This window comes from Halobacteriovorax sp. HLS (genome assembly GCF_004006665.1).
Classification (GTDB): Bacteria; Bdellovibrionota; Bacteriovoracia; order Bacteriovoracales; family Bacteriovoracaceae; genus Halobacteriovorax.
Genome location: NZ_QOCL01000003.1, coordinates 1 through 57452, shown reverse-complemented (window position 1 = coordinate 57452; position 57452 = coordinate 1). Strand labels below are relative to the sequence as shown.

Annotated in this window: 61 protein-coding genes (1 of these 61 running past the window's edge); 29 read left to right on the top strand and 32 right to left on the bottom strand. The window is 35.1% G+C overall.

Going from position 1 to position 57452, the window contains the following annotated elements; translation table 11 throughout:
- Together DPQ89_RS05015 and DPQ89_RS05010 are read left to right on the top strand one after the other, a co-directional pair.
- On the top strand, window positions 1-78 hold the 3' end of the coding sequence (locus DPQ89_RS05015; protein ID WP_127715822.1) for a 3'-5' exonuclease. The gene continues 693 nt to the left of window position 1, outside the view; 78 of the gene's 771 nt are visible here — the last part of the coding sequence; the start codon falls outside the window, past its left edge; it ends in the stop codon at window positions 76-78.
- 1 nt (window position 79) lies between these two features.
- Complete coding sequence (locus DPQ89_RS05010) at window positions 80-541, top strand: DUF309 domain-containing protein (RefSeq protein ID WP_127715821.1); 462 nt, start codon at window positions 80-82, stop codon at window positions 539-541.
- On the opposite strand, the gene DPQ89_RS05005 is transcribed toward DPQ89_RS05010, so the two are convergent.
- The gene (locus DPQ89_RS05005; RefSeq protein WP_127715820.1) at window positions 538-975 is read right to left on the bottom strand and encodes a group II truncated hemoglobin; all 438 of its coding nucleotides are present in this window, start codon (window positions 973-975) and stop codon (window positions 538-540) included. The genes DPQ89_RS05010 and DPQ89_RS05005 overlap by 4 nt on opposite strands.
- A 44-nt stretch (window positions 976-1019) precedes the next feature.
- Here DPQ89_RS05005 and DPQ89_RS05000 point away from each other — a divergent pair, with 44 nt between their 5' ends.
- Entirely contained in the window at window positions 1020-2123 is a 1104-nt protein-coding gene (locus DPQ89_RS05000; protein ID WP_127715819.1) for a hypothetical protein, read from the top strand.
- Here DPQ89_RS05000 and DPQ89_RS04995 read toward each other — a convergent pair.
- Both DPQ89_RS04995 and DPQ89_RS04990 read right to left on the bottom strand, forming a co-directional pair.
- The gene (locus tag DPQ89_RS04995; protein WP_127715818.1) at window positions 2120-2614 is read right to left on the bottom strand and encodes a hypothetical protein; all 495 of its coding nucleotides are present in this window, start codon (window positions 2612-2614) and stop codon (window positions 2120-2122) included. The genes DPQ89_RS05000 and DPQ89_RS04995 overlap by 4 nt on opposite strands.
- Before the next feature lie 165 nt (window positions 2615-2779).
- Window positions 2780-4054, bottom strand: a complete 1275-nt coding sequence (locus DPQ89_RS04990; protein WP_127715817.1) for a S8 family peptidase — start codon at window positions 4052-4054, stop codon at window positions 2780-2782.
- A 121-nt stretch (window positions 4055-4175) separates the two neighbouring features.
- On the opposite strand from DPQ89_RS04990, the gene DPQ89_RS04985 reads away from it, so the two are divergent.
- The 3 genes from DPQ89_RS04985 to DPQ89_RS04975 all read left to right on the top strand — a co-directional run bounded on the left by DPQ89_RS04985 (window position 4176) and on the right by DPQ89_RS04975 (window position 6663).
- Window positions 4176-4877 (top strand): VC0807 family protein, encoded by a 702-nt coding sequence (locus tag DPQ89_RS04985; protein ID WP_127715816.1) that lies wholly within the window; start codon window positions 4176-4178, stop codon window positions 4875-4877.
- 5 nt (window positions 4878-4882) lie between these two features.
- Window positions 4883-5920 carry an aldo/keto reductase gene (locus DPQ89_RS04980; protein WP_127715815.1) on the top strand — a complete coding sequence of 346 codons (1038 nt, stop codon included), beginning with the start codon at window positions 4883-4885 and terminating at the stop codon, window positions 5918-5920.
- A gap of 125 nt (window positions 5921-6045) precedes the next feature.
- Window positions 6046-6663 carry a hypothetical protein gene (locus DPQ89_RS04975; protein WP_127715814.1) on the top strand — a complete coding sequence of 206 codons (618 nt, stop codon included), beginning with the start codon at window positions 6046-6048 and terminating at the stop codon, window positions 6661-6663.
- Between the two features lie 30 nt (window positions 6664-6693).
- On the opposite strand, the gene DPQ89_RS04970 is transcribed toward DPQ89_RS04975, so the two are convergent.
- Window positions 6694-7707 (bottom strand): 3-oxoacyl-ACP synthase III family protein, encoded by a 1014-nt coding sequence (locus DPQ89_RS04970; RefSeq protein ID WP_127715813.1) that lies wholly within the window; start codon window positions 7705-7707, stop codon window positions 6694-6696.
- A gap of 155 nt (window positions 7708-7862) precedes the next feature.
- Between DPQ89_RS04970 and DPQ89_RS04965 the strand changes: the two genes are divergently transcribed.
- Both DPQ89_RS04965 and DPQ89_RS04960 read left to right on the top strand, forming a co-directional pair.
- Window positions 7863-8705, top strand: a complete 843-nt coding sequence (locus DPQ89_RS04965; protein WP_164848263.1) for an endonuclease I family protein — start codon at window positions 7863-7865, stop codon at window positions 8703-8705.
- Window positions 8695-9144: a DUF3139 domain-containing protein gene (locus DPQ89_RS04960; RefSeq protein WP_127715811.1), complete on the top strand. Its 450-nt coding sequence runs from the start codon at window positions 8695-8697 to the stop codon at window positions 9142-9144. Before DPQ89_RS04965 ends, DPQ89_RS04960 begins: the two co-directional genes overlap by 11 nt.
- Window positions 9145-9148: 4 nt before the next feature.
- Here the strand turns inward: DPQ89_RS04960 and DPQ89_RS18435 are convergent, their stop codons facing one another.
- Window positions 9149-9301, bottom strand: a complete 153-nt coding sequence (locus DPQ89_RS18435; RefSeq protein ID WP_164848262.1) for a hypothetical protein — start codon at window positions 9299-9301, stop codon at window positions 9149-9151.
- Window positions 9302-9535: 234 nt separating this feature from the next.
- Between DPQ89_RS18435 and DPQ89_RS04955 the strand changes: the two genes are divergently transcribed.
- Together DPQ89_RS04955 and DPQ89_RS04950 are read left to right on the top strand one after the other, a co-directional pair.
- Window positions 9536-9979 (top strand): hypothetical protein, encoded by a 444-nt coding sequence (locus tag DPQ89_RS04955; RefSeq protein ID WP_127715810.1) that lies wholly within the window; start codon window positions 9536-9538, stop codon window positions 9977-9979.
- Complete coding sequence (locus DPQ89_RS04950; protein ID WP_127715809.1) at window positions 9972-10538, top strand: tRNA-uridine aminocarboxypropyltransferase; 567 nt, start codon at window positions 9972-9974, stop codon at window positions 10536-10538. Before DPQ89_RS04955 ends, DPQ89_RS04950 begins: the two co-directional genes overlap by 8 nt.
- Here the strand turns inward: DPQ89_RS04950 and DPQ89_RS04945 are convergent.
- Both DPQ89_RS04945 and DPQ89_RS04940 read right to left on the bottom strand, forming a co-directional pair.
- On the bottom strand, window positions 10535-10882 hold the full coding sequence (locus DPQ89_RS04945; protein WP_127715808.1) for a hypothetical protein: 348 nt from the start codon (window positions 10880-10882) through the stop codon (window positions 10535-10537). The two genes, DPQ89_RS04950 and DPQ89_RS04945, sit on opposite strands and share 4 nt — an antisense overlap.
- 158 nt (window positions 10883-11040) lie before the next feature.
- Entirely contained in the window at window positions 11041-11385 is a 345-nt protein-coding gene (locus DPQ89_RS04940; RefSeq protein ID WP_127715807.1) for a high-potential iron-sulfur protein, read from the bottom strand.
- 142 nt (window positions 11386-11527) lie between these two features.
- Here DPQ89_RS04940 and DPQ89_RS04935 point away from each other — a divergent pair, with 142 nt between their 5' ends.
- Window positions 11528-12235, top strand: a complete 708-nt coding sequence (locus tag DPQ89_RS04935) for an arginyltransferase (protein WP_127715806.1) — start codon at window positions 11528-11530, stop codon at window positions 12233-12235.
- On the opposite strand, the gene DPQ89_RS04930 is transcribed toward DPQ89_RS04935, so the two are convergent.
- From DPQ89_RS04930 to DPQ89_RS04920, 3 genes are all read right to left on the bottom strand, one after another.
- Window positions 12227-13153, bottom strand: coding sequence for a MerR family transcriptional regulator (locus DPQ89_RS04930; RefSeq protein WP_127715805.1), 927 nt, complete (start codon window positions 13151-13153; stop codon window positions 12227-12229). The two genes, DPQ89_RS04935 and DPQ89_RS04930, sit on opposite strands and share 9 nt — an antisense overlap.
- Window positions 13154-13333: 180 nt before the next feature.
- Window positions 13334-13897 carry an alpha-ketoglutarate-dependent dioxygenase AlkB gene (locus DPQ89_RS04925; protein ID WP_127715804.1) on the bottom strand — a complete coding sequence of 188 codons (564 nt, stop codon included), beginning with the start codon at window positions 13895-13897 and terminating at the stop codon, window positions 13334-13336.
- A gap of 2 nt (window positions 13898-13899) precedes the next feature.
- Complete coding sequence (locus tag DPQ89_RS04920) at window positions 13900-14901, bottom strand: amino acid ABC transporter substrate-binding protein (RefSeq protein WP_127715803.1); 1002 nt, start codon at window positions 14899-14901, stop codon at window positions 13900-13902.
- A 486-nt stretch (window positions 14902-15387) separates the two neighbouring features.
- Here DPQ89_RS04920 and DPQ89_RS04915 point away from each other — a divergent pair, with 486 nt between their 5' ends.
- Window positions 15388-16275: a sensor histidine kinase KdpD gene (locus DPQ89_RS04915; protein ID WP_127715802.1), complete on the top strand. Its 888-nt coding sequence runs from the start codon at window positions 15388-15390 to the stop codon at window positions 16273-16275.
- Between the two features lie 4 nt (window positions 16276-16279).
- On the opposite strand, the gene DPQ89_RS04910 is transcribed toward DPQ89_RS04915, so the two are convergent.
- Genes DPQ89_RS04910 through trmFO form a run of 4 tightly spaced genes read right to left on the bottom strand, consistent with a single transcriptional unit; the run spans window position 16280 to window position 20635 of the window.
- Window positions 16280-17362: a hypothetical protein gene (locus tag DPQ89_RS04910; RefSeq protein WP_127715801.1), complete on the bottom strand. Its 1083-nt coding sequence runs from the start codon at window positions 17360-17362 to the stop codon at window positions 16280-16282.
- Between the two features lie 7 nt (window positions 17363-17369).
- On the bottom strand, window positions 17370-18341 hold the full coding sequence (locus tag DPQ89_RS04905) for an NAD-dependent epimerase/dehydratase family protein (RefSeq protein ID WP_127715800.1): 972 nt from the start codon (window positions 18339-18341) through the stop codon (window positions 17370-17372).
- Window positions 18342-18360: 19 nt separating this feature from the next.
- A complete protein-coding gene (locus DPQ89_RS04900; RefSeq protein WP_127715799.1) occupies window positions 18361-19260 on the bottom strand; it encodes a DMT family transporter in 900 nt (299 codons plus the stop codon).
- Window positions 19261-19264: 4 nt separating this feature from the next.
- On the bottom strand, window positions 19265-20635 hold the full coding sequence (gene trmFO / locus DPQ89_RS04895) for a methylenetetrahydrofolate--tRNA-(uracil(54)-C(5))-methyltransferase (FADH(2)-oxidizing) TrmFO (RefSeq protein ID WP_127715798.1): 1371 nt from the start codon (window positions 20633-20635) through the stop codon (window positions 19265-19267).
- Window positions 20636-20708: 73 nt separating this feature from the next.
- On the opposite strand from trmFO, the gene DPQ89_RS04890 reads away from it, so the two are divergent.
- The 3 genes from DPQ89_RS04890 to DPQ89_RS04880 all read left to right on the top strand — a co-directional run bounded on the left by DPQ89_RS04890 (window position 20709) and on the right by DPQ89_RS04880 (window position 23430).
- Window positions 20709-22457 (top strand): NAD+ synthase, encoded by a 1749-nt coding sequence (locus DPQ89_RS04890; RefSeq protein ID WP_127715795.1) that lies wholly within the window; start codon window positions 20709-20711, stop codon window positions 22455-22457.
- 13 nt (window positions 22458-22470) lie between these two features.
- Window positions 22471-22995 (top strand): hypothetical protein, encoded by a 525-nt coding sequence (locus tag DPQ89_RS18595; RefSeq protein WP_206611136.1) that lies wholly within the window; start codon window positions 22471-22473, stop codon window positions 22993-22995.
- A 63-nt stretch (window positions 22996-23058) separates the two neighbouring features.
- Entirely contained in the window at window positions 23059-23430 is a 372-nt protein-coding gene (locus tag DPQ89_RS04880) for a response regulator (protein ID WP_127715793.1), read from the top strand.
- A 6-nt stretch (window positions 23431-23436) separates the two neighbouring features.
- Here DPQ89_RS04880 and DPQ89_RS04875 read toward each other — a convergent pair whose 3' ends face one another.
- Entirely contained in the window at window positions 23437-23796 is a 360-nt protein-coding gene (locus DPQ89_RS04875; protein ID WP_127715791.1) for a response regulator, read from the bottom strand.
- Complete coding sequence (locus DPQ89_RS04870) at window positions 23796-25268, bottom strand: response regulator (protein ID WP_127715789.1); 1473 nt, start codon at window positions 25266-25268, stop codon at window positions 23796-23798. Before DPQ89_RS04870 ends, DPQ89_RS04875 begins: the two co-directional genes overlap by 1 nt.
- A gap of 122 nt (window positions 25269-25390) precedes the next feature.
- Here DPQ89_RS04870 and DPQ89_RS04865 point away from each other — a divergent pair, with 122 nt between their 5' ends.
- From DPQ89_RS04865 to DPQ89_RS04850, 4 genes are read left to right on the top strand one after another with little or no spacing between them, the layout of a single operon-like run.
- Entirely contained in the window at window positions 25391-26698 is a 1308-nt protein-coding gene (locus tag DPQ89_RS04865) for a response regulator (RefSeq protein WP_127715787.1), read from the top strand.
- A gap of 9 nt (window positions 26699-26707) precedes the next feature.
- Complete coding sequence (locus DPQ89_RS04860; protein WP_127715785.1) at window positions 26708-27016, top strand: Hpt domain-containing protein; 309 nt, start codon at window positions 26708-26710, stop codon at window positions 27014-27016.
- Window positions 27017-27019: 3 nt separating this feature from the next.
- The gene (locus DPQ89_RS04855) at window positions 27020-27700 is read left to right on the top strand and encodes a two-component system response regulator (protein WP_127715783.1); all 681 of its coding nucleotides are present in this window, start codon (window positions 27020-27022) and stop codon (window positions 27698-27700) included.
- Between the two features lie 2 nt (window positions 27701-27702).
- Window positions 27703-28395 (top strand): response regulator transcription factor, encoded by a 693-nt coding sequence (locus DPQ89_RS04850; protein ID WP_127715781.1) that lies wholly within the window; start codon window positions 27703-27705, stop codon window positions 28393-28395.
- Here DPQ89_RS04850 and DPQ89_RS04845 read toward each other — a convergent pair.
- Window positions 28378-28770, bottom strand: coding sequence for a response regulator (locus DPQ89_RS04845; RefSeq protein ID WP_127715779.1), 393 nt, complete (start codon window positions 28768-28770; stop codon window positions 28378-28380). The two genes, DPQ89_RS04850 and DPQ89_RS04845, sit on opposite strands and share 18 nt — an antisense overlap.
- An 8-nt stretch (window positions 28771-28778) precedes the next feature.
- Window positions 28779-29978, bottom strand: a complete 1200-nt coding sequence (locus DPQ89_RS04840; RefSeq protein ID WP_127715777.1) for an ankyrin repeat domain-containing protein — start codon at window positions 29976-29978, stop codon at window positions 28779-28781.
- Between the two features lie 109 nt (window positions 29979-30087).
- Between DPQ89_RS04840 and DPQ89_RS04835 the strand changes: the two genes are divergently transcribed.
- Both DPQ89_RS04835 and DPQ89_RS04830 read left to right on the top strand, forming a co-directional pair.
- Window positions 30088-30942 (top strand): response regulator, encoded by an 855-nt coding sequence (locus DPQ89_RS04835; protein WP_127715775.1) that lies wholly within the window; start codon window positions 30088-30090, stop codon window positions 30940-30942.
- 66 nt (window positions 30943-31008) lie between these two features.
- Window positions 31009-33186 carry an amino acid permease gene (locus tag DPQ89_RS04830; RefSeq protein WP_164848261.1) on the top strand — a complete coding sequence of 726 codons (2178 nt, stop codon included), beginning with the start codon at window positions 31009-31011 and terminating at the stop codon, window positions 33184-33186.
- Here DPQ89_RS04830 and DPQ89_RS04825 read toward each other — a convergent pair.
- The 3 genes from DPQ89_RS04825 to DPQ89_RS04815 are packed head-to-tail and all read right to left on the bottom strand — an operon-like array spanning window position 33176 to window position 37852.
- A complete protein-coding gene (locus DPQ89_RS04825; protein ID WP_127715771.1) occupies window positions 33176-34255 on the bottom strand; it encodes a metallophosphoesterase in 1080 nt (359 codons plus the stop codon). The two genes, DPQ89_RS04830 and DPQ89_RS04825, sit on opposite strands and share 11 nt — an antisense overlap.
- A complete protein-coding gene (locus tag DPQ89_RS04820; RefSeq protein WP_164848260.1) occupies window positions 34255-35271 on the bottom strand; it encodes a GGDEF domain-containing protein in 1017 nt (338 codons plus the stop codon). The genes DPQ89_RS04825 and DPQ89_RS04820 overlap by 1 nt, the downstream gene beginning before the upstream one ends.
- Before the next feature lie 4 nt (window positions 35272-35275).
- On the bottom strand, window positions 35276-37852 hold the full coding sequence (locus tag DPQ89_RS04815) for a hypothetical protein (RefSeq protein WP_127715767.1): 2577 nt from the start codon (window positions 37850-37852) through the stop codon (window positions 35276-35278).
- Between the two features lie 181 nt (window positions 37853-38033).
- Between DPQ89_RS04815 and DPQ89_RS04810 the strand changes: the two genes are divergently transcribed.
- Genes DPQ89_RS04810 through DPQ89_RS04800 form a run of 3 tightly spaced genes read left to right on the top strand, consistent with a single transcriptional unit; the run spans window position 38034 to window position 40164 of the window.
- Complete coding sequence (locus tag DPQ89_RS04810) at window positions 38034-39077, top strand: murein L,D-transpeptidase family protein (RefSeq protein ID WP_127715765.1); 1044 nt, start codon at window positions 38034-38036, stop codon at window positions 39075-39077.
- A 5-nt stretch (window positions 39078-39082) separates the two neighbouring features.
- Window positions 39083-39811, top strand: coding sequence for a hypothetical protein (locus DPQ89_RS04805; RefSeq protein ID WP_127715763.1), 729 nt, complete (start codon window positions 39083-39085; stop codon window positions 39809-39811).
- Window positions 39812-39813: 2 nt separating this feature from the next.
- Complete coding sequence (locus DPQ89_RS04800; protein ID WP_127715761.1) at window positions 39814-40164, top strand: polymer-forming cytoskeletal protein; 351 nt, start codon at window positions 39814-39816, stop codon at window positions 40162-40164.
- Window positions 40165-40172: 8 nt separating this feature from the next.
- Here DPQ89_RS04800 and DPQ89_RS04795 read toward each other — a convergent pair whose 3' ends face one another.
- Both DPQ89_RS04795 and DPQ89_RS04790 read right to left on the bottom strand, forming a co-directional pair.
- Window positions 40173-41549 (bottom strand): pitrilysin family protein, encoded by a 1377-nt coding sequence (locus DPQ89_RS04795; RefSeq protein ID WP_127715759.1) that lies wholly within the window; start codon window positions 41547-41549, stop codon window positions 40173-40175.
- Window positions 41549-42943 carry a pitrilysin family protein gene (locus DPQ89_RS04790; protein WP_127715757.1) on the bottom strand — a complete coding sequence of 465 codons (1395 nt, stop codon included), beginning with the start codon at window positions 42941-42943 and terminating at the stop codon, window positions 41549-41551. The genes DPQ89_RS04795 and DPQ89_RS04790 overlap by 1 nt, the downstream gene beginning before the upstream one ends.
- A 102-nt stretch (window positions 42944-43045) precedes the next feature.
- On the opposite strand from DPQ89_RS04790, the gene DPQ89_RS04785 reads away from it, so the two are divergent.
- Together DPQ89_RS04785 and ald are read left to right on the top strand one after the other, a co-directional pair.
- Window positions 43046-43864, top strand: coding sequence for an MBL fold metallo-hydrolase (locus tag DPQ89_RS04785; protein ID WP_127715755.1), 819 nt, complete (start codon window positions 43046-43048; stop codon window positions 43862-43864).
- 88 nt (window positions 43865-43952) lie between these two features.
- Window positions 43953-45059, top strand: coding sequence for an alanine dehydrogenase (ald, locus tag DPQ89_RS04780; RefSeq protein ID WP_127715753.1), 1107 nt, complete (start codon window positions 43953-43955; stop codon window positions 45057-45059).
- Between the two features lie 26 nt (window positions 45060-45085).
- Here the strand turns inward: ald and DPQ89_RS04775 are convergent, their stop codons facing one another.
- Together DPQ89_RS04775 and DPQ89_RS04770 are read right to left on the bottom strand one after the other, a co-directional pair.
- Complete coding sequence (locus DPQ89_RS04775; protein WP_127715751.1) at window positions 45086-45463, bottom strand: hypothetical protein; 378 nt, start codon at window positions 45461-45463, stop codon at window positions 45086-45088.
- Window positions 45445-48006, bottom strand: coding sequence for a transglycosylase SLT domain-containing protein (locus DPQ89_RS04770; RefSeq protein WP_164848259.1), 2562 nt, complete (start codon window positions 48004-48006; stop codon window positions 45445-45447). Before DPQ89_RS04770 ends, DPQ89_RS04775 begins: the two co-directional genes overlap by 19 nt.
- 99 nt (window positions 48007-48105) lie before the next feature.
- On the opposite strand from DPQ89_RS04770, the gene DPQ89_RS04765 reads away from it, so the two are divergent.
- Window positions 48106-49908 (top strand): phospholipase D-like domain-containing protein, encoded by a 1803-nt coding sequence (locus DPQ89_RS04765; protein ID WP_127715747.1) that lies wholly within the window; start codon window positions 48106-48108, stop codon window positions 49906-49908.
- Window positions 49908-50945, top strand: a complete 1038-nt coding sequence (locus tag DPQ89_RS04760) for a hypothetical protein (protein ID WP_127715745.1) — start codon at window positions 49908-49910, stop codon at window positions 50943-50945. The genes DPQ89_RS04765 and DPQ89_RS04760 overlap by 1 nt, the downstream gene beginning before the upstream one ends.
- Here the strand turns inward: DPQ89_RS04760 and DPQ89_RS04755 are convergent.
- Complete coding sequence (locus DPQ89_RS04755; RefSeq protein ID WP_127715743.1) at window positions 50942-51853, bottom strand: serine protease; 912 nt, start codon at window positions 51851-51853, stop codon at window positions 50942-50944. The genes DPQ89_RS04760 and DPQ89_RS04755 overlap by 4 nt on opposite strands.
- A gap of 191 nt (window positions 51854-52044) precedes the next feature.
- Here DPQ89_RS04755 and fliL point away from each other — a divergent pair, with 191 nt between their 5' ends.
- Window positions 52045-52515: a flagellar basal body-associated protein FliL gene (gene fliL / locus DPQ89_RS04750; protein ID WP_127715741.1), complete on the top strand. Its 471-nt coding sequence runs from the start codon at window positions 52045-52047 to the stop codon at window positions 52513-52515.
- Between the two features lie 51 nt (window positions 52516-52566).
- Here fliL and DPQ89_RS04745 read toward each other — a convergent pair whose 3' ends face one another.
- From DPQ89_RS04745 to DPQ89_RS18430, 6 genes are all read right to left on the bottom strand, one after another.
- Window positions 52567-52761: a hypothetical protein gene (locus DPQ89_RS04745; RefSeq protein WP_127715739.1), complete on the bottom strand. Its 195-nt coding sequence runs from the start codon at window positions 52759-52761 to the stop codon at window positions 52567-52569.
- A 63-nt stretch (window positions 52762-52824) separates the two neighbouring features.
- Window positions 52825-53550 (bottom strand): rhomboid family intramembrane serine protease, encoded by a 726-nt coding sequence (locus tag DPQ89_RS04740; RefSeq protein WP_127715737.1) that lies wholly within the window; start codon window positions 53548-53550, stop codon window positions 52825-52827.
- Window position 53551: 1 nt separating this feature from the next.
- Complete coding sequence (gene mce, locus DPQ89_RS04735; protein WP_127715735.1) at window positions 53552-53971, bottom strand: methylmalonyl-CoA epimerase; 420 nt, start codon at window positions 53969-53971, stop codon at window positions 53552-53554.
- Window positions 53971-54303 (bottom strand): hypothetical protein, encoded by a 333-nt coding sequence (locus DPQ89_RS04730; protein WP_127715732.1) that lies wholly within the window; start codon window positions 54301-54303, stop codon window positions 53971-53973. Before DPQ89_RS04730 ends, mce begins: the two co-directional genes overlap by 1 nt.
- A 32-nt stretch (window positions 54304-54335) precedes the next feature.
- Complete coding sequence (locus DPQ89_RS04725; protein ID WP_127715730.1) at window positions 54336-56249, bottom strand: hypothetical protein; 1914 nt, start codon at window positions 56247-56249, stop codon at window positions 54336-54338.
- Between the two features lie 426 nt (window positions 56250-56675).
- Window positions 56676-57452 (bottom strand): hypothetical protein (locus tag DPQ89_RS18430; protein WP_164848258.1); only part of this gene is annotated, 777 nt, incomplete at its 5' end.

Genomic DNA, 57452 nt, shown 5'->3' with positions numbered 1-57452 from the left:
ACTTGGACAAAGATTGTACATAGAATTCTAATTGAAGAAGGCAAGCTCAATTATGATTTCGACTGGCACTTAGACTAGAATGCGATACTGCCCAGTCAGAGAACTTCCAGCTTACGCTTTTCGACCTGGGCAACACACCCATCCAAATAAGGAGGGTGGTCACTCCTTTGGAAATTCCGAAGTCCACTCAAGTGCACTCTCTATTGAAAATCCTGACTTTCTCTATGCCATCGATTTATTTAATCATGATTACTACTGGGAAGCACATGTCTACCTTGAGGCCATTTGGAACTTTCATAAAAGAGTGGGCCCTGAAGCAATTTTCTGCAAGGCCCTAATTAAGATTTGCGCTGCTGCATTAAAAGAAGAAATATCTGCTGATGATGAAAGCGCTAGGGGCCACTTTGAAAGAGCTATAGAGCTAGTTAATCAACTTGATGAATCTCCAATTAAAAACTTTAGTAAAGTTAAGATTTTAGACTTAATAAAGAAAAGACAGAACGCAACTAAAGAAGTGATCAAATTAGAAACAATCTCTTAATCTGAATTACGCATATGTTCAGCAAATTGGGAAAAACTCTTATAAAGATAATCATCTAATTCTGCTTGATAACTCATATCATCCATGGCCTTTCTCATACATAATAACCATTGATCACGCTCTAGAGGTGTTATTTTAAATGGAAAGTGTCTGCGTCTCATTTTTGGATGACCATATTTTTCAATATAAAGAGAAGGACCACCAAGCCAACCAGAAAGAAACATAAATAATTTTTTATTTGCTGAATCTAAACTTTGCCCATGAAGAGCTCTGCACTCGGCCGCTTCTTCTAACTCGTCCATATAAAAATAAAATTGGTCAACCAGCTTTTTTAGACCCTTTTCCTCTCCGATTAACAAGTACGGTGTAATGTCTTCAGGACTCAACTTCTTAGGGAGAATTTTAGATAATATCGCTTTAACTTTTGTTAACATAGATCATAACTACCATAAGGGTATTTATTTCGCTATAATTTGTTATGCAATTTTTAATAATCATCACAATTATCTCATTTTTTCTCTTCCTATTTTTAAAGAGAAGAAAAGCAAATTTACAAAGAGTACAGAAGCAGAGTTATGAAAAATTGCTACCTGAAAACTCAACCCATGAATTCCTAAGCTTCGACCAAGATGAAGTTTTAAGTAACGTCAAACATAATGCTAAAACTGTCTATTTCGTACATGGTACATTTGTAGGAAGTGACCCAATCGACCTTATCTCTTTACTAGAAAATGCTTTTCCAAATCTAAGTTCAACTATTATTCCAAAAATTAGGCAGCAAACTAAAAGTGGCCAAGACTTCTTAATAAGAGATTTTGGAAATTTTCACAAGCAAACAATAGAAAAAGTAAAAGGACACTTTAACGAGTCCACTAAATTTATTAATTATACATGGTCTTCAAGTAACCATCATTATGCTCGTGTAAAAGGGGCCCTTGAATTATTATTAGATATTCTTAGAAATTGTGACAAAGACAGTAAAGTTTTGCTCTATGGTCATTCCCATGCGGGGCAGCTTTTTTCACTCATAACGCTTATTCTTAATGATGAATTAATTCGTAAACAAATCATTACGGCAATGGAACTAGAGCAAGATCAAAGAAGAGTTTTATTTGAAGCTATCTCTTTAGCAAAGCATTTGAAGTTTGATTTTGTAACACTAGGTACTCCCATCAGATATCCTTGGAAACTATCTAAAAATATGAATTTACTACATGTGATTAACCATAGGGGTCCTATTGCACAGGGAGGAACTGTATCTAGTTCAATGACAACGAAAAATGGTGACTATATTCAGCAGTGGGCGGTTGAAGGAAGTGATATATTAAGTCCTGTGAGTAAAGAGAGAAAGATCAATAGTGAGTTAGACTTGATACTTGATATGGGACCTAGTATTGAAACCCTAAGAAGAAATATTAAATTTAGAAAGCGTCTTCATGATAATGGACATCATCTTCTAGTCGACTTCAAAGATGACTCCAAACTTCCGAATGCTCTTCTAACTCTCTTTGGCCACGCTTCCTATACTAAAGAAGCAAAGTTTAAATGGATTGTAGAGAAGTCTATTCATTATTTTAACTAGTCATTTGCTTGTAGAAGATCAGCTTCTACTTCAATTGGACCACATTTAAAACAAGCTCCACCATCAATAACACCAAATACAACGTCTCCTTCTTCTAGGTAAATAAACTCATCAATCTCGTCATCAAAGTTTTCTGAAACACAATCATCATATAAATTTAAAAGTTCTCCAGATAGAATAAACTGATTACCAACACTGCTTGCATCATCAACAGAGTTTCCGCGATAACAAAACTTTCTCTCACCTAGTACTAATGAATACCATCCCTGGCCAGCGTCTCCAGACACAACGTCAATCTCTTCAGGTATCTCATAAAATCTTCCATATTCCACGAGGGCCTGGAAATTATTAAATGAGTCTGGAGAATAAGTTCTTGAAGACTGAATCTTCATATCACCTTCATAAACGACATCAGACTCTGTTTCATTTGAAAAAGTATTAAAACCAAATGCGGCTACAGAAAGTAGTAAGGCCAATTGAATAAATTTCATAAACTCTCCCTTTTTGTGAGAACTTCGATCTAGAAGATCTCTTAGCTTTACTATAATAGGAAAACTAAATTTTTCAGTGAGGTGGAATTCATGTAAATGTTAAGTTTATGTAAATTATTGAAGATGTTTACGACCTCAGAACAAGGTCGTAAACTATTGTTTTTGTTAGTTTCTTTCGTTTCTTAGCATTCTAAATGCATCAACTCTACCAGCAACTGAGTACTGACCAAGTGAACGATTTCTCACTGTCGAGTCCATTAATTGAGATTTTGCCTCATCAATAGTTAACCCTGGCTCGTTAGCAAGTAAAAGACCTAGTACACCTGATACAAAAGGAGTCGCCATAGATGTTCCAGACATCTTCTGGTATCTACCATTCGTAACTGTCGATAAAATATTTGAACCTGGTGCAAATACATGTACAGAAGTTTTTCCGTAATTAGAGAAGCTTGATCTATTACCCTTACCGTCCATTGCTCCAACTGTGATAATTCCGTCTACTTTGTAAGCAGCAGGATAAGTTGGTCTTGCATCGTTATCATTTCTCTCGTTACCAGCAGCTGCAACAAACATAGTCCCAGCATCATAAGCAGCTTTGATTGCTTCCTTAAGCGCTTCCGATCTTTCTCCACCACCCCAAGAATTTGAAGTTATATGTGCACCATTTTTTACAGCATATTCAATCGCTTTAATTGCACCAATAGTTTCACCAGAACCTTTGTCTGTTAAAAACTTAATACCCATTAGCTTAACGTCTGCCATAACTCCTCTCACACCTTTATTATTGTGAGAAGCTCCAATTACACCTGAACAGTGTGTCCCATGACCGTGACCATCTAAAGGATCTGCGTCGTTATTTGCGAAATCATAACCATAAACATCGTCAATATAACCATTTCCGTCGTCATCAACACCTGCTTCACCATTTAGTTCAGCATCATTAACCCAAAGATTATCTTTTAAGTCTGCATGTCTATAATCAATTCCTGTATCAATAACAGCAACGATTATATCTTTACTACCCTTTGTGATATTCCAAGCATTCTCAGCATTAACGTCTTCACCGGCCTTACCAGAAGAAAACCAACCACCAGAATTTGTTCCTGTATTTTTTAATCCCCATTGTTGTGAATAGCTTGGATCAGAAATAGTTTCAGACTTTTGCGCTGGATCAACAGTGATAATCCAGTTTGGTTCGATATACTCAACATCTGGGTGGTTTTCAAGAGACTTAACACTCTTGTTAGAAATATTTGCGCCTTTTAATGTTGCAAACTCACCAAAAGAAAAGTTCATTCTCTTAAATTCACCTAAAGCATTAAATGCCTTATTATCAAAGGACTTTGTCCCTTTTTTAAATTTTACAATGTATCCATTGAAGTCTGTTGCGGCTGCGCTAGCTGTAAACGCCAAAGCACATGATAGTATAATTTTTTTCATAACATCATCCTTGATTGTTAGTTTAATAAAATTTAGACATTTAACTGTTCCAAATTCAAATTCATCTGACAAGTTAAAAAAATGAATGTAAGATTTTGTATATTTAATTTGAGGAAACAAAATGTCAGAAAATAACGTTGAAAATACAAAAGAACCAAAAGAGAACGCATTTTTAAATATAGGTTTAAACGTAATCCTACCATCGGTGATACTAACAAAACTCAGTGGCGATCAGCACTTAGGTCAAGTCTATAGCTTAATTCTAGCGCTAAGTTTTCCTATCGGATATGGGCTATACGACTATATAAAAATGAAGAAATTCAACTTCTTCTCTGGTTTAGGACTTTTCTCAGTATTAATGACTGGTGGTATCGGATTATTTCAACTCGATAAAAGCTGGATGGTTGCAAAAGAAACTGGAATACCACTAATAATGGGATTGGCCGTTCTTTATAGTCAATTTACACAATATCCTCTAGTGAAACTATTTCTAGGTCAGATGATCGATATTGAATTAATTGATAAAACATTTAAAGAAAAGGGACATGACGGCCTATTTGAAAAGAACCTTAGAATTGCTTCTTTTCTACTGGCGTGTACTTTCTTTATTTCAGCGATCCTCAATTATGTTCTCGCAGTAAAAGTACTTGTAGGAGAACCTGGTAGTGAGGAGTTTAATCAGAGCTTAGGTAAAATGACCGCTTTGAGTTTTCCTGTAATATCTGTTCCGATGGTCATAATGGTTGGAGTCATCATTGCTTACCTAGTAATGACGATCAAAAAGAATACTGACCTAGAAATTGAATCTATAATTAAACAGTAGGAAATATGAAGTATAATAATTTAGGGAAAACTGAAATCTCAGTTAGTGAAATTTGCTTAGGAACTATGACTTTTGGCCAACAGAATACTGAGGCAGAATCTCATGAGATTTTAGATTATGCTCTTGATAATGAAGTAAACTTCTTTGACACAGCGGAAATGTACCCTATCCCACCAAACCCAAAGACAGTTCATCGAACTGAACAATATATTGGAAATTGGGATAAATTTAAAACTCAAAGAGATAAGATAATCATGGCAACAAAAGTTGTTGGCCCAGGTGAGTTCGTTAAACATATTAGAGGTGGTCCTAAGCTTAATAAGGAACATATTTTTCAAGCCGTTGAAGGTTCCTTAAAACGACTAGGCACTGACTACATAGACCTCTATCAAATACACTGGCCAGATAGAAGTACGAACTTCTTTGGCCAAAGAGAATACACTCACAACACTAGAGAGACGATGACTCCAATTGAAGAAATTCTTGGTGCTTTAAAAGAGTTGAAAGACCAAGGAAAGATCAGAGAGATAGGAGTTTCAAATGAAACCTCTTGGGGTGTAATGAAGTATTTACAGATTGCCAAAGAATTGAATTTGCCTTTAATCCAATCAATTCAAAATCCATATAACCTACTTAATAGAACTTTTGAGATTAACCTTTCAGAAATCTCCCACAGAGAGGATGTCGGACTACTTGCCTATTCACCACTAGGATTTGGTGTTTTAAGTGGCAAGTACTTAGATGGAAGCTCAACGCAAAATTCACGACTGAATATTTGGAAACACTACTCAAGGTACTCAAATGAACTTGCCCAATCTGCAACTCTTAAATATATGGAACTTGCTAAAGAAAACGGACTTAGTCCTACTCAGCTAGCATTGGCCTTTGTGAATACTCGGCCATTTCTAACCGCAAATATAATCGGCGCCACTTCAATTAAGCAATTAGAAGAAAATCTTACGAGTGCAACAATAGAGTTAAGTAACGAAGTACTTGAGAAAATCAATCAAATACATTCACAAAGCCCTAATCCTGCACCATAAAAGGGCTTTTTTTTCCCAACTAAAACGTTCAGGTTTTATTTTATATAAAGCTTCCGAAAGTTATATTAGAATAATTCAATAGATGCTAAAATAAGTTTATTGAATGCGTAACAAGGAACGTACACATGTCAATTGTAGAAAAATTCTTTAAGGCACCTTCACAAGTTGAAGAAACACAAACCCGAGTACCACTCGCTAAGTATTTTCATGATCTTGAAGGAGAAGCAGACTTTCCCTATGCACTTGCCTTATCGAGCTATGACAAACTTAAAGAAACAGCAACTAGCGAAGAAGAGTTATTTTACTTTCTAATGGAAGATTGTATTTTTACTTCTCTTTACGCAACTTTCTATGAAGAGTTGCTGGTAGCGGTGAAGAAGAACCCAACGGTTGCAATAGCTTTAATCAATAGATTTGCTGATGATTCTGATGAAAGAGAAAGAATGATCGCAGAGCAAACTCAATATCACTTAAGCTTTATCGAAAACAAAGGCCTATGTCCAGGTTGCCCATGCTGCGACAATCATCAGGATGTTGCTGAGTTGATCCAATTTTGGCAAAAAGGTGATATCGACTTTTTTACTAATCTCTATATTGGTATGCAGACGATTCAATTTTCTATGGAACATTTAATCTATGACGTAATTCCATCTGAACCTAACTCAATGGACCTTTTAGGACATAAGAGTATTCTTGAATTTAGACAATATATTTTCGATTACGCAGAAGAAAAGAACTTATAAAAAAAATGGCCTCTTTATGAGGCCTTTTTTTTATTGTCTCCAAATAGCAGATGCCCAAGTAAAACCTGAACCAAAAGCCGCACTGGCCACTAGCATTCCAGGTTTAAGCTTACCTGCTTTAATCGCATCATGCATACCAAGTGGTATAGTTGCAGCAGTTGTATTTCCATATTTTTGAATTGTATTGAAAATCTTCTCTTCAGGTATATTTAAAACTTCGGCAACTTTAGAGTTTATTCTTAGATTAGCTTGGTGAAATAGAAATAGATCCACATCCTCTATCTTTACACCTTGTTCGGCACAAGATTTCATCAGTGTTTCGGCCATTCTCTTTACAGCATGTACAAATACTGTCTTTCCATTCATTTGAGGAAAGTGAAGGTTTTCATCAATCATAGCTTGATTCATTCTATCAGGACCTAAAGCATTTCCAGGAGCAGCAACCCACAGCTCTTTAGCAAATGAACCATCTGCATGAAGATTACTAGTCATAATGTGAGAATCTTTGCTCTTATCGTCTACAGTCGTAGCACTCATCACTACAGCACCGGCACCATCTCCAAATAGAACTGACACAGCACGACCCCTAGGAGTCTTATCAAGACCTTTTGAATGAACCTCAGCGCCAACAACCAGTACATTCTTATGTGAACCAGAAGAAATAAATTTATCTGCTAAACTTAGTCCATATAGAAAGCCTGTGCATTGTTGTCTGATATCAAAAACTGAAATATCTGAAACACCTAGTTTCTCTTGCAAGAAGCATCCAGTTCCAGGAAAGTCATGATCTGGACTAAGTGTCGCAAAAACAATCATGTCAATATCTTCATTAGCTAATCCAGCATCAGCAATTGCTTGTTTACTAGCTTCAAGTGCCAAGTCCGAAGTTGAAGTATTCTCATCAACCCAGTGTCTTTGCTCAATTCCAGTTCTTTGAACAATCCACTCATCAGTTGTATCCATCATTTTTTCGAGATCGTGATTCGTATAAACTTTTGGAGGGACAAATGACCCTACACCACTTATTCTACTATGTATTTTCATACAATTCCTTTTGCTTTAAATTTGCGGTTCCTTATATGATAACAGGATGTAATGGATGCGCAATATAGGTAAAGTAAGAAAATAGTTATGTAAATTTCTTGGCCAAAACAGATTGATTTGTTATGATATTTAAAATAATTCCAAGGATGGAAAAAATGATGAACAAATTTATGTTTACCCTAGTGATCACTTTAGTATCTCTAAATAGCTGGTCGGCCCTTGAAGACTATACTTACTATCCTAAAAGTATAATCGACACCCTCAGAAGTAATGATCACTCAGAAATCAAAGAAGAGCTCTACACTATTCTTAGTTCTTACCATCAAAAAACAAGTAAGCGCGATATTATAAAATCTGATTGTACGGATTCTTCAAATTGTTATATTCAAAAAAAAGGTATCTCATACAAGCAAGCTAGAATAGAGCTATTTGGAAACTTACATATCGAAAGATCACCACTTGGAAGATATAGAGTTAAGGACCTTTACTGTGAGAAATATTATGGAAAAGAAAATGGTGTAAAACCAGGAAGCATTCCTAATAGTAGAGTCATGAATTGTGAACATACTTGGCCACAAAGTAGATTCAACCCGCAAATGAGTAAATTATTACAAAAAACTGATCTACACCACCTATACCCAGTAAGCAGTAGAGCAAATAGCTCAAGAAGTAATCATATATTTGCAGAAGTTAATGGTAATGCCGTAAATGATAATTGCAAAAGTTCCAAAAGAGGAATGGCATATGGTTCAAGCATAACGGCTTTCGAACCTCCTGCTAATCACAAAGGAAATGTCGCCAGAGCATTATTTTACTTCTCAGTCAGATTCAAAATTCAAATTGATCCTTTGGAAGAGAGATATCTACGTCAATGGCATCAAGAAGACCCTGTTGATCAAGAAGAAATTGATCGTAATGATAAAATCTTTGCCTTTCAAAAAAATAGAAATCCATTCATAGATGAACCACTACTAGTGACTTATATAAATGATTTTTAGAATTATACTACTATCAATCTTATTAATCGGGGTCTCATGTTCTCATAATGTTGAGAAGAAACAACGCCACTACTCTGATCAAACTAATAAAAGCTTTGAGGAAATTGAAAGAGATAATGCAATAAATCGCTATAAGCAACTAAGATGGGAAAACTGGAACAAGCAAAAGAAATCCAAGATAAAAACTATTAAGCCTAAAAAATATAGTCATCAAAAAAGAACAAAGAAGAAAGCGATTATCAAGGTTGATCCAAAAGAACAAATGATTGAGGTTGATCAAAACCTAAAGTTCTATTGTATGGAAAATAGAAAAGATAACCGCTTTAAAGATAGTGGGAGCTGTAGTACTCACACTAATAAAATTCTACAACAATGTGAAATTAAATTTTCATGGGAAGATAGAAATCTTCTCAAATGTGTTAAATCGAAGTTAAGGTAGAAATCTACTTTACTGCCTTAGCTTCATCTATTTCAAGTTCAGTTTCTATCTCTTCGACTTGATCTTTTGGGCAAACTTCTTTAGTGAACCACTTAGGTTTAGAAAGCAGAGTATCACCTTCTAAAATTTCTAATTCCATTCTTTGTTTTAAGCTCATATTCTCTCCTTGATATTGACACGGACTAATTACTTATCTTTGTTGAGCTCTCAATCTCTTGCGGATTTAACTCAATCAAAGTAATTTATAGGTTAACTAGTTAATCTTTTTAAGTCAATCGTGTCGAACTTATCTATACTATTAGTCTAACGAGATTTACTTAACAAAGTATTAATTTTACTTCAATTTGTTGTTAAACTCATTTTTAATGAAAGTATTTGTTAGAGAAATAACATGAAAAAAATCAATATCGTGACAACATTCAAGGCAAACTTTAGCGATGTTAAAGAGAACTTCAATGAAAAACTTTTCAAGTTTCTCTCTCCTAAGCTGATTCCAAATGAAATCATTAGATATGATGGAAACAATGTCGGTGACGAAATCCACATTCAACTGATCAATCAACTTTGGATAAGTGAAATTCTAGAAGTGAATGATTTAGAAAATGAGTTTAACTTTGTTGATATTGGAAAGAAGCTTCCTCCACCAATTAAGTCCTGGCACCACAAACACAGAATTGTGAAAGTAAATCAATATCAAGTCTCAATAATTGATGAAATATCATTTGATTGTGGAAACTTTATTTTAAATAATTGTATTTATCCATTCATGTACGCACAGTTCTACGCCAGAGTCCCACTCTACAAAAAGTTTTTTGAAAAGAAGTTATATGAATAATAGAAAGTTATGTTCTGATTGCCATAGAGTAATGAACGCTTGTATTTGTAAACTGGCAGCAAGCTTTAATAATACACTACCTGTGACAGTCTTGAGGCATCCCAGTGAAAGAAAGCAAGAAAAAGCAACTGCTGATTTATTAAGGCTTTCGTTAACTAATTGCAAAATTATTGATTCAGAAATATTTCTCCCTGAAGAGGTTCTAAGGCCAGAGCATAGAAATATACTTATTTATCCTAGCGAAAATTCTACTGCTCTCACAAATAAGATAACCACTCACTCTAATTCGAAAATCCACATTATTCTGATCGACGGAACATGGAAGAAGGCCTACAAAATCTTTATGAGTAATAATTTTCTACATAATCTAGAGACTCTTTCATTAAATGTAGAAAAAGAGTCCATCTATAAAAGTATTAGAAAGCAAAAAGATAATGGACTGAGCACTTTTGAAGCGGCAGCTGAGGTGCTCAACTTATTAGAGAACAACTTCCCCTTGGAAGATTTTGATAAGGCCCTAGAAGGCTTTCTAGCGCAGTTAAAGTCCTTTAGAAATTAGAGCTCTATTCCCTTTATTTTATCTGTTATAGAAGCTTTTGATCTGCCGTCAGGACAATTCATTCCTTTGTACACGAAAGTTTTCCTATCATTAAAATAATTAAAAGATCTCGCTCCTTGATAAAGCCATTTATGGTTATACCAAATCGAAATTTTATACTTTCCTTCTTCGATAGATTCAATTTTATAAACTGGACCCTTCTGTTTTACGTAACTAGCATAATTTGTCGCTTGCTCACCAACGCATTGTCCGGCAGAGAACCTTCCTTTCGAATCACTTGAGTTACAGCTTACGAAAAAAATTGGAGACAAAAGAAAAATAAATTTCTTTGATAAGTTTGACATAATTACTCATTAGTTAATTTTTATATTCCAGAGTTTGGATAATAACTAAAACGGTAATTTGCTAAAGAATCTTAGGAGTATTTTTGTAAAAAAATGAATTCGGAACTATATTGGGTACTTAAAAAAAAGGCCCTAAATAAAATTCAGGGCCACAATACTTATGCTTTTTTCTTGTCTAATCTATAAGACTTACACCAACCACACGAAGCAACATATTTATTTGCCATCATTGAACAAGGTGCGTGACCAGACTCTTCTTTACTTGTTTTATAGAACTTACAGTTTCCACAAAATGAACCCGCTGTATATTTCTTATTCTTACTTTCAGTTGCTACAAGAATATAATCTAATCTCTTAGCTGCCTTATCTGCTATATCAGCAATTTTCTTTCCTGCTGGAGCTGCACCTGCAACACATGCTTTTGCAAAGGCCTCACCCATAAGTGGAACGAATGCCACTGCTGTTAAAGCTTTCTTGAAAAAATTTCTTCTATCAGTATTCATAATATCTCCTTTTAAATCGAGCCTATAATACCAGAGTAATCTTTTATAGTATATGAGCTTAGTCACTTTTTTACATTTTTAGTTTGACTCATCAAACAAATAAAGCAAGGCCTAAACTGATTCTTTATAATAGAATATTAATATGAAAATATTATCAATGCCCAAGCTATCCCCTCAGGCGCAGTGTCCATATCTAGAAAGTGAACACTCAAAACAGCAGTATTTCTTCGCCTCTGAAATTGATGCTGATGAAATGAATGAGTTATTAAATTCAGGCTGGAGAAAGTTTGGTGCATACTTATTTCGTCCTGCCTGTGAAGCTTGTAAAAAGTGTACGCCCACAAGAATTGATATTACAAACTTTACTCTCAATAAGAAGCAAAGAAAGCTAATGAAAAAAAAGGAGTTCTTTCAGATAAAGAGAAGTTCTCTGTACTATGATCCAATTTTTTATTCTATTTTTAAAAATCATTCAAAGGAGAGGTTTTCACAAACTGAAGAAGAAATTGGAACAGAAGATGGTTTTATTGAAACTTTCTTTTTTAATACTTCAACTAGTGAAATCATTACTTATGAAATGGATAATACCATTATCGCATGGGGAATAATTGATATTGCAAGCGAATCTATTAGTAGTGTGTACTTTGCTTTTGACCCCAGTTTTTCTAAGTATTCTCTAGGTAAATTATCTATTCTCATTGAGATTGAAATTGCTCAAACTCTTGGCTTAAAAAGTTATCACTTAGGCTACTACGTCGAAGGTAACTCGGCCATGAGTTATAAAATCAACTACGCTTCAGTTGAGCAGATGGATTGGAAAAATAATGAGTGGACTCAACTACTAAATTAAATCTTTTAAATGCTTATCTAAATCTTCAATTGTTTTAATGCTACTTACATTCGCATGAGTCGTAAAAGAATCACTTCTCTCGTTTAAGAGAAAGAGCTTTTGATTAAGTTTTAATTTAGATGAAATTTCCGCTACTTTACTATTCATAGCGACAGAAGAAAAATTCTTTTGATCCCCTTGACCAACAACGATTAAATCTGCTCCCAATGTATTAGAGGCCTCAAGTAATGAGGAGTCTAATTGACTTTCACCGAGGTAGAAGAAATTAATATTGTAGTGTGAACACAATAGCGCACTTAACATAGAACTTAGATGACTATCATTTTCACCAGTAGAAGCAATTGCTATAGTAATAGGGTTCTTAGACTTTTGCTCGTAACTTTTGAATACAATATGACCTATATGAAATTTAATAATTGAAAGCAAAGAGCTTTTTTGTGCCGGAGATATACTTTTATTTTCGAATCCTTCATTAAGTCTATCAAGCAATGGTGAAAGAATTTTCAAAGAAAAGTCTCTTGCTGAAAGAGTAATCTTCAGCTTGCCTATTTCATGTGAAAGTATGTCTAGCTTAAAGTGCTCTAAAGCAATAAAGAGATTTTCTAAAGACTCTTTGGCCTTAAGTGGACTTTGATCTAATGAAAGAGGTTGTGAGCTTGAAAAGTTCTTGCGACCTAACTTTCTTAAAAGTTCCTGAAGTTCACTTTTTGGCTTATTAGCAATTGCTCCAATTGAATTACCAAGAGTGCAAAGCTCAGATAAAAGTTGAAGCTTTTCAATATCCTCATCACTATATAACCTTCTACCGGTCTCACTTCTATTAGGAACAATTGCCTGATAACGCTTTTCCCAAGCTCTTAGAGTGTGAGTACCTACTCCCGATAAGTTAGATGCTATTTGAATATTGTACTTGCTCATTTTTGAATCCTTGTTAACCCTACAATACTAAATTCAAGAAAAAAGACAATAGACGCAAAGAAGCAAAGTATATACAAACAATATACAAAAAATGAATAAAAACTTAAGATACAAGTACTTAGACAAGGTATAGGCATGCAGGCTAAAGAAAAAATAACAAACTCTTAACAAACTAGCGCATTACAATATTAGAGTTCGAAATGTAATATTTACTCTAGCTCCTACATCTTTGGACGTCTTAGAGAGTTCGTGCTTCCAAAACTTTTGCAGCGGGGAGCCCATCATCAGCAAACTACTATCATTTAGCTCTATTTTTATTCTTTGTTTACTCTCATTATTCTTAACTTGAAAAGTACGAGTAGCACCAAAGCTCACTGAAAAAATATCGATCTCATCACCTAGATTCTTTTCATTATCACTATGCCATGCAGAGTAGTCGGATCCATTTCGATAGAGATTAATCAGAGCACCATTAAACTTCACGTTAAAATCATCTTCAATTTTTGATTTTATTTTCATGAGTACATCGGTCCAATCATTATGTGCTAAATCAATTCCAGAATAGCGATAATAGACACCAGGGTCACCATACCATGCTTGAAGCCGAGGAGTTGGAACAGTTTTTCCAAATATTCTTATATGCTCTTGCTTCCAATTTATTGAACTAAAAAGCTCTTCAAAAAATGATTCTTTAAAGTAATGCTCGTAATAAAAAAGAGAGCCTTCTTGATCAAGTAACTGCATTTCTACCTTAATGGATATGAATAGTGCAGGCCTTTATTAATTGAAAGTTCATTAAGCCCACGGACCAAATTAACAGGACTTGTCTTTCCTAGATTACGTTCAAAAACTTCCCCGTAATTACCTAATTCATTAATTATGTCATAGGCCCAACTTTCCCCTACTTTTAAAGCGGCTCCATTTCCTATTTCAGCTCCTAAAAATCTCCTAACCCCAGGGTTCGAAGATTTCAACATTGAGCTAACATTAGTAGAGTTTATTCCCATTTCTTCTGCATAAATTAGCCCATGAATCACCCAAGTCAACAGATGATATAGTTCAACATTCTTCTCCATTACCGCTGGTGCAAGAGGCTCTTTGGAAATATTCTCTTTTAAGACTATATACTCTTTACTCCCTCCAAGGCTTGCTCTTTGTGCAATGAGTGCGGAGATGTCAGCACTCATTGCTCTACATCTATTTTTCATAAATCCATTTACAACCTCATCCCGGCTTGTAAAGGTAATCAACTTGAAACCGATGCCAGTTTTTCTCTTGTAATCGATAAGATTCAATTCACTAGTAGTATTTTTTTGAACACAAATTTTTGCATTTCGAAGATTCGCAACAGTCTTTACACCAGAACTCTTCTTTACCAAAAAGCCTTGACCATCAAAGAAGACCACAGGAGCAAATAAGATTTTCTCCGTAATTGATCGTGAGAGATTTAGAGTTGTATTTCGACTTAGTATATCTATACGACCAGAACGAAGGGCCTTGAATCTATCCGAAGTATTTAAAGGAATGTATTTAACCTTCTTAGAGTCTGAAAAGATACTAATTGCAACAGACTTACAGACATCTACATCTATTCCACTCCAATTTCCAGTTGAATCAGGAGATGAAAATCCAATAATTCCTTCACTTACACCGCACAAGAGAAATCCACGCTCCCTAATTTCTGCTAAATTTCCTGCTTGAGAAATAAGCGAGTAAAAGAATAAGATAAGGCCAAATATTTGCTTCATAAAAACTCCAGAAATGATCAATTTGTATAGTGTAGCAAAGTTTTAGTTAGAATTAAATAAAACCAATAGTTCTATTTTCCGAAGTATTAATAATAAAGCTGAGGAAAGAAAATTAAAAAAATAATTACTTTTTTTACATTCAATAATGGTTCAACACAGAACGAAGAAGAGACTACAACAGCTCTTGTTCAAGAAAGTATCTTATTAATCTTTCTAGCAATAATCAATTTACTATTTTGCAATGATCAAGTTCTTGTAAGCTTTCATTTAAAGACAATAGTCATCTGCACTCTTGCACCATTTGCTCACAAGTTTATTAGAAATAGCAAAGTAAGCTTAAACTTAATTATTCTCTTCTTTATTCTACATGTAACCTATCTAGTATCGAAAACCAACGGAATCAACTCTCCATACATTTTCTGGTATATTGCACCTGTACTTTATAGCTCACTATTCTTTAAGGCCCGAGCAGTAGGAATATGGGCATTGATTGTTATTACAACATTTATCTACTTTATCTACCAAGACCTATTGGGGAAAAATATCATTTCAATAACAAATCAGGAAAGTATTATTGATTCCTACAAGCTATCTTTTATAAACTTGTTTACGTTCGCAACATGTAGTTTACTTTTTAATTCAAGAAGAACCTATAAAAGGTTGGATGAGCTTCACTTTGGGAAAACCAAAATTGGGTCATTAATACAAATACTTTCTCACGATATCATTAATCCTCTAAACCTAATCATAGGTTTTACACAGCTAATAAAAGAAGAAAGTAAGGACCCAGAACTGCCAGATGCCGTCCTCAGGGCATCTAGTCAAATTCAACAAATAATAGATCATGTAAAAGAGATGCAGGCACTTGAATCAGGAAAGAAAATACTCAGCCTAAGTCCTATCGATCTTTCAATAGCAATTGAAGAGGTCCTTTTTGTATTTAAAGAAAAAGCGAAGCAAAAAGGAGTCTCAATAATTGTAAAAAATGAAGTCGACTCTCAAGTGAAAATTTTAGCCGAACCAGTTAGCTTCTCTCATCAGGTACTAAATAACCTTGTTTCAAATGCCATTAAATTTACTCCTGAATACGGAGAAATTGTAATTCATTGTTACAAAAAAAGTAGAAAAGTTCATATAAATATTCAAGACACAGGAGTAGGAATTCCTCTAAAGCTTATACCTAACCTATTTAGATTTGATATTGTAACCCATAGAGCTGGAACACAAGGTGAAGCAGGAACTGGATTTGGACTACCACTTGTTAAAAAGTATATCGAGCTCTATAGAGGTGAAATTCATGTTGAAAGTTTAGAAAAGAGTGACTCTAATGACATACATGGAACTAATTTTCACATTATTCTCAATTGTGCATAATTAACTAACAGCAATCTTCTTTGTGTGAATGGTTTTCTTCAAAAGAATGAACTCGCCTTTTAATTTCGGCCTTAAATTTCAACTCATGAAATTTTACAGTTTTGCCATGCAATTTCTTACGATCAAAAGTATGATACTTATTATTCATCTCTTTTATGGCCTCTATCACACTATCTGAACTGCCCTCTACCCACATAATGCCATCTGTTCCTAAGTAACTCTGATAATTAGGAGTATTCAAACAAATTAGAGGTCTACCACAAGATAGCCCTTTTAAAGCATGTTCTGGGAATGCTCGTTTAGAAAGATCAATAACGGCCTTAGAGTGGGCCAAAAATGGAGCGAGCTCACCAGAACATCTATCTCCAAAGAAACGAGGATCTTCTTCGTTAAGCTTCATACTAGCTAAGTGTGTATCATCGCCGAAGAATTTATAACTTAAATTATACTCATCTAAGAAAAGAGAGATTCCTATGGCCGTTTCAACCTGTAGATCTTGAGCGTTTATGGCATAGTAATCTAGTTTTTCACCTTTGATCGGTAGCAGTGGATAATCTTCACTTCTAAAAGGAGGCTCAATAACTCGCACAGTGCCACTAAAGAAACTTTTAACATTCTTTTCCATCTCTTCATTTGTGACCCAAATTTCATCACTTTGACAAAGAGAGTTTAGAGTCCATTTCTTCAAATAGCTGCCAAATAGCTTTTCTCGTAGAGATTTCTTTTCTCTATTGAGATAATGAAAATCATATAAGTAAGTTATTAGCTTAGTATCCTTACACTTTCTAATTCCTTGCCCCATACCATTAGAGATATTAATGATAATATCAACCGAGCAAGGAATAAATAAGTTTGTAGCTGCATTAGGAATGAGAAAAGAATTTTTACAAAGAGATTCTCTATCTTTTATTTTGTGAGACAAGTAACTTGAATGAACTTTTCGTAGTTCAATTGTTCCAAGCATGGCCTTCTCTTTGTGAACAAGAGTGTAAATCTCAGCGTCCTCATAGGCCATAGCAACAGTTTCAACTATTTCAGTATAATGATCTCGAATCAATAAATCGTCACAGCTAATCGCAATTTTCATTTACTACCTAGAGTGTTTTAAAGTACTCAGTTGTTCTTCTAATACCTTCTTCAAAAGAAACCTTTGGACTATAGTCAGAAACGCTCTGAAGTTTAGTTAAATCAGGTCTTCTTCTTTTAGGGTCATCCTTAGGAAGGTCTAAGTGAATGATCTTAGAGCTACTTCCTAGTGCTTTAATTATAAATTGAGCAGCTTCTAAAATAGTGTACTCATCCGGATTTCCACAATTGAAAGGAGTCGGATCATCAGAGAACATTACATTATGAATAGCATCTACAAGGTCGGTCACATAGCAAAAAGACCTTGTCTGACTTCCATCTCCATAAACAGTAATATCTTCATTTTTCATGGCCTGATTTATAAAGTTAGGAATAACTCTTCCATCATTAGGTCTCATTCTTGGACCATAAGTATTAAAGATACGAATAATTCTTGTATCAAGTCCAAACTTCTTATGAAAACTCATAGTCATTGCTTCAGCAAATCTCTTCGATTCATCATAACAAGCTCTTGGTCCTAATGTATTCACATGACCTACATAGTCTTCCGTCTGCGGATGTACTTCAGGGTCTCCATAAACCTCACTAGTAGAAGCCTCAAGAAAACGGGCTCCTTTTTCAAGAGAAAGCTCTAAAAGCTTAAGCGTCCCCTCACTATTTACCCTCATAATCTCCATTGGAATCAATCCAAAATCAATTGGAGAAGCAGGAGAGGCAAGAGAGAAAACATAATCGATACTCACTCCAGAAAAGTCAGGAAGAGACTCATATATATTACATTCATGAAAAGAGAACTTTTCATACTTATTCAATATTTCAACATTGGATTTACTTCCAGTTATGAAGTTATCTAATCCAATAACAGTTGCACCAAGGTTTAGGTAAAACTCGCATAAAGTAGATGGAACAAAACCAGCTGCTCCAGCAACTAAGATTGTTTTTCCTTCTAAAGTTTCAGGTAACTGAATTTTTTTACTCATTTAAACTCCAAAAAATAACCTAGTAATGACGCAACTGTATCACAGTTGAACCAATAAGTAATAGTAAACCACCGAAAATTTGATAGACCGATAAGGATTGAGACAGAAAAATCCAGTTCACTAGAACAGCGCACAATGGAAAGAACATTTCGCAAATTGCACATAGTCGAGCTGAAATGATTTTTAGCCCCTTATAGTAGAAGAACATTCCTAAAATACCAGATAGAAAGACCATTAAGAGAACTTTTCCCCACACTGCCCCATCTAGGTCTAAATTCATCTGACCAGTAAAAAGGATTGGTAGCAAACACACCAGACCCATCGTAAATCTTCCGGCCATAATCTCTTTTTCTTCAAGCCCAGAAAGTGATAATTTCTTTCCAAAAACAGTAGAACTTCCCCAACTAACCACGGCAACGAGGGCCAAGAGATAACCAACTAAACTATCTTGAGAAAATAAATCACTACCCATATCTATCTTATCTAGCCCCATAGAAATATCTTCAAAAGAAATAAGACCCGCACCTATTAAACATAGGAACCCCCATTTGAAGAAGCTAGAATTCAAGCGCTCGTGTAAAATAAATCGGGCCAGTATAATGGCCACGATTGGCTGAAATTTTTGTAATAAAATTACGAGACTAGGGTTAATCAAACCAAAAGCACGTGTAAAGGCAAGTGTTCCTATGGCCGAGCCAAGTCCACCAATAATAAGAAAGTAAAAAACGTGTGCAACTTTAGCCTGCCAAAACTTTCTAACATTTTTAAAGAGTATAGGTAGAAAAATGACAGTTAAAATGAGGTGTTCAGTGAATACTATTCTTTCTGCACTAATTCCCTGTCCAAGTAAAGGGTACCTGACTAGTGTATCTAGGGCCCAAAGAATACAGGCCAGAAGAATATAGAACACTCCACTCATCTAATTAACCTCTATTGTCTTCAATAAATTTATCAAAAACTTCTCTTGCTCTTTGTGATGCCTTGGCCTTTTTAAGTTTCTTTCTGCCCTTTCTAAAACGTCTCTCTTCTTTAGTTAACTCAACGCTAGGTAGAAGACCAAAATTTATATTTGATGGGCTTGGCTTAGAAATCGTCATAACATAGTTAACGAGGGCACCAATTCCTGTTTCTAAAGGCCACTGAACAGCATCCATACCTTTTAGCTTTCTCAGGATTTGCCATGCAACGTAAAGTCCCATTGAAGCACTTTCGGTATATCCTTCAACTCCAGTAATTTGCCCAGCAAAGTGAATTGTTGGAAACTGTTTTGAACTAAAGTCAAAATTTAATAAATTTCTAGAGTTTAAGAAACTATTTCTATGTACTGAACCAAGATGAATAAAGCTTGCATCTTGAAAACCAGGAATCTTTCTAAAAACTCTAACCTGTTCCTTGTAAGTCAATCGTGTTTGAAAACCAACTAAGTTAAAAGCACTTCCCAGTAAGTTCTCTTTTCTAAGTTGTACACAAGCATATGGAAGAGTTCCGTCTTTCATTTCTAAACCAATTGGCTTCATGCAAGAAAAGCGTGCTGTCTCTACACCTCTTTCGGCCATTATATCAACAGGCAGACAACTTTCAAAAAATTTATAATCTTCAAAGTTCTGAGCTGGGACCTTTATAGCGTCAACTAACTCAGCAATAAATTCCTCATATTCTTCTTTATTCATAGGAGCATTTAGGTAGTCAGCTTCAACACCTTCTTCCTCAGACACATTCTTGTGACGATCTTTGTAATACAATTTACTATAATCAAGAGAGTCTGCATCAACTACTGGGGCAATCGCATCATAGAAATAGAAGTCTTCTTTAGATAAATCCTCAGTTATCCACTTCTCAAGCTTTTCAGTCGTAAGTGGTCCTGATGCAACAATAGTGTAATCACACTCAAATTTTTGTTGTAATTCAACTGGATTATCTGCTTCTAGTTCAATGACCTCGATTAGGGGGTGAGACTTCAGAGTATCCGTTAGCGCCTGTGAGAAAACTTCTCTATCTACCGCTAAAGCATCCCCAGCAGGAACTGCGTGCTCGTAACCCTTTTCAAGAATGAGAGAACCAAGACCTTTCATTTCATATTTAAGAAGGCCATGCCCTGAATCAGGAGACATACTTTTTAAAGAATTTGTACAAACTAACTCACCAAATGTTTTAATTTTTTGAGCAGGATTTAGTGCTATTGTCTTACACTCTGCAAGAACTACCTTTACACCGTTTTGGGCCAAAAACATTGCAGCATCACTGCCGGCCAGACCAGCACCAATCACTAGGACTTTTTTAGTCTCTAAATTCATTATTAACTCTTCTTATTTTTTAGTTTAAACTATGGTAAATATAAGCGAAGAATTTACCTTTTAGGATACGTACATGCAAATAAACATCCACCAAACACATCATACAATTGGCGATTTTGATGCCATTTTTACATACCTAAGCGAGTTATTTAGCAACAAAAACAATTGTGACAAGCTACATATTTTCCCAGAGCTATTTCTAACTGGATATCCGCTACAAGACCTTTGTTTGCAAAGGGCCTTTATAAACAATTATTTAGAGTTAATATCCAAAATCAACGCTCTGAGCCTAAAATCAGAAAACCAAATGACTTTGCTCTTTGGAGGTCTAGACTACAAATTTGATAATAAAGGTCTTCCTCTAAGCATCAAGAATGTTACTTATGAGCTCGTTTCTGGCCACGAAATGAGAGCGATCTACACTAAGAAACTACTGCCAAACTACGATATATTTGATGAACAAAAGTACTTCACTGCAGGCGAAGAAAGCTTCATTTACAATTATGGTGACAAGAGATTTGGTATTCTCATCTGTGAAGATATGTGGATGAGTAGTATGCACAAGGTTGATCCTGTAAAAGAACTTTATGAGCACGCCCAACAAAATGACATTGAATTAGATGCAATTTTGAACTTATCAGCTTCTCCATTTTATTTAGATAAAGATAAAACAAGATTGATAAGATCCAGCGAAATCTCTAAGTTATTTGGATGTCCATTTGTGTATGTAAATAGAGTTGGAGCTGAAGATGAGATACTTTTTGACGGATCGAGCTTCGTTGTAAATGGTTCAAGAGTTTCTCAAAGGGCAAAGTTTTATGAAAGTGATCTCATCGAGTACGAACTTGAAGACTTTGACGGACAAATAGATACCGAGACGGCCTTCAGTGATATGAAGAATTCCTGGGAGTCACTATTTAAACATTCGATTATAAAGGATGATATTGGAACACCTATTCTACCGGCCTTGACTGATGAAAACTGTGAAGAGATCCTACAATCGCTTAGGTTTGGAATTCAGGAATATGCAAGTAAGTCAGGATTTTCTAATTTTGATGTGGCCCTTTCCGGTGGAATCGATTCGGCGCTGGTACTTGCAATAATGAAGCTATCATTAGCCCCACAGCAGAACCTCGAAGCAATTTTTATGCCTGGATTCTTTTCGGCCTCAATAAGTTATGATCTTTCTTTTGAAATGTGCCAAAAGATTGGTGTAAAAATGTATACCTACCCTATTAAGTTCACTCACAGCTCTATACGAAATCAATTTCAAGACGTCTTCAATGTTCCTATGGATGGACTGGCCGATGAGAATATTCAAAGCCGACTAAGAGGGGCCTTACTCTACGCAAGGTCTAATCAAAGAAATTCTATGGTTTTGAATACATCTAATAAATCAGAAATTGCTGTGGGCTACTCTACTTTATATGGTGATAGCGTTGGTGCTATTAGCGTCTTGGGAGACCTTTACAAGAGCGAGGTCTTCGCTTTAGCTAATTATATCAACCGAAAATATAATGGAATTATCCCAGAAGGTATTATCACAAGACCCCCTTCAGCTGAACTTAGAGAAGATCAGCAAGATGATCACTCGCTACCTCCTTATGACGTACTCGATCCAATTCTTGATGGTCTGCTATCCTATCAACTTTCTCCTAAAGAGCTCTACTCTATGGGATTTGCAGAGGATGTAGTAAGTAAAGTTTACAGACTTTATACACGAAGTGAGTATAAACGAAGACAGTTCTGTCCAATACTTAAAATAAAAGCTAAAAGCTTTGGTATCGGTTATAGAATCCCAATTTGTAAAAGCGTTAAATAACTAGGAGTATACAATGGATTTTAAAGTACAAACATTTCTTAAACAATTAAAAGAGCTAGGAAAAGACATTGAAGATATCGTTAAAAATGACGAACTTAAAAATGTTCAAAAGCAAGTAAAGAGCTTTGTGAAAGGTGCTGAAAAAGATTTCAAGAAACTTGTTGATAAAGATGTTCCTAAGTTCGTAAAGAAGTTAGAGAAAGAAGTTAAATCTATAGAGAAAATGGTTGATAAAACAGTCCAACTAGAAATGAAAAAGGCCAAAAAGTTTGTTGACGATCAAATGAAAGAGCTTAATAAATTTCAGTCAGAAGTAGAGAAATTTGTAAAGAAGTCTTCAAAAACTTCAAAAAAGACTACGAAGAAAACTACAAAAAAGACGACTAAGAAAACAACGAAGAACACAAAGAAGAAAACTGCTAAAAAAGCTCCAGTTAAGAAGGCCACTTCTAAAAAAGCAACTAAGAAAGTTGCTCCAAAGAAAAAGCCTGTGATGAAAAAAACACAAGCAAAGAAAGCACCAGCTAAGAAAAAATAATACTCTAGGGTGATTTGTCATGAATCACCCTAAAGACTCTCCCTTAAGTACCGATAATAAGATATGAAAACTATACTTGTTGTCGACGACGAAAGCTCTATTCAATTTCTCTTTTCAAGAATGTTCAAAAAAGAAGTAGCTGCATCAACCTATAAACTGATTTACGCCGAAAATGGTCAAGAGGCCTTAGAGATACTGGATGATGAAGGTTGTGTAGATCTCATTATAAGTGATATTAATATGCCAGTCATGGATGGTTTTGAACTGCTTAAGAATGTAAAAGAAAAACACGTCGGTATTCCTGTATTCATGGCCTCTGCTTACTCTGATGAAGAAAGACAGGTCTTGGCCAAAGAACTGGGAGCACAGAAATATATAACAAAGCCTGTAAACTTCCCTACTTTAAAAGAAGATTTAATCATATTCTTTAGCTGATTCTAACTACTTTCTCTTACTCTCAATATAGTCTAAGAAATTTTGCCTAAGAATTGGCTTTTGGATGTAATCATTGAAACTTGAGTTCTTAATTTTATCAGCTTCCATATCCAGCGAAAATGCAGACAAGGCACATACAAATAGATCATCACGCTGAGGAAGTTCTCTAATGACTTCTAATACTTCAAAACCGTCCATTTCAGGCATTTGAATATCTAAAAAGAAAATATCTGCACTTGAATCTTTAAAGTACGCAATAGCTTCATCACAATTAGAAAAAAAGACAAACTCATCTTCTGATTTTTTCACATATAGCTTTAAAAGGTTAAGATTATCAACAGCATCATCTAATACAACTATTTTCATTAAGCACCTTTCTTTAATTCAAAACCAAGAGTAAAAACAGTACCCTTTCCTTCTTCACTATCAATTTCAATCGTTGCCTTATGCTTATCAACAATCTCTTTAACAATACTTAGTCCAATGCCTGTGCTCTTTTGCCCTTCAAGACCATAACGACCTGCTCCCGACATTCTAACAAATACATTATTTAGATACTTCTGAGGTATCCCAATACCAGAGTCTTGAATAGTGCAATATACAATTCCCTCTTCGCACCAAATGCGGGAAGAAATCTCACCTCCATCTTCTGTAAACTTGTAGGCATTAGAAAGTAAGTTTGAAAATATTCTTCTTAACATCGAATCATTACCATAAATAATGGCATGCTCAGATTTGTCTTCAATATTAAATGAAATCTTCTTCTTAACTGCACCCTTAAGTTGTTCAAAACTCTCTTCAACTATTTTCGCCAAATCTATCTCTTTTAAATCTAACTCATTCTTAAGTTGAACTTCACTTAAAGTCAGTAAGTCATCAACCATTCCAAGTAAACTATGGGCAGACTTATTCATAACTCTAATCATATCAGTAACATCAGAATCGAGATCATTATCTTCGATAAGAACATCTGAGTAGCCTATAATGCTATTAAGAGGTGCTCTAAGATCGTGAGAACATACGGCGAGAAATTGATCTTTAACATCATTTAGATTACTTAATTCTCGAATATATTGATTCATCATTTTTGTTTTATTGGTATTATCTAGGAGAATTTTTATCTTCGTAAAAACTTCTTCTTTTAAGAATGGCTTTGAAATGAAATCATTACCTCCACACTTATAGAAACCTAGAATTTCAGACTTCTCCTTTGTCGAAGAGGTAAAAACAATAGGCAGATCTTTTAACCCTAGCTCAATTCGAATCTTCTTAACGAGCTCAGTACCTGTCATTAAAGGCATTACAAAATCTGTAACGATTAAATCAACACTTTCTTTCTTTAAAAATTCATAACAATCAACGGCGGAGTTGAACCAATTCACAGAGGCGCCCTTGCTTTTAAGCAAATAAGTCAGAAACTTAGCAGTAGTATTATCATCTTCTACTATGGCAATACTTGAGCCGTTCCATATGAGATCAGGCTTTAAAATAGAATTGATCTTATATGAGATACCACCCTTATTATCAGTAACAATGAACTCATTTCCACCACATCTAAAGCTCTCAAGTCTAAGTTCAATTTCATCTAATTCTGCGGTAAAAACAATCGGCAGAATATTATCTAAATTATTATCTTTTTCATAAGAGCGAATTCTTTGAGAAAGCTTAAAGCCTTCATTAGATGCTTCAACAATAACAAGATCGATAACATCAGACTTGATAATAGAAAACACTTCATCGAAGTCATTCTTATCAACGACATCATAACCGACATAGGAAAGCTCTTCTTTAATCGTCTTTCTTAGTAATGTATTTTTATCTACTATTATTAGTTTCATATCCTAATTATTTTATCGTCATTCTATCCATGAAAACTAATTAAAGTTTTCCATAAATTAAATCTTAAGGAAAAATTTAAACAACAACGAATAAGAGATGGCAAAATAGATTCAGGTGAATTATGCAAATATTAATGGTTGACGATGATAGTAGTATTATAGATCTCTACTCTGTAGTTGTAGAGCCGTTATGTGTAAAAAACGGATTTCATGTGGCCTATTCCCCTAAAGAGGCCATAGAACTTATAGAAAAAATAGACTTTGATTTAATTATTTGTGATTTTGACATGCCTCCCACAGGAACGGGAGAAGAAGTATTCTACAACTGGAAAGAAAATAGCAAAGAAAACCAAAAGTTCATGTTCTTTACCAGTAGAACTTTAAGGGAATTAGCTTTTTATAAAGTAGAAGACAATCAATTCTACCTACAAAAACCAACCAATCTTAAAAAGTATCGAAACTATATTAACTCTGTAACAAAGACAGATCAGAGCACATACTTTCCAATTGCAATTTATCATTTCGCAAGATGGAAAAAGAGTAAATTCCCAATCTACATCAAAATAAATAATGATAAGTTCATCAAAGTATTCAACACTGAAGAAGAGTACGATTTAGACAGGCTTAATACTTACATTGAAAAAGGACAACGTTTTCTCTATATACAAACAAAAGATGAAAATAAATTCTTTGATAAGTACGATTATTCCACAATATTTGAAACCGAAGAATATTCCTATGATAGCTTAAAGCAAAATCATCACTTTCTTAATTCTCAAGTCTCTATGTTAGGCCTCACAAAGCAGACTCTTAAAACAGCTCAAAGTACTGCAGAAAAGATCATTCAAGACGTTGAATCTAAGACAACTCTATTTGATCTACTTCAAAAGGCCATTAATTCGAAGGACTTTACTTATGATCATAGCTATTTAATGGTTTGTATATGTTCATATGTCTGCGATCAAATGAGCTTGGATAAGAGTGTTCTTAAGAAGATATCGACTGCTGCTCTAATTCATGATGTACTTATACCAACAAATCGCCTGGCACTAATCCATGATTTGGAACCAAAAAAGATTGAGCAACTAGAGGCCAAAGACAGAGATGCCATTCTTTCGCACACAAGTTTAAGCGACACCCTCTCAAAGATGGATGATCTAACAAACGAAATTCAAAACCTTATCGAATTTCATCACTCTGGTATAGATGACTATAGTATTAGCAATCATAAGAAAGACTTAAGTCAACTTAATCAAAACCAATGTATTTTCCTGGCCTCTCACTTCGTAGCTTGTGAAATCTATAGACATGATTATGACTTACACAAGATCTCAGATATCTTAACGTTTTCTAAATACAAGTTTTCGAGCAAAAATTTCGATAAGATATGGCATACGATAGAATATGTATTCAAGCACAAGTTAAATTGAGGAGAAAATATGGCAGAGTTTACTGTTGAAATTGATCAAGACCTGGAAGATATTGTCCCGGGCTTCTTAGAGAATAGAAAAAAAGACATTGAACTTCTAAAACAATTCTCTAATGAAAAGAATCTTTCTGAGATCGAAAAGATAGGACACAAAGTAAGCGGTAGTTCAGGTGGATATGGTTTTCATGATCTTGGTCAAATTGCAAAAGAAATTGAAAAGTTGGCCATGGCCAATACTGAAACAGGAATAAATGAATTAATAGAAAAATTTGAAGACTACGTAAACAACGTAAAGATTAATTATGTAGATATGGATTAGGATTTGCTTAATATATCAAAGAGTATCTTGGTCGTAGATGATGATCAGGATATGCAAACATACATTAAGAAGATACTGAGTAACTTAGGTTATGAGATTTTACTATCAAATAATACTGAGGATGCTTTTGCTATGGTGCTAGATCATTGCCCTCATTTAATATTGTTAGATATTAACCTTGAAGATGATTATGGTTTTAGCTTACTTGAAAAAATGAAACAAGTTAATCTTATTGGAAAGATTAATGTCTATATGATTTCATCTCAAACAAATAAGCAATCAATCACACTTTCTAAAGAATATGGTGTTAATGGTTACCTTTTGAAGCCACTAAATAATCAGACTTTGATCAATACAGCAAAAGCAAGTGTTAAAGATCACTCCTTTACTCCTATTGATTTCAGTAATGAACAAGAAGATATTGAATTAGATATTCCGGGAGAGATTATCAAATTAAATGAGGTTTCATTTACATTTAGATCTAAAGTTAAATTTACGCAAAAAAGTAAAGTAGAAATAGAAAGTACTTTTCTAAAATCTTTATCCATAATGCCCGGGCATTTTACAATTTATCAACAATCTAGAGATATTATGCCAGGCCTGTACGACACAGTGATACAACTTCTTGGCCTACCAGAGAAGACCTTACAAAATATTAGAAAAGTCCAGAATAAGAAGGTTTAAATATGAGCAGAAGACTCCTCGTTCTAGATGACGATCCAGATATCAACACATATGTAAAGAAGATCTTAGTCAAAGAAGAATATCTCGTTGAGACGACCACCAATTTCAATGACTTCTTTGAATGTTTTAAAAAGAATAGGCCCGATATTTGTCTAGTAGATCTCAATCTTGGTGATGTAAATGGAGCTGGGTTTAATATTTTAAAGGCCATTAGAAATAAATATGGAGACGAAGTAAAAGTTATTATTATTTCTAGAAGATTTTCTGAAGAAGATATTCAACATGCCCTAACAAACGGTGCGAATGATTATATAACTAAACCCTTAGATGATGTACTTTTAAAGTCTAAAGTCAATTCGGCCTTTGGTGATATGTTCAAAGAGAGTTCAGCTCTTCCTTTCTACGCTGTCGCTGCATCTAGTAGAGACTCTTTTGTCAGGCTCCCTTTTAAAGTCATGTCACTACATGAGCAATTTATATTAATTCACTCTAGCCAATTCATTGCGAAAGGGAATTTGGTAAAGGCATATGGAAAGCTTGCTAAAAAGATTTCACCAGACAAAGATTTATCTTTAACAATTAGCGAGATTCAAAAGAATGTTGAACTCGATGGTTATAATATAAAACTAACCTTCAATCATGAAGACGAAGTTCTCATAAAGACAGTTAGAAAAATACTACTCAACATCATTTAACTTAGACGGGTCTCCTGCCATCTTTTCAATGACATTTTTAAATGTCTCTTTATCAAAAGGCTTATTCATAAAGTATGTATTTCTCTGATCAGCATCATAAAAATCTTTAAGATAGAGGTCATTGGAAGATATATAGATAATTGGAATCTCTAGTTTAAGCATAGATCGAATGAGTTCTCCAAGCTTAAAACCATTAATATAGTTTAAATTAACATCTATAATTAGAATGTCTGGACAATTTTCTCCGACGAATTCCATTGCTTTAAGTTCATTTTCAAAAGAATGACCATGACCTAAATTTCCAGACACAATAAAGCTATTAAGTAGTTTAACCATTTCCATTGAATCATCTATTACTAAAAAATCTAAATCCATATCATCCTCTATTTTTCTAAGAAGTTCTCTATCTTATATTTTTTCAAATAATGTCGTACATTGAAGCCATTATCGTCTCGAATCTCTTTTGAGATGCCTTTACTTTCAAATATTTTAAACATTTCTAAATTCTTTTTTATTGCTGCTAAAATAAGGTATGTTCTCCCTTTAACTCTTCTATTTATGGGAGCTCCTTTTTCAATAAGTAATTCAACCATTTTTACATTATTCTTTTGGATCGCAAAAAAAAGAGGCTCTCTTCCATCATTATCACGAGCATTTACCTTGGCCCCTTTATCAATTAGAAACTCTACGACTTCTAAGTTCTCTCTTAAAACAGCTAAATGTAGAGACGTATAACCACCCTTACACTTATCTTCTAAGTCCTCACCTTCATCTAAGGCAAGTTCAACTTCGATTTTCTTCTCCAACAAGACTGATATCATTAGCCTAGTGTACCCATCTAAAGTTCTAGACTTTGGTCCCTTTTTGGTTAAGTAAATAATATCATTCTTGTACTTTAATTCTTGAGGAGAACAGGTCTGAGTATTCTCGAGCTGAAGAATCTGATGAAAGTTGTCATCTTCTTCACTTTCACCACTAACTATCGTCAGCTCATCTTTTAGCTCGTTTTGTCCATCACCTTTAACTAAAGTTGACTCTTCTTTTATAGAGTCTGTTACTCCTTCAATTTTTGTAACAGTATTGTCTTCATCTTCACTATGACCTTTAACTAACTGAGAGTCCTCAGCGTCCTGCCCACTTCCTGCAACAAGAGTCGCTTCATCGGTCATATTTTGGGTAGTACTTTTAATCGTTGTGCTATTTTCTTGTTCAGTATTATCTTCACCTTGAGAGGCCAAGTATTGCGTCGCTTTTTCTAGCATAATACCTTTTTTAAATGGTTTCTTTAAACAATCAACAATACTAGTATTTTTTTGTAAAATATTTTCTTTATAGTCATCTGTTATGTAAGAGCTCATCAAAAGGACAGGTACATTTTTTACTTTCGAAACAACAGACTGACTTGTTTCGTTTGAACCAAGAATAATATCCAGAAATACAACACCTATATATTCACTCTTCAACGCCTCCACAGCTTCCATTGCATTTTTGGCAAAGAATAGCTTATGAGGTGATTTTTTAAACTCTACTTTAAATAGAGCGTGAATATCTAAGTCGTCATCGACAACGAGTATATTTCCCATTCTTGCTTATCGTAACTTCTTTTTCACAATTAAGATTATGAACACAATTTAATCATTTCTTAAGTAATAATTATATGTCGATAATTTCTTTACTCACGATAAGTTACTTATGAACTACTCTAAGAAAAAGCACGTTTTAGTTATAGATGACGATGCTGACTTCACAGTACTATTTAGTCGCCTACTTCAAAAACTTGTCCAATATAATATAGTCAAGGCCAAAGACGGAATGGAAGGAATTCTTAAGTCTCGCAACCAGAAGTTTGACTATATCTTCACTGATTTTCATATGCCTAAAGTTACTGGAGATGATTTCATCAACACAGTCAGAAGAAGTAATTATAATCAAGATACACCAATTATACTCATGAGTTCCTCAAATATAAAACTAGATGAAAAAGAGTATTCAAATATTTTCTTTCTTCAAAAACCGATTCAATTAACAAAATTAAAACTTGCCCTTAGCACATCAGACAAGGTGAAGCTAACTCCTAGAGAAAGTATCGATATTGATTTTATCAATAGCGTTGTTGGCCACTTTAAAGAAATTCTAATTAATGTTGGAAACTTCAAGGATATAACGAAGACAACGACCCAAAAGCTTGAATGTGAAACCAGCCAGCACTATGACTATTATGGTTGTATAATCATTCACTCTGAAAAGTTTAATGGAATCATAACTATTGCATTTCCGGCAGAAACATTTGAAGAATATATAATTGAGTATCTTGATAATACGACTATTCAAAGTGTTGAAGAAATATTTGAAGCATTCATTCAAACCTTAGTTACTAAGACTAAAAAGATGCTTATCGATGTCGGTGACCCAGTGCAAGAAATAAATAGCGTCTTTGGAGTTGGTCATACAGAATTACTAAGTTCACGAGAGTCTATCCTTGAGTTTTACAGTACTTTCGAAAGCAATAAAGGCCAATTCTATGTTCAAGTGAGTGTCTGGAACTAATCAATATAATGACTTATTGTACTATTTATGTCAGAATTGACCTCTTACGTGTTAATGAGAGGTTCTGTGAAAGCACTAGAAAGACGACTAGGATTAAGTTCAGTAGTAGCAATTAGTATTAGTGCCATGCTAGGTAGTGGTATTTTTGTGCTACCAAGTCTTGCTATTACGCAGACGGGACCATCTGTCTGGCTAGCTTACCTGCTCGCGTCAATATGTATTCTCCCTGCTTCAATGTCTAAATCAGAACTGGCTACGGCCATGCCAACTTCTGGCGGAACCTATGTTTATCTCGAAAGAACATTTGGACCCCTTGCTGGAACTGTTGCGGGGCTTGGACTTTGGCTATCACTATTACTAAAAGCGGCCTTTGCCTTAGTTGGCTTTGGTGCGTATTTGACAGTATTGGCCGACCTACCGCTACAGCCTACCGCTCTGACATTTTTAGTCATAATAACTATTTTAAATATCTTTGGAGTTGGAAAAGTTAGTAGCATTCTGATGGTTATAGTTGCTATTGCTATAAGTTCATTATTTGTTCTAGGTGGCGCAGGTTTAACACAACTAGACAGTAGCTATATGACTCCATTTCTAGATCATGGATTCACTGGGCTTATGTCTGCTACGGCACTTGTTTTTGTGTCATTTGCAGGTGTAACAAAGGTGGCCGCAATAGCCGAGGAAATAAAAAATCCTGAAAAGAATCTTCCAAGAGGAATACTCATTTCTCTTTTTCTAGTAACTGTTATTTACTGTTTTGTTACTTTTTCTATGGTGGGAAATGTTTCTAAATTAGACTTCGTAGGAAATTACAAACCTCTCTACACATTTGCTCAAAATGTTGGAGGAGAATCCTTTGCAATCTTTATCTCTGTAGTAGGTATTTTAACGATGATCTCCATGGCCAATGCAGGAATCCTCGCCTCTTCAAGATTTCCGTTTGCAATGGGTAGGGATAAACTTCTTCCAAGTGCAATTGGTAAACTTCATAAGAAATTCCTAACTCCTGTTTGGAGTATACTACTATCAAGCCTTGTTGTTGCTCTAACCATCCTTTATATGGATGTAACGAAGATTGCTAAATTAGCTTCTGGCTTTATGATTCTCATTTATGTTTTCGAGAATATTGCGGTTATCGTGCTAAGAGAAACGAGAGTACAGTGGTATAAACCGGAGTTTAAAAGCCCAATGTATCCTGTCTTACAAGTACTTGGTATCATCAGTGGACTTGGACTTCTCTTTGGAATGGGCTTCATCATTGTATCGGCAGTACTAGGTATTTCAATTCCAGGTGTTCTTCTGTTTATTTTTTACTCAAAAAATAGAACGACAAGAAGAGGTGTTTTAGGGATTCGTGGAAAGCGAACTGATATTGTTGTCGAAGAAGTTGAAAGTATGACCAGCTACAACTTTGATAGCTTGCAATTTAGTAAAGACGCCAGAGCTGTTGTTGCCATATTTGGGAATGAAAAAAGTCCTGAAACTTTAATAGAGATGGCAGCGGTTATGGCCGAAGGTGAAAACTTAGAAGTTGCCCACTTTACAGAAGTTCCTGAACAAACAGACCTTAAGGATCTTATTGAAGAACCTGGTCAGTTAAGATCTCTTCGTAGAAGAATTATTGCGATGTCCGTGGAGCAAAACCTCCCAATCACATTTGATCCAATTGTTAGTCACGACCTAGCTAGAAGTGTATTTGAAATAAGTCAAAGACTTCACTGTAAGTGGCTATTCAAAGAATGGGGTGGTAAAAAAAGAGGAACCTTCACTATTCATAACCCTGTAGGATGGCTTAGAAACCATCTTCAATCAAATCTAGCAATTTTTAGAGATGCAGGGGTTCGTTATATAAGAAAGGTCTTAGTCGTAATTGATGAAAATTGTGACTTCGAACTTGTTTTAGGATCTGCTGACCTTTACGCAGTTGCAAATAAAGCTGAACTTAGCTTAGTAAAGATTGTAGGACTGAATGTAACAAATGATGAAATAGCTAAAGAGCACGAAGATCTTGAAAAGCTGTGCGCAAATACTAGGTCTCGCTCTAAGTATCAAACATTACAAACTGACGATAAAGTTGAATCAATTATCCAATACTCAGCTGAATACGATCTACTTGTATTTGGAGCATCTGAACACTCATGGTGGAAAGATATCTTAGGAACAGATGATGATAAACTCATTGCGGCTGCTTCTTGTTCTGTTATTTCTGTTCAAAATGCCCAGAGAAACTCAGTTACGAAGTAGAGATTTCGGATTTAAATGGTCTCCACTTTCCTTGCCAAACATTTAAAGAGCCTTCTCTTAAGCTAGAGGTCTCTTTATGAATATCAAGCATACAATAAGTTAAGTGAGTTGAATCCTGATGAAGACCGGCATCAATAGAAGGAATCGGATTCCACGTACCAGTGTTAAAGTAATACTTCCCTTCAGGGAATCTTCTCCATTCCTGTAAATGTGTATGTCCCATTATTATAGTATGAAGTCCAAGGTCCTTTTTTAAAATGGCCTTAGCTTTTTTTTCGTAGCGTGGATAAATTGTAATTTGTTTTAGAATCTTTAAAGATGTTTGAAAATTTCTATTATCTTTCAAGTAGGTATCAAAATTAGTTTGAATCAAGTATTTGATAACAATAATGGACATCTTAAAAAAGAATCCAATATCATGCACTAGACACCATTTAATATAAGAGGCCATCGGTCGAACCTTATCTAAGTAAGGCCTCTCCTTTTTAAGTCTAGGTAAAACAGAGATACAAAATAAACTTCCCCAAGGTAGATTTAAAATCTTTTTTCCATTTGGACCCAATGTGTAATACTTCTTCTTTGGAACAGAATTGATGGCCTCAAAACGATGACCATGTTCAACATGAACACCATAGGTTTGTAACTCATGACAGAAGTTAACTTTTGAATCGACTCTTTGATTAAATAATTCTTGAGCACTTTCAAAGTCCATGGCCGCATCATGATTTCCAATAACATAACTAACTTTCTTATTAGGTGCATTTAGAAAGTTCTTTATGGCATCAAAGAATATTGGATGACCTTTAATAATAGACAATAGACTTGATATAGCGTGAACTGAGTCCACAATATGAGTAAAGACACCTTCAAAATCAATTTGAATTAGATTTAAAATATCACCATTGAGAACAAGATGAACTTCTTTAGTGTAGAACTCCTCAGTTGAGTAAAACTCACAAAACTCAGCAAATCTTTGATCTTCAAAAAAGTCTTCTAGAATATTGAGCTGACCATTTTTTAAAAAACGCCCCTTACCTAGATGCAGATCACTAATTGAAAGAAGTAACACTACCCTTCCTCAGTGAACATTTCACCCGCAAAACAAACTTGACCACGTCCAGATTGCTTAGCTTTATACATCATTTTATCGGCAATAGAGATGATCTCAACTCTCGTCTTAGCATCTTTAGGAAAAGTAGCGACACCTACCGAAACGGAAAGTTTAAAGGTATGAGAGCCATTCATTCCCTTCTCTTCTGAGACAAAGAACTTCTCTCTTGTAATACCTCTTAAGATCCTTAGACCTACATCTTTAGCGTCTTCGCCATTACATGAAGGAACAACAATGACAAATTCATCACCACCATAGCGGTAACATAAGTCAGTCTCTCTAACGACTCGTTTTAGAACAGTTGCAACATCTGAAAGAAGCTGTGTTCCTACGAGATGACCGTGCCCATCATTAACACTTTTAAAGTGATCTATATCAATGAAGATAACAGAGAAAAGCTCCCCTTGTTCTTCATACTTACTAATTTGATTATCTATATCTTTTAAGAATTTTCTTTGGTTATAAAGTCCAGTTACATCATCTACATGGACAAGAGATTTCAGCTTATCTGCCTCACTAAATTTATTAAATTTAAGAGAAGTTGTATTCAAGTAAGTAACTAGATAATTTAAAAGTTTATCCTGAACTTTTTCAGAAACTTTTACGCCAGCATAGTAAAACTGATCATAAGATTCCCCACAGGAGAACACATAGAGATATTCATCTTTTGATTTAACAACCTCGATCCAAGATTGTTCGAGTTGTGGAGACGTTTTAATCAGACCACGTATCTCATTTAAGTCATGAGTTGTTAAGCTCTCAACTTGACTCTTTGCTCTCCAAAATTGACGGCAGTAACGTTTTTCAGCAGAGTCTTTATGAACGCTGAATACGTTTATTGAAGATGATAAGAATTCACTAATCCAAAACTGGTCTAGTGACTCGTACACCTTTTTAAGGCCTTCAAGCTGATCACATTCAAAAATAAACTCAATCAACTTCTTATAATGTTGTCCGTTTAGTTCATCATTCAATTTATTAATCCAGTTCTTTTGTATTATCTTCTTCTAATTCATCTAAGTCGTCTTCAATCAGTTGTATTGAGCCTCTCAAGGTCTTCATGATCTTACCAAGCCTTTCTTCCAGCTTAGATTTATCTTCTCTATGCTTAAGTTCTCTAATCGTAGAGTTCTCCATATTAAACTCTAGAGCATCGATTTTTCTTTTCAAGTCTAGAATTTTCATATCTCGAGTTTGCACAAGAGATTCAGAGTCCATTACGGTTAACTCAAGCTTACTTTCAAGCTCTTTTTCTCTTTGCTTAACTTGATTGAAGTCTAATCTAACTTTTTGATTTAAACGATCAAATTCTTTTTGTAAGTTCTTTGCCTTAAGTTCATAGAGTTCTCGTTTTTCTTCATTGAGCTTATTTTGATACTCTTTTTCACTTAACTCTTCGTGATGTCTCTTCTTTATAATTCCTAACTCAATCTTTACTTCGTCTAGTTCGGCCTTAAGACCTAAGTTATCTTGATCGAGAATTTGTTTTTCTGCCTTAAGTTGCGTTATTTCACTCATCAACTCTTCTCGCTCTTCTCTCAGCTGTCTAATCGTACCTTGCAGACGAAGCATTTCATCTTCGTCATAGCTTCTAAAGTTTTCATACTCTTCTTTAGAGCTCATTCTAGGAGCTGGTTCAGTATTAGAATTCTCGCTGGTTTGAACTGTTTGAGTTAAATTATTATCTTCTGAGTTAGCACTCATCAACTCATCAAGTCCCGATGAAAAGTCATCTTCAATCGTTTCAGAAAAAGACAACTCTCCTACGACATTTTCTTCTGTCACTGTTCCAGAATCATCAAGGTCACTTAAGAGGTCCCCCTCTTTCAAAGAACCTGTCGAAGCGATTATTGTAGGATTAGTATTGTCACCTACACTGTCTAATAGATCAGGAGAAAATCCTGATGAAGTTTTATAATCAAACTCTTGCATTTGCTCACTATCATCTTCTTCAACTGCGGCATTTTGAATTGCGGCCATATCAAATTCGCCAGTAGAGTCTTCTGCTTCAGCACTTGCCGAGACCTCTTGATCTTCCTCAGCAGGAGGAGCAACAATCGAATTAATCGTTGCATCTAAATCGTCAGAGTCTCCGAGCTGAAAAGAGTCTGTTGACTCTATCGATGCATGGTCAACACCTTCACCGTCATCTTCAGTGGCCGAGAAATCGATATCTCCAGCACCACCTTCATCAGCGACACTATTATCTATTTCATCACCCTCAGCACTTAGGCTAAGGCCTTCATCACTGTCATCATTAAAATCTAAACCGTCATCAACAGCACTTTCAAGAGGTGCTGATTCAACTTCGTCTCCATCAGCGCTAAGTGAAAGAGAGTCATCAGAATCCATATCGAATTCAAGTCCTCCCTCTTGTTCATCATCAGCAGCTTCACTAGGGGCTGCACTCTGTGCTGTATCAGTCTCATCACTAAGGCTAAGAGAATCTTCACTAACGTCAAATTCTAGTCCATCATCTGACGAGTCTTCAGAAGCACCTTCACTACCCTGATCTTCACCAGAAAGATCGAGGTCATCACCTGATACATCAAAGCTTAGTCCCTCTTCTTGTTCCGACTCCTCTTGAGAGTCATCACTAACTGAAAAATCAAGTTCACCTACATCTTCAGAATCATTTTCTTCAATCTTAGCAACAGCTTCCTCTCCTGCGAGTTCAACCTCTTCATCAGGAAGGCTAAATTCAAGACCGCCAACTTCTTCATTATCATCAGACATAGTTACCTCAATCGAAGGGCTTTCTTCGACAACAATATTATCCTCTTCAGGATTAAAATCTATATTTTCTTGTGTATTATTTTTTTCAAAACTAATTTCTTCTTTTTCCTGCTCAATAGGAGTTATGATCTCTGCTATATCGGACTTACTGGTCTCTACAACCTTCTTCTTCCCAAATACAGAGTCAAACTTTCTTTGGATGTCCTTATTTACTTCATCATCAAAATCTAAATCACTTTGATTATGTTGATCAACAACATCTCTAACCTCATCAGAAATACGAAATTCAGAAGCGTTAAAGTCTACTTGATCATCTTCGTCTTCAGTCTCTTCAGTCTCCGCTATCTGTGAACTGGCCAGCAAGTCATCTTCCACTGATTGATCTAGTTCACTTTCAAGATCTCTTGCTGAAAAAACTAAACTCTGCTCCATTTGAGGAGCGACAGTGTCGGACGAATTACTTTGATCAACTGAGAGTTGAAAGTCTCCAATAACATCTAAAATGATTTCTTTGGTTACAGGCTTAGTTAAATAAGCATCGCACGCGTTAGATGAATTCTGAATCTTCAGTATTTCGGGCAGCTCCATTGAGCCGGTTAAAAGTATCGTAAAGACTTTGTCTAAATCAACTAATGACTTATGTGTTTCAAGGCAATCTAGCTCAGCACAGTCAAAATCCATTACAATAGTGCATACGTCAGACTCATTAACCAAGCGTCCGAGATCATTGAAATCTGAACAGAGGACCGCATTGTCGTCTTCAAAAGACGAATAAACGGATTCTAAATTTGTGTCAGTCGTATAAAATATTGTTTTCATGTGTCGCGTTAGTTAACTCATCGGCATATTTTTATATAATTATAGTAACTTATTGAATAAAAAATCGCCAATAAGTATCTTCTTCTTCCTAGATATCTTGTAAAAAAGGGTTAAAATAGATTAGAATATTGTAAGTTACTATAATTCATAAAAAATACAGGACCATTTTACTAGGTGATATATGTACAAAACTAGCCCATTAATCTTGATAACTCTTCTTTTAAGTCTTAGCTCATTTGCAGAGCAATACTTACCAACTTCGTTACTAATGCTAGAGAAAAATTTCTCTCACCATGTAATTGTAGCTGAAAAGTCGACTCACTCACTTTACTTATACAGTAACGAGAATGGACTACCTGCTCTTGTAAAAGAATATCCAATGGCAACAGGAAAGAAGGCCGGAGATAAAATTTTTCAAGGTGATCACAGAACACCAGAGGGTATTTACTTCTTTACTGACTTTCTTACTCATCAGGACCTACTTGATAGACATGGAAAGCAGGGACAAATTTATGGTGTAGGTGCATTTGTTATGAACTACCCTAACCCTATAGATCAACGTGCTGGAAAAACTGGTGGCGGAATTTGGCTTCACTCTACAAATGATGAAACAAGAATTGATAAAGGGCTTGACTCTCGTGGCTGTGTAGTAGCGACGAACTCAAACCTAATTGAGATCTCAAAGTTTCTTGAGCTAAATAGAACACCAATTATTGTTGTTCACAATATGCAATACCTAACAAAAACAGCTTGGCTCAAAGAAAGATCAAAACTCAACGACACTCTTGAGCAGTGGCTAACAGGTTGGCAAAACGAAAATACTGAGCTCTACTTCAACAGCTACCACAAAGAACAATTCTTTGATAAATTCCGTGGAAACTACGAGCAATTTAAGCAATACAAGAGAGCCGTTTTCAACAACGCGGGAACTCCTAAAGTAGAAATTGAAGATGTATCAATCTTTAGAGTTAAAGATTATGCAGTGATTAGTTTTCAACAAATTTATACTTCTAATACAATTAATGATATTGGTAGAAAAACTCTTTATCTAAAACAAGATAAGTACTATGAGTGGAAAATTGTAAATGAGACTTGGACTAAGTCTGGGATCAAGAACGAGGAAGAAGCGAAGGTTGCTTTTCAACCATCAATGAGATTTTTTAAGGATAATGATCCAAAATCAATCTTAGGGGCAGACTTTGTGAAAAGAGTAGAGAATAATTAATCTCTATGACTACTAAATCTACAAATAAACTATCGTTTCTTCTTTATGATAAAAAGAAAGGTCCTATTTTTCTAACGACAAATAAGGCCTTACTTAAATTTACTTTCTACGTACTCCCAATTATTACCATGATCTGTCTTGTTGTTGTAATCGCAGGTAGCGTTTACTTTAAGCAGATTGCTGAGATGGCCAGACGTAAAGAGCCTGAAATTATCAAAGAGCTAAAAGGAAAGAACTTGGCCCTTAGTGCTCAACTTGAAGAGATCGCCGAACTTAATAAACTATTTGAAAAGAAGCTCTCAAGTACTGATACTTCAGGAATTAAGCTATCTACCCTTTCACTATTTAGAGCAGTTCCGTCGCAGGAAGACTTAAGTAGCCAACCTTTACTAAGCCTAGATAATACAAAGTTTGATATTTCAGAAAATAAACTAAATCTAAAATTTGATATCGTAAATCAAACCACTGATGGAAGAAAGTTATCAGGCTATATTCACATTCAACTGGCCACGACTAATAGAATGATTTTTTATCCTGAAAATGAAATTGCTTCGGAAGATATGCTACTTTCTTATAATCAAGGTGAGTCATTTGCCTTTTCTAGATTAAGACATGTCTCTGCAAACTTTGATCTCACTGGATTTAAAGACTCTAAGGCACTGATTAAAATTATCGTTTTCTCAAGAACTGGCGACGTTCTTTTCAAGAAACTTATCGCCCAAAACATAAAGTAAGTATGGACAATATAATCTCAATAGAAGAACAGAATTTCACCCTCATTGGTAAGAGTTGTAAATTGAATGGTAATTTCACTTTTAGTGGCGCTACTCACCTAGCAGGCTCTCTAGAAGGAGAAATACATGTTAGCGACGAATCTCTACTGACTTTTGAACCAAGCTCTTCTATTAAGGGAAAGGTTCACTGCTTTGACTTAAAAATATATGGAAATGTTGAAGGAGAGATTTATTCAAAAGGTCTTGTTGAAGTCTATCCTACGGGGAAACTTTCTGGTCTTATAAATTCAAAGAACCTTATTGTTCACCCTGGTGCAGTCCTCAATTTTGACGGCCACACCAAAGGAAACTAAAAGAGCTCTTAGAAGAACTCTTTATAAGGTACCTTAGTAACTTTACCAAATTGCTCTAAATCCTTTTTCAAAGACTTTGGTCCAACAACGACTATCACTTGATTAGACCAATTATAGAGAGAAACTAGTTTTTCACGAACAGCAGGCTCTTTATAAGACCTAACAATATCAGAGAACTTGTATAATTCATCATAGTTCTTATTAATATCATCAAAGTACATTAATTGCTTAAGGTAAGCAGAAGAGCTCTCAAACCTAAATGGCGAACTTCCTGCTAGGGCCCCTTGAGCTCTGGCCAATTCAGAAGGCTCGATCCCCTTATCTTTAACTTCTAAAAGAACATTCTTGATAACATGAAGAAGCTCATCAATAGTTGAGGTTTTAGTAAAAGTAGAAATAACACTTCTACCATATTGTCTTTGCCCACCAGCAAAAGAACTTACAGTATAAGAAAGTCCTCTTTTGACTCTAATTTCTCGCATAAGCTTAGAAGTAAATCCTCCACCAAGAAATTCCGAAGCAAGAGCATTAAGCTCACTCTCTTCATACTCTCCTTGATTTAAGAACCTTCCCATTCTAACTTGAGCTTGATTTGCCTTAGGGACAGTTACTAAGTAAATCTTTGGTGATAATAGTGGTTTTAAAGGAGTATAATTTACAACTCTTTCATACTTACTATTTTCTCCACTCCAACCACAATCATTAATAATAATACTTTCGAGGTTTAAAATTTCTTTAGGTCCACTGATATAAATCTTCTTTTTAACTTCTGTATTAAAGTAATTGAGCTTTCTTTTTAAATGAACAGAAGAGATTCGAGCACGATCAGAGACCTTACCATCTACCGGATAATCATATGGACTTCCTTTTAAAGATAGCTCTCTAAAAGCTTTTGACGCTATGGCCGAATGATTCTTTACCACACTTCTAGCACTATTAGATAAAAGTCTCTTATACTTAGTGATCTCATTTTTCGGATAGTACGCATCTTTAAAGAGATGACAAATCTTCTTCATTGAAGGAGAAAGATCTTTAATCAAACCTGAAACATGGTAAACCGTTGACTCATGTGAGACATCAGCTCCCCAGCTAGTTCCATAAAATTCCAAATTATCAGAAATATCTTTTTGACTAAATCTTCTAGTTCCATTGTCCAACATTTTGAACATCATATCCGTCTCACCTCTTCTCTTTGGGTGATCAGAAAGTGCTCCATCTGAAAAGTGAACCATTACCTTGTAAGTAGGAAATCGACTGTCTTCTAACCAAGTGACATCAATTCCATTCCAATTAAGCTTTTTGATTCTATCTTTACCGAATCCGTGAACAGAAACACTTGTAATAACTAAAGCTACAAGAGAAATATTTCTAATTATATTCTTCATTATTTTTTCCCCTTACTGTGTTTGTCCCATACAGATAGGAATATATATTCATTATTTGCGAAAACTTTCTTACAGGCCTTCTTAACTTGTTCAGTCGTTATATTCTTATAAATTTCTAACTCTTTATGATAGAAACGATAATCATTAAAGAAGCTCTCTCTCATACCTATGAAACTCGCAACACCATTATTAGAAGTTAATCCGTTATAGTATTGGACCATGTATTGGTTCTTCGTTTTTTGAACTGTTCTCTCAGTGATTGCATGATCACATGATCTTGCAATATCTCTAACAATTCTTCTTTTGAACTTTTTCAGATTAGTTTTAGAAAGTAGCTCTCCACTGAAAAAGAAAACACCGTTATTTTTTAAAGTATAATTGGCAGCTCCAATACTAGAAAGTAGTGGTTTCTTATTTCTTACGTAAAGCTCGTTAAAGTATGAGCTATCCCCATCCCCTAGAATAGAACTTAGAATGTCTAAAACAAAAGCATCAGTCTCACCAATTTTCATACCTTTATAAGCAATACTGAAAACGGGATTAGGTGCTTGTGCCTTTAGTTTAACTTCTCTTTTATATCTTCCACGATGAGCATATCTTTCTTTAGAGTCCATTTTCTTTTTGAACTCTTCTAGACCTTCAGACTTTTTAAGATCACCATAGTGGTCTTTAACCATCGAATAAACTTCATCTGCATCTACATCTCCAACAATAACTACGATAGCATTATCAGGAGTATAGAATTGGTCAAAGAACTTTCTCATTTCTGGGATTTTTAAATTCTTAACATCACTCTCGCTACCAATAACAGATCCTCCATAAGGAGTTCCTTCAAATACATTTTGCATCATCTCTTGGAATAGAAGTCCTCTAGGGCTATTTTCGTAACGATACTTTCTCTCTTCTAGTACCACTGCTCTTTCTTTTTCAAAGGCCTTTTCTTCAAGAAGAACTGCTGATAATCTGTCTGCCTCCATCTCAATCATTTTAGAAAGAGTGTGAGAAGGCATATCTTGGTGATAAACAGTTGAATCAAAAGTAGTATAAGCATTAGTTGAGCCACCATTACTTTCGATAAATGTATCAAATTTCCCAGGACCAAATTTCTTAGCACCTTTAAACATCATATGTTCTAGAAAGTGTGTTGCGCCCGTAGTACCAGCAGTCTCATACCTTCCCCCCACATCATAGAAAGTAAAGTACGAGTAAATTGGTAATTGCTTATTCTCTACGACAAGTAAGCGAAGTCCATTATCAAGGGTGTACTTCTTCACATCTAAGTTAAGCTCACTTCCTGAAACCGCCATTGAATTAGACGACGATGTCTTAGAAATAGAACAGGACACAAGCAGGCCTGTAACCAAAATGAGTAAGGTTAAGTTAATTTTTCTCATGAATGAGGGCTCCCCTATTTTATCTTCAATATTATTTGATATAGTATAAGATAATAGCTTAAACACTTGAAACTGCAATGACAACCATAGAAAATCTAACTTATGAATAATATCATCACAATTCTCGGCTCAGGTACAAGTACAGGTATTCCAATGCTTGGTTGCAAGTGTGAGATTTGCCAGTCTGACGATCCAATGAATAAGCGTCTCAGAACAAGTATTTATATTGAGACGGCCAAAGGTCTAAGCTTTATCGTAGACACTGGTCCCGACCTTAGAACTCAACTATTAAATAATAAGATAGAGAAAGTTGATTTTGCATTTATAACTCATGATCACGCTGATCATGTGCATGGAATTGATGATCTACGTCCATTTTGCTTCGGTCCTCCCGCAAGAGAGATTCCTATATACACCCACAGTGCTTGCAAGATAGATCTGGAAAAGAGGTTTCCCTATATTTTCCAAAGAGATAAAGTATTTACATCTAAAAACCCTATTCTTGGTGGCGGAATCCCCTCACTCAATCTAGAAGAGATAGATGAGAATAAGCCCCTCACTATTGGTGAAGACAAATTTGATTTTCTACTTCTTAATCATGGCAACTCGAAAACACTGGGTATTATTCACTCTGGTTTTGCTTACATAATTGATTGTCACGAACTGACTCAAGAGCAAGTGCAATATCTGAACTCCTTGAGTTTAGAACTGCTTATTATTGATTGCGTAACTAGCTTAGAGCACAAAACTCACCTTTCAAAGACAAAGGCCTTTGAATATATTGAGCAAATCTCACCTAAGAGGGCCGGATTAATACATATGGGCCATTTTTTGGAACATAATAAACTCGCCCAAGAAGCAAAGAATATAAAAAATATAGATGTTTTCGTCACATATGACTCAATGCAAATAAAATACTAAGAATTTATTTTTTTTAGTTCCATAAATGTATCTAAATGTTTATATTTCTTAAAATTTTTTAAATACGCAAAAAAATCAGGAGATTAGGATGAAAATCGGTGTTCCTAAGGAAATAAAGAATAATGAAAATCGTGTTGGTTTAGTACCAGGTGGAGTACGTCAACTTGTACATGATGGTAACGAGGTATTTGTAGAAACAAATGCTGGTTATGGAATTGGAATCAGTGATCAAGAATATATCGATGCTGGTGCTACTATTCTTCCTAGTCTTGAAGAAGTTTTCGAAAAGTCGACAATGATCATTAAGGTTAAAGAACCACAACCAAGAGAAATTGCTTGTCTTAAGCCTCATCATATTCTTTATACATATCTACATCTTGCAGCTGATCCTGAGCAAACAATTGGTCTGATGAAATCAGGTTCAACTTGTATAGCATATGAAACTATTCAACCAGCTGATGGTTCACTTCCACTACTGACGCCAATGTCTGAAGTTGCAGGAAGAATGGCAACTCAAATTGGTGCTGCTTATTTACAAATTGATCACGGTGGAAAAGGTATTCTACTAGGTGGTGTACCGGGAACAAGAAGAGCGAGAGTTACTGTTATCGGTTGTGGTATCGCAGGAACAAATTCAATAAAGATGGCCATGGGAATGGGTGCAGACGTAACAGCAATTGATCTTTCAACAAGACGTCTAGCTGAGCTTGATGATTTATTTGATAATAGAATAACAACTCTATTCTCAAATATGGATAATATTGAAAAGACAGTTATCGCTTCTGACTTAGTAATTGGAGCGGTTCTAGTTCCTGGAGCTAAGGCACCTAAGCTTGTTACTCGTGAAATGATCTCTAAAATGGAAAAAGGTTCTGTTGTTGTAGATATCGCAGTTGATCAAGGTGGATGTATTGAAACATGTAAGCCTACAACTCACCAAGACCCAACATTTGAAATAGATGGTGTTGTTCACTACTGTGTTGCCAATATGCCTGGTGCTGTAGCAAGAACTTCTACTTATGCACTTACAAATGTTACTTTAAAGTATGCAAGAATGATTGCTTCTATGGGTGTTGATGAAGCAGCAAGAAGAGACCCTGCTTTCAAAAAAGGTATCAACGTACACCACGGTAATCTAGTTTATAAGCAAGTTGCTGAAGACTTAGATCTTCCATATACAGAATTAAGTTTATAATGAATAGGCCCAAGAAATTGGGCCTTTTATTTTGTGTCTAAACAGGCCTTATTAATCAAACTAAGTCCCAGCTCTGCCCCTTTAGGCAAATCAGTTCGAGCTAACTCTATTGACTTTATTCCATACAAAGAAAAAATCTGGTTCTTAGCTTGAGTGCAGTTTTGAGCAGAGAAATTCGATACTGAAATTCCAACTTCAACAGTTTTAAGTAAATCATATACTAGATAATAATCATCATCACTCATGGGCCTAGTCAGCTCTTTTTTTAAAACACTTCCAAGCTTTATAAAATCACTCGTCTTAATTTTAGAATTAAGCAATTTTGAAACTTCATTAGTAACCGTAGAGCTCGGAGCACTAAAGCATAGAAATGAGAATAAAAATACTACAGAGAATTTCCACATGATCCTGCATCTCCTTTTTCAATTTGTTTTAAGTCACCATCAATGCCACCAACACCATTGTCTCCAACGACATAGTTAGCAACTTCATTACGTCTATTTTCACTCTTCGATTTATATCGATACTTAATGACATAACTCATATAGTTTTTAAATTCTTGGGTCGATAAATCTGCGAGACTGTTAATACTTCTTTTTACAAGACTGCCGTCTTTATTTTTTATCGGATTTCCACGTTTATCTAATTTTTCAATCTTCCCCTCACTAATTTTTTGCAATAATCTCTCAAATGGTCCAGAAATTCCTGCCACGCCTCCATTATAAGACCACCTTGTGAGGATAATAGAGAACTCTTTTCTTTGAGAGTCACTTAGTCGTGGTCTCATCTTGTCACTTTCTTTATTTATAAGGTAATTGAAGTACTTCTTATTATACATATAATAAACTGCCGACATATAAAGCCCTTCGTCAGGGTTCTTTGGCATACAAACTCTTTGATTTTCTCGTTGTCTCAAGTAAGAAAACATATCACGTTGAGACTTCTTGGCCCATTTTGGCATCTCCATAGGGTTATTATAAATATTGCGAAGTCCACTACACTCTCTTTTATTGCTAGTGAGAGGTCCTTTTAAATCAGACAAGAAATACGCGGTTAACCGATCTACAGGTTTAGACTTGGCCGGACTATCTTCGTATTTCTTATAACCTTCTTCTGAAGATAGATTGCGTGTGTATTTTAGAACATTTGAATTTCTATTTATCATAGATTTTGCTTTATTTAATTTATCGTAAAAGTCGACATAATTGGCCGATACAATTTGGCCTACTCCAATAGCGAACGAAGGACTTACTGTATTAGGTTGAAAATGAGATTCATGATTAATAATTGGAAATAACTCCTTTGGATCAATACCTAAACACCTTGACATGTCTACGAAACGATCAGAAAGGTAGGTAGATAATTTTTTAGAGGCACAGGCCCTAGGAACACGGTTAAGTAGATCCCAACGAGCAAACTTCTTCTTTCCGTTCTTAGTCTTATACTGTGCCTGTCTAATTCTTTGAGGTAGAATTTCACCTTTTGAATTCTTTTCACAACTTGGTGATGTATTTCTATTTGTTCCATGACGAAGGCTATTGGAAATACATCTAGAGAAATTTCTCTTTTGTCTATCTTGCAAAATAACATCAGCATTCATATTAGACATAGGAATTTGCTTTTCTAAATAGTTATTGGCCTTTAGTAATTTACCATTCTTTGTTTTGACACTCTTAGAGCGACAGTCTTGCCAAGAGATACTTTCCCCATCTGGTGATGTCTCAACGTAATTGTCACAGTTAACTTTAGTTTCGAGTTCATCTACAGTTTCTTGAATTAGCTCATCTGCAATAATAGTATTTGCTGTTGACTCTAGATCAACATTCAAGAGTCCCCTATCATTCATTTCATTTAAATCGTCTGAAGAGACTCTATATTCCCAAGGCTCATTATTTCTTTTTACAATATAATCACCATTACGGTGAACACCTTGAATTTGAATCGTATCTGTCGAGTCAAATTTGTAACTCTTACCAGTCTTTCTTCCAATTGCATTTAAGGAGATATTCTCTTTAACTCTAAACTCAACTCCTTTAGATAGATCAACTGTTTCGGCCGGGTCCTCAACTTGCTCAAGAAAGTCGGCTTCAAGGTTTGTTGGATAGGTTTTCATTTTCTTTGGATAGTCACTTAGTTTCATGACACTCTTTTCAGGTAATTTTAGTAGCTCAATCTCACAAGTCGCTCCGCTAGAAGTTACACGAATGATCGACTCTCTTGGAATGCTACCTAACTTGCCTTCTTTTGCAACAAAACGAATTGAGCGATCTAGTTTATAGCTCTGCTTTTCTTTTGGACAAGAAATGGCCTCTTCCTTTAGCTCTACACCAGAACTTAGGTCTTCTTCATCTATTTGAATATCTTGCTCTGTTCGAAGCCTATCAATTAAATCATCGAGGGTAACAAACTTTGGAAAATATTCGGACTGAGTTGGGTTTGTCTCTTCTCTAGAGCTTAGAATCTCATCTTGAATATATTTTTGATAGGTCTCTTCACCTAAATAAGCATTACCTACTTTCCCGCTTTGACCTTTTACAATTTCAATTTTTCTTTTCCAAGAATCTTTATTCTTTATAAGAATTTCATCCCCTGGAAAGAGAGTCAGCTCCCTTCCATCCTCGAGAATAACTTTCATTTTCTTAGTCACTACTTTCTTATTGGTTTTAACTTCATCTAATCTAGATAATTTCATATGTTCTTTGTAAGTTTTTTCACCAAGATGTGCAGGACCAACTTTAAGAGACTTATTTCGAGTGGTTACAATAGTGACTTCTCTTTTCCAGCCATTATTATTTCCAATTTGAACAAGGTCTCCTTTAGACAAGAAATGCTCTTTGCCGTCTTGGATAACTCGTACTTTTTGACCCTCTTTAACACTAAAGAAGTTACTGATGGCCAAACTACTGAAACTAAATAAAATAAGGGATAAAAAACGTAAATAATTCATTAGTTTCCTATCGGAATTTAAGGCCATGAAGTTAATGGTTTTCTTATAAATATTTGATAATTAGCTAAATAACATTCATTATTATCCGATAAGCTTTATATGAGATCTATCTCGATATCATTCTACATTCTTGTTTCAATTCTATTTTATAGAATGACGCCTTCCTACGAGAATAACTCTCGTACTGTTTCATCTATATTCGGTATGAGCTGTCTAGATCATGCAAATGCCATTATTTTAAATAAATCCTGGTACAACAAGAGTTTTAATACACTGATGAGAGAGAGAATCGATCTTCAAGATTATTACAAGAACTTTAAAAGCTCTATTGATGATTTTGAAAAAGTTAAAACTCAGGCCCTAAGGTCTAAAGTAAAACTGTTAAAAGACGGTGAAACTTCTCTCGCAGCAAAGATAGCTCTTATAAGAAAAGCGAAGTCTACACTAGATATTTCATATTATATTTTCTCTGATGATGAAGTTGGAAATATTATTTTAAATGAAATAAGAAAAGCTGTTGCAAGAGGTGTTCATGTTCGAGTCCTCATCGACTCGACTTCAATTCTAAATGCTAGTTTATTTTCAAATCAATTTAAATCTCTTCTAAAATTTAGAGGGCCAAGAGGAATTGATGGAACGAAACGTATGGGCAAGGCCGAAGTAGTGGCATTCAACGAGTTATTTAGTCCAAGAAAGACTGTTCGAAAATATGTCGATATGGCCAAGAACCTTTTTAGAGATGCTGATAACCAAATTCCAGTAAATGATTCTACCGTTAACAGACGCCTTCACGATAAGATCATTTTAATGGATGCAGAAGACCCTAATAACTCTCTTGCAATAATTGGTGGAAGAAATATTGCAAATGAATACCATACCCTCGACTCTTTTAGAGGAGAGAGTTTTGAATTTGAAGATATGGATGTTCTCATCAAAGATACAAAAGATATAAGTATTAGAACAGAGAGATCATCTTTAACAGGTCGAATTCAAGACTACTATGACAAGTTATTCTATCATATAGGAAATAGTCACATGGCCAACGCTATAGTTCGTCTAACTCGTAGTGCTTATCGAAAAGAGATTGGTAAAATGAGTAGAATCAGTCGTAAAACCTTTAAGAGAAATCCTCAATTCAATGCAAAGTTAAATAATATGATCGAAGGAGACTTCTTTGAAGAGGGCTTTGATAGTGGTCTAGTTAGAATCGTTAATGAATTACAAAATATTCACTCTCCCTGGGGAAGAATCAAGTATGAGAAGATCGCTGACTTAAATCCAAATTCCATCACTAATGAAATTTGGAGTAATATGCAAAAATCTCAACATACTATAGATATTGTTACTCCATACGCGCATTTTACGGACAAAGAAGTTAATTTTATAAAATTGTGGTTAAAGGAAAATCCTAACAGAAGATTTAGACTAGTGACGAGTTCACTTGCAACTAATGATACTATCGCATCCCAATCACTGATAGACTATAATCTAATTCCAAAGTTAACTGATGATCCTAATATTTCTAAAGCACAATTAGAAATTCATTACTATGGAAAAGAGAATGACACTACTCTTGGTGGAGACATTAATTACGGAAAATTACATGCTAAGTATGCTGTATTTGATAATGAAAGAAGTATCGTTATGACTTCTAATCTGGACCCAAGATCACGATCACTAAACTCGGAGATTGGAGTCTCAATTGACCAGTCAGCTAAGAGCTCTAATATTATTTCTAAGGAGTTGACTGAAAAGACAGAAGATCTCATTGGAAGATCTCATCAGCACAACTCTAGAGAATGGCAGAGGATTAATAATTCGGACGCCTTGAAGTGGAAGAGATTAGCATCGAGGTTAATACATATCATTGTTAACCTATTTAACCTGGAAAGAAATATTTAATGAAAGTTCTATTAACGATAGTTACAATATTCTTCTTCAGTTCTTGCGCTCATAAGAACCTTCAAAAAAATCAATTAAAACTAGATAACCATCCAGTTGGAACTCTTCAGTACTGGAATTGGGTTAAAGAATATAACCTTGAAACAAAAATTTCGACAAGACCAAACGATGAAACGAACGAGTATCTAAAACTATGGAAGAGTATATACTCTCTTGAATCTAAAGATAATTATTTCAAAACAAAGATTGCTCCAGAGAACTTTGAACATGTGTTTAGGTATGCAGTCCTAACTATGCCTAGAGAGTATAAAATTCGCATCAATAAGCACCTAAAAGCAATTTATCTAGTCAGAGATCTTGGAGTATCCTCACTTGCGATACAACTTAAAGATTTCGAACTGGAAAATACAGCACAATTTATCGTCTTCATGGATATTGATGTACTCAATCAAAAGATAAATGACTGGTTTAAATGGAGAGAAATGACGGCATTTAAAAACAATCCAGAATACGAACTTTCGCCCTATCTCTCCCATGAGAATTCAGTGATAGATACTATTCACTATTCTCTTTTCCAACTCTATGGAATTCTACTAAATTGGAATCCATTGTATTATCCAACTAAAAGTAGTGATCTTTTAAGTAAATTCCCTAGCTACAAGCTACTTAATGAGTCCTGGAAGCTAGAAAATGATATTGTTGTGACAAAGTTTTCAGACATAAGTGATGATTTGAACTATCTTCGTTATTATTCTAAAAAGGATCAACTCTTCGATATAAAAGATATGTTAGATTTCTATGAAAACTTAGAAAAAACAAATTATCCTAATCTTTATTCATTCTCTAGTAGTTCGAAAGACTTTGTCGAAAGTATTGCCAATTATCTCTACACGACAAAACTTAATCATCCTTTCACTATTGATATCAAAAAAAATAATAAAATTATTCAGACTCATGAATCTTGCTGGCAACAGTTACGTTGCCTAAGCAAGAAGAAAGTCATCGAAGAGATTCTAAAAGAGAACGCTATCGATTAAAGGGAATTAGATAGTCTTTTGTAAACAAAAGGCATTCTTGTAATATCTTCTGCCTTTTGAAGAAAGTTATTTGGATCGTTACAACTCTTTCCGTTGTCATTACATACATTAACTCTAGTACAGTAAAGTCTCTCATCAGAGTAGCCGTCACTCTTTCCTCTAACTAAGATCCCCTCTACCTCCCCTGTTCTTTCGTTAAAAACAGCAGAGCCAGAGTTTCCTTGAAATGTATCAACGCTTGCACTGAAAAATACAGAGTTATCATTGTATAAAACTTTTCCACCAGTTGTTACTTTCGTAGGAAGTCCCCAAGGAACACCGATCACAACTAACTTTTCTCTATTATTGATTTTACCGCTCTTTCTAAACTTCAAAGGTGCTCTATCGACATCTTTTGTTAGCTTAATAGCAGCATAGTCAGTTACATTATCAAGTTCGGCCTTAATTACTCGATCACATCCAGTTACATTCTTGGCCGGAATTTCCATATTTGTTGGGTTAAATCTGTCTTGAATATTATAATCAAATACCCATACAAACTTTTTAGAAGAACATACATTGGCCATTTGTTCCTTTGCACAGTGACCGGCAGTAATTAAAGTCTTCTTTCCGATTAAGAAGCCAGAACAAATTGCAGCATTTGGCTGATCATAGAATTTTTCACCACGACAAAGGTTCATTCCTTCACCTAGGCTTCTTGAACCTTTATCAGATAATCTATAAACATTTTTTTGAGCATCGAATTCTAAGTTTTCAACTGGTACTAGAGCTGCCGTCGATTTAGCGGCCTTTTGCCACTTAAACTCAGAAGCGCTCACTTCTGATCTACCATCTGTACCATAAACAACTTTTAGCTCTGCTTTTACTGAAAAAGTTAAGAACATCACACTAACTAATAACAACTTCATCTGTTCTCCTGATTTGAATGATTATGATGTAGCGCACTTAACACGAAGGTTCAAAGGAGCATTCCTAACAATTTCTTACTTTATTCAATAAAATCAACTGGTTCTAAGACTTTGTGCGTCAACAGGAAGAGTTTTCAAGGCTTTATCACTGTTAAAAGAACTGCTAAAATAGTGATAGGAGTATTAACGATATGACAGGTAATAAAACGATAGATAATGCTATTCTCTTTTTGGCCCTTCTAGGAACTATGGGTTGTCTTGGAGTATTCGTATACACCGAAATGATTTATCAAAAACCGTTACCACAAAACGATACGGAACTTGCCAATATGATGCAAGATAGTAAGCAAAGCGTCTTCCCTGCTCCGTTTAAGCTTGATCCGCTTATCATAAATGTAAAAAGTAGAAAAACTCGACTTAGATTTCTTAATCTTCAAGTTTATATAGTTCCTCTCAAACCAAATGCAACAGATCTCTTTGAATCGAAGAGGGCCATGATAAATGATGCAATTATTGATGTGGCCGGAAGAATGGAGCCAGATGAGTTAAATTCAATTTCAGGGAAGATACTCTTAGAAGATCGTGTAAAGAAAGCAATTAATCAGATCGTTAACAAACAGATAGTTAAAGGGCTACTCTTTACTAAGTTCGTGGTCCAATAAAAAAAGACCTTCATACGAAGGTCTATCTTATTCATAAATTTTAAAGAAAATTTATTCTACAGTAACAGAATGAGCATTCATTCTCTTAGCTTCTACTTCATCAGTAGTCGTCTTATTTGCAGCATCATCAGGAAGAGAATTTAAGAAGTTCTCTACCTCAGCAGCAGTTACTTTACCTTCAGCAACAAGTTTGTCTCTTAGTCTTGTATCAAGCATTTTATCTTGTAAGGCCTTACTTAATCTCATTATCTACCTCTAAATTAGTTATTTTGAAGCAAATTTAACACTTTTCGCTACAGTTAGTAAAGCCTATTGCCAATATTTAGGTGGCTTTTCATCATCATCTTCTACAATTCTAAGATTTGCCTTACTCTTAGGCCTTTTCTTGCTGATAGTCTTATTAGAACCTAGTTTCAACCTATTAGAAGAAATTAGCACCATCCACAAGTATCCAAAGCCCATGGCCCCTAGATGTCCCCAAGCAAGAACTTTTGCAGGTGTGAAGAAACCATTAAATAATAGCATTCCAACAAGAATCATACAGAAGTACTTTGCTCGCATTGGAAAAATGAGCATAAAAGTAAAAATACGATCTGGGTTTAAAACAGCGTAGGCCAAACAAAGCGCTGAACCTGCTCCATGCATTCCATATAATGGATAATTGAATAGTCCATTACCTGATAAGAACAAGCTTGAAACGAGCAAGTAAACGATCCCAGCTCCAACAGTAGAGCTTAGTAGAAAGTAGATATATCTTCTCATTCCCCACTGATTTTCAAGCTCACTTCCTAGAAACCAAAGTAATAGGCCATTGAAGAGAATATCAAAAATCCCTCCGGCCATAAGTGGATAAGTTAAGATTTCGTAAATATGTCCAGAGAAGAACATGGCCGGAGAAAGACCAAGATAAGCAGTAAGGTTAACTCCTCCACTGGCCTTCAAAATATTCGACAGAAGAAATAAAACCCCCATCGAGATAAGGATAACCTTATTTGTTTTGGTTAAAGTTGGTAGTTGGATTTGCGAGTGCTGCATTCTATTTCCTCTTCTGTGAGATTTCTACTAGTACTCCACCTGTGGACTTGGGATGTATAAAGTTAACCAAGCAATTATTTGCGCCTTCAACAGGAGATTCATTTAGTAGGATATATCCATTATCTTTTAGCTCCTTACATTTTGCCTCAATATCAGGAACTTTAAAACAGAGGTGATGAATTCCCTCCCCTTTCTTTTCCAAAAATTTATGTATAGGACCTGTTTCACCATAAGGGCATAAAAGTTCTAAATGAGCATTTTCATCCATACTGGCAAAGGCCGTTTGAACGCCTTGAGACTCCACAATTTCTCTTTCGCTTGAAAATGTTAATCCCATATCTTCCCAAATCTTTTGAGATTTATCTAAACTATTTACGGCAATGGCCACGTGATCTAAAATACAGTCTTTACTAAATTTCATTACTCTTTTTCCTTATATAAATCTTTCATAATTAAATCTAACATGATCTTTCTATTTAAAGCATTATCGGTTTGAATATCGAATTTCTCCCAAAAGTTATTCTTAAACTTTTGCTCAAAACTTTCTTTATCAAGTTTAGACATAGCGTTTAAAATTAATTCGATCCTTCTTCTATTTTCACTTTTAATTTCTTTAGTTCTTTGACTCTTTAAAAACTCGGAGCTCTTATAATACTCAATAAGCTTTAAGTCTTTCTCAGAAAACAAGGCCTTCGTGTCACCACTAGCGACTACAGCAAAATTCAAAAAAAAGGCCACAATAAATAACTTCATTGTGGCATTCTATCTAAAAAATTAGAGAAATTCTAATTGAATGTTGGCGGATCAATCGCTGTCGAACAGTCAGGATTCGCTGGATCAAATGTCGGAACTGGTGGAGCAGGAGGAGGCGTACAAACCCCATTCGTACAATCACCAAAGGTTGGAACATTATAACAACGAAGTGCACAAGTTGGCTGACCAGTACTTGAAGATCCTGTCTTTACGATAAAGCAATTAGGAACATTCTCTTGTCTACACCATTCTTTTGCAACACAAGCTTGACCTGGCGCCTTTGAACAGAAGACTTGATCTTGATCAGTATTTACATGTACAGCACAAGTTCCAGTTGTCTGGTTACAACATAGACTAGAGCACTCATAATCTGTCTGACAACTTACACCAACGCCTTTATTACCAACGATTGGAACGTCTTCTAGACATTGACTTACGAGCTCTTTAGACCAACATCTTTCATTAAAGCAACATTCACTACCACCACAAGTCTGGCTTGATGAACAACTTTTAAGAGATGTATAGAGAACCTCTTCACCTTTATAGTCTGTTAGACTTGGGCGAATAAGCTGAAGAACAATATTATTAGACTTCGTAATAATTACTTCACTATTACTAGCATCTTTATAAAATAACTCTACTCTGGCAGTAACATTACATGAGCTAATACCTTCTTGCGTGTTGCTATCATAGTTTGTTGCTCGAATATTACAACCTTCAACATAATCCGTTTCACCAGCAATTGATAAGAAGGCCGGCGAAAAGGAAGTTCCATCAAACGGCGTTGTTGAACCGATGTACTCAATTCCAGCGTTAAGATCTAATTTTCCAAATCGTGGAAACATTAGAGACTCGTAACCTGCAGTTCCAAGAAATGATTTTTTAAATAATCCTGTTGGAGCAACAGTAGCACTCACATCAGAGTAAATTGCAGAACCAGTTATTTGCCACGAGCTGCTATCGATATTTCTATAAGGTCCATAGAATGTATAACAAGACTCTCCAGCAACATCCCCACAGATTCCACCGTTAGTATCTAATTTAGAACCGGCCGCAAGACCAGAAGTAAAAGTAGTATTCAAAGTTTGTTCAACCATAGAAGCTGTCATTGAATCAGGTAGACATCTCTTTATATGTGTGGAAAAAGGATCTGTTTGATAGTCATTACTACCAAGTGCAACTTGTGGCTCACTTGGGTAGAAAGGTAGCGTTGAAGTTGCTGTGTCATAGTACATTCCAGTATCTTCAATTCTAGCATAAGTATATTTACAAACTTCATTTGCGGCATCACACGAAGAGTTTAATAGACCACTATCAAAAGTTTTATCATCTATTAAGTTTAAACCTCTACAGTAAAGTCCAGCATCACGAGGATCAGTAACAATCTCGTCTAGACCTCCCACTCTTCCTTCTCCAGAGTAATCATTATAGTCAAAGAGGTCGTAGGATAATCTTATATTTTGAAAAGGATGAGAGGCCATATCTAAAATAAGAACTTCTACATCTGTTTGAGGAGTTATTCCAGGGGCCCTTCCAATTGTTCCTTGAATTGTTACTGGCTCATAGTCTTTACCAAATACAAATCGAGCATAGACAATTTTATCAGAAAGCGATGAGATATTTAGTCCAGAAAGATACAGAAGCCCTGTAAAGTTTTTTGGAAGTGTTAGCTTCTTCTTATAAGTTCCATCAAAAGGATCTACAAGGTGCATAAGCTCTACTTGCGTTCCAATCGTTGAATTTTCTCCCTCACCGATTCCCGATCCTCCACCAGGTAGTGCTGTAGCTCCATCAGAGCCGCTACCACTTCCACCAGAAGTTACAGAGTCAGTTGAGTTATTAACTGAAAATCTACTCTTCTTACTAACTCCACCCTCACCAACACAGGACGACAAGACAAGTAGTATTGAAAAGATAATTGAATTTAGTTTGTTGAACCTATTCATTAAAACAATCCATGTAATAAATTAATGAGAACTTCGAATTCTCTATAACTTATCGAACTAAGAGTATTAAACCTTAAGTTTACAGTTCTATTTTACGTCTAAAGGAAAAGAGTTACTCAAGTATAATAATCAGAAACACTGATGTAATATAATTACAACAAGTTAGCACCTACGGACTGGTATCCGATAAGTTTAATAGAATATAGAAAATGGCATAAAATAAAGGCAGAAAGAGCAATGAGAAGCTTTGATAATGTCTCCTAGTCTTCCAATGGCTAATTAAGGAAATCAGGTGATATAGATGTCTTCAAATTACATATGAACAAGTATGAATGAATGGAAGTTTTTTAGCTATAGCGAAACCAAAAGTGCAAACTATATTATTAGAAGAAAGTTATGCACTCTAAAAAACGCTTCACTAGAATACTAAAAATCATCCATTGGATATCCTTCATACTCCTGCGTCGGAATAATTAATCCAGAAACTCTCCTAAATTGACTATTCTTTTCTGAGAACCCAATTTCGAAATCAGAGTACCTTATACGATTATTACTAAAGTTTTTAAATAGCCTATAACTATCCATATTTTTACTAATAAAATAAATTTCGACTATATCCTTCTTCCCTTTAATACTATTTTTGTATCTCGACGTCGTCACAAACATATTCTCAAAATCAAAATGCTTTATAATCTGTAATTTTCCATATTTCTTAATTAAGCTCTCTTTATATTCCTTAGCACCATATCTATCCATCCAATCAAGACAAGTTAAAGAAAAGTCTTTTTCAAGAGCTTCTTCTTGTTCAAAAGTTTTATCTGATTTTTTGTACTTCAAGTAACTTTTAATAGCTTTGATATATCTAGTAAACTTAGACTCAATATGTTTAGCAAGCTCTATTGGATCAATGCCATAATGGTCCATTGTCTGCAACGTCGGCCTATGTAAATAATGAATACTCAATTTTTTAGCTGAAAAATAGGCAACTCCATCTCCAAGACGTATTTTAGCCAGTTTAGTTTTTTCATCGTAATCCTCTAAGACTAGTGCTGTCATTAGTTTCAAACCGGCTTCCTGTCTATATCCTAAGAATGGACACCTTATAGCGTTAAATTTTATACCATTCGAGTATTCACCAACGGTGTATACATCTCCATCTCCGAGATAACCAGGAAGGACGACATCCTCAAGCAAAATATTATA

Coding starts and splice junctions, on each gene's coding strand:
- DPQ89_RS05010 (WP_127715821.1), top strand. CDS start 80: ATGCGATACTGCCCAGTCAGAGAACTTCCAGCTTACGCTTTTCGACCT.
- DPQ89_RS05005 (WP_127715820.1), bottom strand. CDS start 975: ATGTTAACAAAAGTTAAAGCGATATTATCTAAAATTCTCCCTAAGAAG.
- DPQ89_RS05000 (WP_127715819.1), top strand. CDS start 1,020: ATGCAATTTTTAATAATCATCACAATTATCTCATTTTTTCTCTTCCTA.
- DPQ89_RS04995 (WP_127715818.1), bottom strand. CDS start 2,614: ATGAAATTTATTCAATTGGCCTTACTACTTTCTGTAGCCGCATTTGGT.
- DPQ89_RS04990 (WP_127715817.1), bottom strand. CDS start 4,054: ATGAAAAAAATTATACTATCATGTGCTTTGGCGTTTACAGCTAGCGCA.
- DPQ89_RS04985 (WP_127715816.1), top strand. CDS start 4,176: ATGTCAGAAAATAACGTTGAAAATACAAAAGAACCAAAAGAGAACGCA.
- DPQ89_RS04980 (WP_127715815.1), top strand. CDS start 4,883: ATGAAGTATAATAATTTAGGGAAAACTGAAATCTCAGTTAGTGAAATT.
- DPQ89_RS04975 (WP_127715814.1), top strand. CDS start 6,046: ATGTCAATTGTAGAAAAATTCTTTAAGGCACCTTCACAAGTTGAAGAA.
- DPQ89_RS04970 (WP_127715813.1), bottom strand. CDS start 7,707: ATGAAAATACATAGTAGAATAAGTGGTGTAGGGTCATTTGTCCCTCCA.
- DPQ89_RS04965 (WP_164848263.1), top strand. CDS start 7,863: ATGATGAACAAATTTATGTTTACCCTAGTGATCACTTTAGTATCTCTA.
- DPQ89_RS04960 (WP_127715811.1), top strand. CDS start 8,695: ATGATTTTTAGAATTATACTACTATCAATCTTATTAATCGGGGTCTCA.
- DPQ89_RS18435 (WP_164848262.1), bottom strand. CDS start 9,301: ATGAGCTTAAAACAAAGAATGGAATTAGAAATTTTAGAAGGTGATACT.
- DPQ89_RS04955 (WP_127715810.1), top strand. CDS start 9,536: ATGAAAAAAATCAATATCGTGACAACATTCAAGGCAAACTTTAGCGAT.
- DPQ89_RS04950 (WP_127715809.1), top strand. CDS start 9,972: ATGAATAATAGAAAGTTATGTTCTGATTGCCATAGAGTAATGAACGCT.
- DPQ89_RS04945 (WP_127715808.1), bottom strand. CDS start 10,882: ATGTCAAACTTATCAAAGAAATTTATTTTTCTTTTGTCTCCAATTTTT.
- DPQ89_RS04940 (WP_127715807.1), bottom strand. CDS start 11,385: ATGAATACTGATAGAAGAAATTTTTTCAAGAAAGCTTTAACAGCAGTG.
- DPQ89_RS04935 (WP_127715806.1), top strand. CDS start 11,528: ATGAAAATATTATCAATGCCCAAGCTATCCCCTCAGGCGCAGTGTCCA.
- DPQ89_RS04930 (WP_127715805.1), bottom strand. CDS start 13,153: ATGAGCAAGTACAATATTCAAATAGCATCTAACTTATCGGGAGTAGGT.
- DPQ89_RS04925 (WP_127715804.1), bottom strand. CDS start 13,897: ATGCAGTTACTTGATCAAGAAGGCTCTCTTTTTTATTACGAGCATTAC.
- DPQ89_RS04920 (WP_127715803.1), bottom strand. CDS start 14,901: ATGAAGCAAATATTTGGCCTTATCTTATTCTTTTACTCGCTTATTTCT.
- DPQ89_RS04910 (WP_127715801.1), bottom strand. CDS start 17,362: ATGAAAATTGCGATTAGCTGTGACGATTTATTGATTCGAGATCATTAT.
- DPQ89_RS04905 (WP_127715800.1), bottom strand. CDS start 18,341: ATGAGTAAAAAAATTCAGTTACCTGAAACTTTAGAAGGAAAAACAATC.
- DPQ89_RS04900 (WP_127715799.1), bottom strand. CDS start 19,260: ATGAGTGGAGTGTTCTATATTCTTCTGGCCTGTATTCTTTGGGCCCTA.
- trmFO (WP_127715798.1), bottom strand. CDS start 20,635: ATGAATTTAGAGACTAAAAAAGTCCTAGTGATTGGTGCTGGTCTGGCC.
- DPQ89_RS04890 (WP_127715795.1), top strand. CDS start 20,709: ATGCAAATAAACATCCACCAAACACATCATACAATTGGCGATTTTGAT.
- DPQ89_RS18595 (WP_206611136.1), top strand. CDS start 22,471: ATGGATTTTAAAGTACAAACATTTCTTAAACAATTAAAAGAGCTAGGA.
- DPQ89_RS04880 (WP_127715793.1), top strand. CDS start 23,059: ATGAAAACTATACTTGTTGTCGACGACGAAAGCTCTATTCAATTTCTC.
- DPQ89_RS04875 (WP_127715791.1), bottom strand. CDS start 23,796: ATGAAAATAGTTGTATTAGATGATGCTGTTGATAATCTTAACCTTTTA.
- DPQ89_RS04870 (WP_127715789.1), bottom strand. CDS start 25,268: ATGAAACTAATAATAGTAGATAAAAATACATTACTAAGAAAGACGATT.
- DPQ89_RS04865 (WP_127715787.1), top strand. CDS start 25,391: ATGCAAATATTAATGGTTGACGATGATAGTAGTATTATAGATCTCTAC.
- DPQ89_RS04860 (WP_127715785.1), top strand. CDS start 26,708: ATGGCAGAGTTTACTGTTGAAATTGATCAAGACCTGGAAGATATTGTC.
- DPQ89_RS04850 (WP_127715781.1), top strand. CDS start 27,703: ATGAGCAGAAGACTCCTCGTTCTAGATGACGATCCAGATATCAACACA.
- DPQ89_RS04845 (WP_127715779.1), bottom strand. CDS start 28,770: ATGGATTTAGATTTTTTAGTAATAGATGATTCAATGGAAATGGTTAAA.
- DPQ89_RS04840 (WP_127715777.1), bottom strand. CDS start 29,978: ATGGGAAATATACTCGTTGTCGATGACGACTTAGATATTCACGCTCTA.
- DPQ89_RS04835 (WP_127715775.1), top strand. CDS start 30,088: ATGAACTACTCTAAGAAAAAGCACGTTTTAGTTATAGATGACGATGCT.
- DPQ89_RS04815 (WP_127715767.1), bottom strand. CDS start 37,852: ATGAAAACAATATTTTATACGACTGACACAAATTTAGAATCCGTTTAT.
- DPQ89_RS04810 (WP_127715765.1), top strand. CDS start 38,034: ATGTACAAAACTAGCCCATTAATCTTGATAACTCTTCTTTTAAGTCTT.
- DPQ89_RS04805 (WP_127715763.1), top strand. CDS start 39,083: ATGACTACTAAATCTACAAATAAACTATCGTTTCTTCTTTATGATAAA.
- DPQ89_RS04800 (WP_127715761.1), top strand. CDS start 39,814: ATGGACAATATAATCTCAATAGAAGAACAGAATTTCACCCTCATTGGT.
- DPQ89_RS04795 (WP_127715759.1), bottom strand. CDS start 41,549: ATGAAGAATATAATTAGAAATATTTCTCTTGTAGCTTTAGTTATTACA.
- DPQ89_RS04790 (WP_127715757.1), bottom strand. CDS start 42,943: ATGAGAAAAATTAACTTAACCTTACTCATTTTGGTTACAGGCCTGCTT.
- DPQ89_RS04785 (WP_127715755.1), top strand. CDS start 43,046: ATGAATAATATCATCACAATTCTCGGCTCAGGTACAAGTACAGGTATT.
- ald (WP_127715753.1), top strand. CDS start 43,953: ATGAAAATCGGTGTTCCTAAGGAAATAAAGAATAATGAAAATCGTGTT.
- DPQ89_RS04775 (WP_127715751.1), bottom strand. CDS start 45,463: ATGTGGAAATTCTCTGTAGTATTTTTATTCTCATTTCTATGCTTTAGT.
- DPQ89_RS04770 (WP_164848259.1), bottom strand. CDS start 48,006: ATGAATTATTTACGTTTTTTATCCCTTATTTTATTTAGTTTCAGTAGT.
- DPQ89_RS04765 (WP_127715747.1), top strand. CDS start 48,106: ATGAGATCTATCTCGATATCATTCTACATTCTTGTTTCAATTCTATTT.
- DPQ89_RS04760 (WP_127715745.1), top strand. CDS start 49,908: ATGAAAGTTCTATTAACGATAGTTACAATATTCTTCTTCAGTTCTTGC.
- DPQ89_RS04755 (WP_127715743.1), bottom strand. CDS start 51,853: ATGAAGTTGTTATTAGTTAGTGTGATGTTCTTAACTTTTTCAGTAAAA.
- fliL (WP_127715741.1), top strand. CDS start 52,045: ATGACAGGTAATAAAACGATAGATAATGCTATTCTCTTTTTGGCCCTT.
- DPQ89_RS04745 (WP_127715739.1), bottom strand. CDS start 52,761: ATGAGATTAAGTAAGGCCTTACAAGATAAAATGCTTGATACAAGACTA.
- DPQ89_RS04740 (WP_127715737.1), bottom strand. CDS start 53,550: ATGCAGCACTCGCAAATCCAACTACCAACTTTAACCAAAACAAATAAG.
- mce (WP_127715735.1), bottom strand. CDS start 53,971: ATGAAATTTAGTAAAGACTGTATTTTAGATCACGTGGCCATTGCCGTA.
- DPQ89_RS04730 (WP_127715732.1), bottom strand. CDS start 54,303: ATGAAGTTATTTATTGTGGCCTTTTTTTTGAATTTTGCTGTAGTCGCT.
- DPQ89_RS04725 (WP_127715730.1), bottom strand. CDS start 56,249: ATGAATAGGTTCAACAAACTAAATTCAATTATCTTTTCAATACTACTT.